Source organism: Segatella oulorum F0390 (assembly GCF_000224615.1).
GTDB lineage: Bacteria > Bacteroidota > Bacteroidia > Bacteroidales > Bacteroidaceae > Prevotella > Prevotella oulorum.
The window spans coordinates 588,980-646,650 of record NZ_JH114215.1 but is presented as its reverse complement, the minus strand read 5'-3'; the positions used below and the strand labels follow the sequence as shown (position 1 = coordinate 646,650).

Genomic DNA, 57,671 nt, shown 5'->3' with positions numbered 1-57,671 from the left:
TCCAACAATCAGGGGCTTGCGTGGATCTTCGTAGAGTGCACTCTTCACATCGAGATACAAAGGCTCGCCTTCTGCACCTGGCTCCTTTGTACGATCGAGCACGGCAATGCGCTTCACAGTTTCAGGAATAGCCTTACGGATAGCTTCAACCGAGAACGGACGATAGAGGTGCACAGCAACCATCCCCACTTTCTTACCCTGTTTAACAAGATAGTCAATGGCTTCGCGTGCAGGTTCTGTTGCAGAACCCATCAAGATGATAATATTCTCTGCGTCCTTTGCACCATAATAATTAAAGAGATGGTACTCACGACCTGTAATCTTTGAAATCTCACCAAGATACTTTTCTACGATTCCAGGAATACGATCGTAATACTGGTTCGATGCTTCACGATGGGTGAAGAATGTTTCCGGATTTTCGGCTGTACCGCGTGTTACAGGCCGTTCAGGCGTCAATGCACGGTCACGAAATCTCTTAATAAACTCTTGCTTTACCAATGGACGGATGTCTTCCATATCCATCTCTTCAATCTTGTGGTATTCGTGAGAGGTGCGGAAGCCATCGAAGAAATTAACGAACGGAACAGAACTTTCCAACGATGCCAAATGTGGCACGGCAGAAAGATCCATCACTTCTTGCACGGAACCTGAGCAGAACATTGCAAACCCTGTTTGGCGACATGCCATAACGTCTTGGTGATCGCCGAAAATACAGAGCGAATGAGAAGCCAATGTACGCGCCGATACGTTAAATACGCAGGGAAGCAATTCGCCGGCAATCTTATACATGTTGGGAATCATCAACAACAAACCTTGCGAGGCTGTATAGGTTGAAGTCAAGGCACCAGCTTGCAAAGAACCGTGAACGGCACCAGCTGCACCGCCTTCAGATTCCATTTCTTGGATAGAAACGGTCTGACCAAATAAATTCTTTCGACCTTTTGCCGACCATTCGTCAACATGCTCTGCCATCGGAGACGACGGAGTAATAGGATAGATGGCAGCTACCTCTGTAAACATATAGCTGATATGTGCAGCGGCTGTGTTACCATCACATGTGATAAACTTTTTCTCTTTAGCCATTTTATTATTAAATTAATGAATGTTTTTGTATATCTAAAATCTATTTGTTGTTACTTAATAAAGAAAGCCGAACAACCATAGGGGAATACAATTCCCTTGTCCGACTTCGGTGTTATAACGTGCATAAATCGTATCAGAGTGGCAACGATGCTTTTGCTCGTTCTGCATGTCTTGGATTTTAAATTTATATTTATTGTCAACCGTGAAATAGTGATCGTGTGAAGTTTGGTTTACGCGGTGATCTTTCCACAGTGAATTCACAAAAAATGTGTCCATTACTTCTTGTTCATCAAACAACAATGGATAGATAGCATAAAGCAAATTCGGATTATGCATCATCACCTTGCTTGGCTTTTTAGGGAAGTCCTGACCAACAGGGTAGATAATATTAATAAGACGTGCATCAGCTAAATACTTAATGTAATTCATCACTGTCGCACGACTGGTATCAATCTCTTCTGCCAAGTTGCTAATATTGGGCGTTTTTGCTCCTTCAAGTGCCAAAAGATAAAACAGTTTCTTTATTTTTGTGAGATATTTTAAATCAATCTGCTTGATGAGTAGGATATCCACTTCCGTCATCATATTCATCGTCTTTAACAAATTCTCAGAAAAGTTTCGTTGCTCTAAAAAGAACGGATAAAAACCATGATGAAGATATTCTTTAAAGTATTCTAATGAAGGTGTGGTCTGTAAAATCTCTTTTGCAATATGCTCATGCTGTTGTAGAATATCATCCAACGTATAAGCATGAAATGTCTTACCTGTACGGAGGTTTAAAAATTCGCGGAAAGAGAAGCCTCTGAGGTTATAACTCTTTACAATATTGTTCAGCTCTGGGTTCTCTTCTTTCAGGCGCATCACGCTACTACCTGTAAAGATAATCTTCAGTTGTGGATATCGATCATAGCAAAGTCTCAATTCTTTGCTCCAATTTGGCTGTTTGAATACTTGGTCTATAAGCAGGACTTCTCCACCACGATTTACAAATTCGCCAGCAAATTCTGCTATACCTTTACTTTGAAAATAGAAATTATTCATATTTACGTAAAGGCACCGACGATCTGTTGCGCCAAATTTCTCTTTTGTATATTGTAGTAAGAAAGTGGTCTTTCCGACGCCGCGCGTACCTTTAATTCCTATAAGGCGATCATTCCAATCAATCTCATCCATGAGTGAACGCCTCACAGAATCGCGGGTATGCTCTACCAAATAAGTATGTGTGCGAAAGAAAGCTTCCATTATCTTGCCACTATTTTGTTTATTCTAAATGTGCTGCAAAGATAGTAATTATTTTCTTATTTGCAAACTCCGCTTTGCAAAATTTACACAATAAATTTGTTCTTAGGGTTATTATAAACGAGGCGTTTAATAATTTGTAATGTGTATCACTTTCCTTTTCCTTATATATTATGGTGTATGGCATAATTCATTAGGGGTATATAAGTAGTTCCTCCATCACGAAAAGTGAGAGGAAAAGGCACCACTGTCTATTGTATGAGCAACCCATTCAGCGTAAGCTTATCGTGGTGCTTCATGTATTTTTCTACTGTTTTCACACCATTTGTGTTGAAGGCCTCACGTCCGACGAGTTGATTCGTAACATACATAAGGCGTGCTGTGTGCATATCTTTGGCTTGTTGGCTGCTGTTTTCTGCATTTTTCATGGGGTAAAGACTCATGAGATAGAAAAACAGACAATCTGGAGTGATATATTCCCGTGTCATTGTCGTCCGCTGATTTGCATGATAATATTTCTGATAAAGTGGATAATCTGCTCCAAGATATTTATCCAATGATATTCCAATCGTCTGTTCGCCCACGATAATACTTTGATCAAAAGCTCCGATTTGGGTGTAGATGGTAGGAATAGTAATGTCCTTAATCTCCTTTTTAGCTTTTGTAAATGCTTTTGTGAGATCTTGATTAACATCATCCATATCACTATATTGCTCCTCTATGTCAGCTATAAGTTTTTGCAGCGTGGTGTCTTGATAATAGTTGAGCAGGGTGCTATTGATGTCAGGTTCATAGACTGCACCTAAATTTAAAACATTTTCTATGAGTGTTTTTGTTTCAATAGCGTATTCTGTATTCATTTCCTGCAAGGCCGAAAAGTCTCCCGTTGTAAGATAGCGGCTCTCTAATCGGTCATAACGAACGACTTCTATGTGCTTTTTTTCTGTGGAATTACTCTTTAACACCCAGTTGCAAGCCGTGCAGAGTAAAATCAAAGCAAATAATATGTATTTTATAGCTTTCAACAATAAAAATGCGTTTCAATTCTTTTGCAAAAATACTAATAAGTATTATTTTATACAAGGGTTTGATAAAATAATTTAAAAAATAATTTATTGTTGAGCCTTTTTCTTGCAGTTGTCTGTTGTAAGTAATAGGATTTTATCACTATCAGAGATCCGATGTGGGATTGTTATAAAAGGGAAATAACAAATTCGTCGGCAATCCTTCTGCCGACGAATTTGTTATATGAATGATAGAGACTATCGAGCAGAAGTGAATTGTTTTAAGAAACGCACATCATTTTCGGAGAACAGACGCAAGTCATTTACACGATATTTCAAATTTGTTATGCGCTCTACACCCATACCGAAAGCATAACCACTGTAAATAGAACTATCAATGCCACATGCCTCTAACACATTGGGATCAACCATGCCGCATCCTAATATCTCAACCCATCCTGTGTGTTTACAAAATCCACATCCAGTGCCACCGCAAATGTTACAAGTAATATCCATTTCAGCACTGGGTTCAGTGAAAGGAAAATAGCTTGGGCGCAAGCGAATCTTGGTATTTTTACCGAACATTTCGCGTGCGAAAGTAAGTAAAACTTGCTTTAAATCGGCAAAACTCACATTTTTGTCAACATAAAGTCCCTCAACTTGGTGAAAGAAGCAGTGTGCACGTGCACTGATAGCTTCGTTACGATAAACGCGGCCGGGACAGAGTATACGGAAAGGCGGTTGATGAGTCTCCATATAGTGAGACTGATCGCCCGATGTATGGGAGCGCAGCAAGATATTTTTCGTTACATCGTTAGGATCACTTTGTTCGATAAAAAACGTATCTTGCATGTCTCGCGCAGGATGGTCAGGAGCGAAGTTAAGCATGGTAAACACATGTTTATCATCATCAATCTCTGGCCCATCTGCCATAACAAATCCCATACGTTGAAAAATAGCAATGATTTCATTTTGCACAATAGTGAGAGGATGCCGCGTTCCTAAAGCTATAGGAGCAGGGGTGCGTGTGAGGTCAAGTGTGTCTTCTTGCGAGTCAGTGCTGGCAACAGCCTCTTTTAATGCATTGATTTTTTCAGTAGCCAACTGCTTAAGCGCATTGATTTTCATGCCTATAGTCTTTTTCTCATCGCCAGCTACGTTTCTAAAATCTGCCATAAGGCCATTAATCTCACCCTTTTTACTAAGATATTTCAGTCTCAGTTGTTCCACATCTTCGGCATTCTTAGCCTTTAATTGATTCACCTCCTCAAGGAGTGATGCTATTTTTTCTAAAAGCATATTGTTGTATATCGTTGTTGTTCTAAAAACTATTGATGCAAAGTTACGTATTTTACTTGATACTTGCGAATGTTAGTTTGTAAAATTCCAACGATTTCTTTTTTTTAATCGCTTTATTGTTGTAGTCGGAATAATGTTGTATTTTTGCACGAAAATATAGCAAAAGAAAGCAATAAATATTGTTATGAGAAAAGGATTACTCTATGGTTCGGGATTACTAATTCTGTTGTCGATCTTATTTTCAACAGGAGCATGTACAGATAAAAAGCCAATAAAGGACGATAGTGTAGCGGTTGATACAGGGAATGTTGATTCAACTTCTGCCGATACATTAGAAACATTGCTTAGTGAGCAGCCCATGCCAAAAGCAGCAGATGAGTTGTTTGACGATTTTTTCTTCAATTTCGCAGCCAACAGAAAATTGCAGCGTAAGCGTATTCTTTTTCCTTTGCCGGTTTATGAGAATGGAAAGGTCGTACGAACGATAGCAAAGGATAAGTGGAAGATTGACAATTTCTTTATGCGTCAAGATTTCTATACGTTGATATTTGACAATGCCAAGCAAATGAAAGTTGTGAAGGATACAACCATTAATCATGTTGTAGTAGAAAAAATTTACTTAACAAATAACTCGGTTAAACAATATCTGTTCAATCGTATCCATGGAGAATGGATGTTAACTTCTCTGAATGTTCATCCTATAAGACAAAACAGCAATGCATCATTTCTGCATTTCTATCAGCGTTTTGCAACAGATTCCGCTTTCCAAGCACGTAGTGTGCATGATCCATTGCACTTTGTTGGGCCTGATCCTGATAATGACTTTAGTAACACTTCTGGGACATTGTTGCCAGAGCAGTGGCCTTCATTTGCCCCAGAATTGCCACATGCACTTATTTATAATATTATCTATGGGCAGAAATATACGGAGAGCAATCAAAAGATTTTTGTCATCCGTGGCATTGCAAATGGTTTGGAAACAGAGTTAACATTTAAAAAGATAGGGAAAGAATGGAAGTTGATGAAGCTTTCAATGTAATACATGCTCAATGATTGACGAGAAAAACTATAGTTTGTTAGCACACAATACATTTGGTATTCCTGCTGCGTGTGATCGATTTTTAGAATACGAATCTATAGCAGAAGCACAAGCCATTGCTCATTTTTTACGTGCTTCCACAGCGCCTTTGTTACTGCTTGGTGCAGGGAGCAATCTTTTATTAAAAGGAGACTTCCACGGTATTGTCGTTCATTCTGCAATCAAAGGAATTGATGTCGCCCCTATAGATAATGATGTAATTGTACGTTGTGGTTCGGGAGAAATCTTTGATGACGTTGTCGATTTCTGTGTTACACATGGCTATCATGGTGTAGAGAACTTGTCTTTAATACCGGGTGAGGTAGGGGCAAGTGCTGTACAAAATATTGGTGCCTATGGTTGTGAGGTGAAGGATGTAATCGAATCTGTTGAAGCTGTTAATCTCGCGACTGGTGAAGTCGAAACAATTGCAGGCTCTGATTGTGGTTATTCGTATCGGAATAGCAAGTTTAAACATGAATGGAAAAATCATTACCTCATTACGCATGTGTCTTATCGGCTATCGAAGACATTCCAACCCCATTTAGATTATGGTAATATCCGAGCGGCTTTGGCCGAAAATCATATTCTAACACCATCTGCAAAAGAGTTGCGTCAAAGCATTATTGCCATTCGGGAAAAGAAACTTCCCAATCCCAAAGTGCTTGGCAATGCAGGGAGTTTCTTTATGAATCCGCTTGTAGAGGCACATACTTTTGAGCGGCTTATTACACGATATCCTGCCATGCCATTTTATAAGGTTGGCGAAGCACTGTATAAAATTCCTGCCGGATGGCTTATTGAACAATGTGGTTGGAAAGGGAAACATTTAGGTCGTGCCGGTGTTTATGAGAAACAAGCACTTGTATTGGTAAATTTAGGTGGAGCAAAAGGAACCGATATTATAGCCTTGAGTGATGCAATTATCCATGATGTGGAAAAAAAGTTTGGCATCTCTATCCATCCGGAAGTAAACATTGTATGAAAATAACATTATTAGGGACAGGGACTTCGCAAGGGGTTCCGGTTTTAGGATGCCAATGTGACGTGTGCAGAAGTAATGATAGCCATGACAAACGTCTACGTACTTCTGCATTAGTGGAAGTTGGAGAGACACGTATCTTAATTGATTGTGGTCCCGATTTCCGTCAGCAAATGTTGAGATTGCCTTTTAAAAAACTTGATGCTGTGCTACTTACACACATTCATTATGACCATGTTGCAGGCTTAGATGACCTGCGTCCCTTTTGTTGGGTAAGCGCTGTTGATGTCTTTGCGCAGCAAGATGTTGTTGAAGCTTTGCATCAAACGATGCCTTATTGTTTTCCAAAATCAGGAATGCTCTATCCTGGTGCACCGGATCTTCATTTACATACCATCGTCGCACATCAAGCTTTTAGCGTTGGTGAGGTGTCAATTATGCCCATTCAAGTGATGCATGGTGATTTACCGATTTTAGGATTTCGCATAAATCGCATGGCTTATATCACCGATATGAAATCAATGCATGAAACAGAATATCCTTTATTGGAAGGTATCGAATTACTGCTTATTAATGGGCTACGCTGGAAACGCTCTCATCATAGTCACCAGCTCATAGGTGATGCTATTGCCTTTTCAAAGCGCTTCCCCGATATAAAGGAAATCTATATCACCCATTTGACACACGATGCGGGGCTACATTGCAATGCACAACAGCATTTACCGCCGCATGTGCATTTTGGATATGATGGTGAAGAGATTATTATCTAAACTTTTTATACAGTTTCCAACCTAAGATAGCTCCATCAAGAATGTTTGCTCCTACGTTAAAAAGGCCGATAAGGCGTTTAGAGGTCGAAGCATTCTTTTGAAAAGCTTCTGCAGGTTTGAGCAACTCTTTCCAAAGCAAAGCTATCTGTTGTTCATTCTGATGCAAATCAGTTTGCAACATTTCTTTTTGCAAACGAATATCCTCTAATGAATTATATTTTTGTACCGTTTTCATACCTTTTTGTTTAAAAGTAAATTTGCGAGAAATCTAACTAAAGGTTTCTCAATCCACTGATGGCGGAAGATAAAGCAAATAAGGAGCAGTAGAAGATAACCTCCACCAACGATACTGAAAGCTAAAACATTTCCAACAATAGACGATAGGGCATAGGCTACAGCAAAACTTACATAAATGCAGGCCAACATTAACAACACGGCAATGATGGTTCCAATTGTTATTGCAGTAATCAGTTGGACAATCTTATCCACTACATCGAGCTTTAAAAATTGTTGTTGCAGCCCGATGTAGTGTTTCAGCGATTCAATAAGTTGTCCTATCGTTTCTATATTTCTGTCGTTTGAGAACATAGAATTTAGTCAACTATAGCATCGGCCGAAGCATCTTTGATGTCGGCAACAAGGTCATTAACCTCTTTTCTTGATAGTTTGAGGTTATGCTTTTTACAAAAATCGTCTAATGTTTCAGCGATGCGTTCACGTGTGTCGGTTCCCTTTTCGGGGGCTACTAACAAACCTAATGTTGCACCAGCAATTGCTCCACCTAAGAAAGCACAAATGTAACCTAAAGTCTTCATAAGCTAATTTTTTATGTATGTTCAACAATAAACTTCCAAATGCTGTTTCAAACCGGCATCGAAAATCTGAAGCAAATATACAATATATTTCTAATATCTTCAAGTTCCTACTGCTCATTTTTTGTTAAATATGGCGTAAATATCTTATTTAACAAACTTTATGCGCGTGTCCGTAATTTTTTCGTGAGATATTTTGTACTTTCGCACAGTATAATTAGAGATTATAAGTTGAATTATTTAACAAATAAGAGATTATGAAAAAAACTCTTGTATTCTGTTTAAGCGTATGCGCATTAGCTGCATTTACGAGTTGTGGTTCCAGTGAAAGTGCATATAAGAAGGCTTATGAGAAAGCAAAGGCGCAAGAGGCTGCGCAGCAATCAGAAGAGCCTCAGACAACAGCTCCAGTGGTAACGCCTTTAGAACAAAAGAGTTCTACAGAGACAACCGTTGTAGACAATGTTGATAATGCTGTTGTTCGTCAGGAAAATTATAGTGTGGTTTCTGGCCCTGTAGTTAAAAACTTCGGTGTAGTTGTGGGTTCATTCTCATTGAAGGCAAATGCCGAGGGAGTACAAAACACATTGCGTAATGAAGGCTATAACCCCTCTATCGTTTTTAATCAGGAACGAAATCTCTATCGGGTTGTTGCCGCTTCTTATGATAGCAAAGCTGATGCTGTGAATAGTCGCAATACTTTGCGTGCAAAGTATGCTGATGCATGGTTACTTTATAAAAAGTAGGTGAGAAGCTATCCAACAGAAGTCTGAACAATAAGAATGGCACGCATCCTTTCCATTGATTACGGTAAGAAGCGTACAGGTATAGCAGTGACTGATCCATTGCAAATTATTGCAAATGGGTTAGTCACTATTGCAACAGCAGATTTGGTGACGTTTCTTTTGCAGTATATTGTAAAAGAGACAGTCGAAGAGATTGTTATCGGGCGTCCGACACAACCCAATGGCGCACCGAGTGAAAATCTTCAACGGGTAGAACAGTTTGTAAAACGGTGGCAAAAGCTGCAACCGACCATCCCCATTGTTTATTATGATGAGCGTTATACTTCGGTATTAGCGCATAGAGCAATTATAGAGAGTGGCGTACGAAAGAAAGTTCGCCGTGAAAACAAGGGGTTAGTGGATGAGATTTCTGCAACAATTCTTTTACAAGATTATTTGCAATATAAGCAATTCTCTCAGGCACATTGTTGAGGTTGCATCTATAGGTTTAGCAAAAAGCATTGTTATTGGCTATTAAAAGCGTATGTTTTTGCCCGTAAAGTCATACATATTATGGCACAAAAGCATGTGTTTTTCTTGCCATAAAGAGAATAAGAAATAAAAGGATGGTATTACCTATATATATATATGGACAACCTGTGTTGCGCAAAGTGGCACAGGATATTGATGAGAATTATCCGGATTTAAAGAAGCTCATTGCAGATATGTTTGATACTTTAGCTGAAAGTAACGGCATAGGCTTAGCTGCACCTCAGATAGGTCGTGATATTCGCGTTGTCGTAATGGACTTAGATGTGATGAAAGACGATTATCCGGAGTATGCGGGCTTGCGAAAAGTTTTTATCAATGCACATATTTTAGCGTTTGATGAAACGGCACCTACCGAGATCATGGATGAGGGATGTTTGTCTTTGCCGGGTTTAACAGAACGTGTTGAGCGTTATACTCGTATCAAAGTGCGCTATCAAGATGAAGATTTCCAGGTGCATGAAGAATGGGTTGAAGGTTTCCTTGCTCGTGTGATGCAACATGAGTTTGATCATTTAGAGGGGAAGATGTTCATTGATCATTTGCCCGTATTGCGAAAACAAATGATTGCAGGCAAATTAAAAGCGATGCTGAAAGGTAAATTTCGTTGTAACTATCGCACAAAGGTAGCGAAAAAATAAGGGATATTCATTTGCGAAAAATTCTGCTCACTTGCTGTCTACTTGTAACCTTTATTGCTAATATTCGTGCTCAATACAACATTGAGCGTTTGTTGGAAGCTTGTGAAACGGCTTTAGGTTATCAAGATTATGTTGTTGCTATCCAATATTGTAACAACATTATCTCTAATCGCCCTAATCTTTATCGTGCATGGTTTTATAGAGGTGTTGCGAAACAAAGCTTGGGTGATTATCAGGGGGCAGCAGATGATTATAATCATGCCATACAACTCAATCCTTATGTTCATGAGCTATTTCGTGCACGTGCAGCCAATTCTCTGAATTTAAAGCAGTATGAGTCAGCAGTCGAAGATTATACCAAGGCCATCAGCTTGCAACCTGATGAGCGTGAATATTGGTTTAATCGTGCTTTGGCAAAGTTCTATAACGGTGAAATCAAGCAGTCGCGATTAGACTTGAATGGTATCATAAAGCGCTGGCCAGACTTGCCCAATAGCTATTCGCTGATGGCCGAGACCTATCTCAAAGAGAACAAGGTAGATAGTGCAAAGTTGTGGTTGGAGCGCACGTTGAAACGCAATCCTTATGATGGTAGCTCATGGTCTGTATTGGGTAGGATTTATTTACAGCGGAGTGCATGGGCGCGAGGTAATGAAGCTTTTTCGCAGGCCATACACTATCTTCCTAAAGTTGTCAACAATTATACTTATCGTGCCATGTGTCGTGTAAATCTTAATCAGTTACGTTTAGCAATGGAAGATTTCGACAAGGCCATCGATATGGATCCCAATAGCTTTTTAGCTCATTACAACCGTGGCTTATTGCGCATTACTGTGGGCGATGATAATCGTGCCATTCAAGATTTTACCTTCGTTCTTCGTCATGAACCACAAAATCTCCAAGCGCGTTATAATCGTGCTCTTTTGTTGGATAGAGTAGGGGAGTATAAGGCTGCAATAGCTGATTATACAGCTGTTTTAAAGCAATTTCCTAATTTTTGGATAGGATTACAGAGCCGAGCGCGTTGCTATCGGCGAATTGGTATGATAGCAAAAGCTGAGATGGACGAATTCCATTTGCTCAAAGCGCAGTTGGATAAGCAGAATGGGGTGCAGCAACGTTGGAGCAAAGCAAAGTTGCGTCGTGTGCGTCAGTTGAATGATTTTGATATTGAGAAATATGACCAATGGATAGAACTGCCAGATGAAGTGTCGACAACTGAATATTCAAGCAAGACAAGAGGCTTTGTGCAAAATATGAAAGGAAGCACGGAATTGATGCCTATGTTTGCCTTGTCTTATTATAAATATCGTAATGGTCTTACGGAATTATCATTAGAAAATAGGGATGTGGAAGTTTTTAACCAGCATCATTCTTTACAGAATCCACTTTATATTTCTTACAAACGGGATAGTAGTTCGGTAGAGAAGTCTTCATTGATCTTTGCCATTCAGGCTAAGTTGACACAGCAACTGAATCGCCATCCTTCGGCTAAGGAAACAAGCATATTGCTGTTACAGCGTGCTGTTGCTTACATGGATACCTATGATTATGTTGCGGCACATCGTGATTTAGATTCGTGTTTGGTGGCCGACTCTACCATGGGGTTAGCATATTGGCAACAAGCTGTGTGTACAATGAAACAACTTAGATTGAAGTCTACTGCTGTCAGTGATCAAAATTTGTTGAGGAAAGCGGCCATTAATCAATTGCAAATGGCTCAAAAATGGTGTAAGGACTCATCCTATATCCTATACAACTTGGCTAACATTTATGCTGAATTGGGAGATTATCGGCAGGCGATAAGTCTTTATACGCAAGTGCTTTCCACGCATAATAAGATGGCTGAAGCCTATTATAATCGAGGATTGTCATACATTTTATCTAACCAGAAGGCCAAAGGACTTGCTGATTTGAGTAAAGCTGGTGAGGAAGGGTGTTATGAAGCCTATAGCCTCATGAAGCAATATGGGAAATAAAGGTTGGTTGAAGAGCTGGAATGAGGATATAACCAAACAGCTGATTCAACTTTAGGGGTTAATAGATTTATTTAGAATTGTCTCCTGCTCGAAGAATAATACTGGTTGCACCAATTGTAAAAAGGGTTCCATCTTCAATTCTCCGACGCTCCTTGTCTCCTAAAATCTCGTTATTTACAAAGGTTCCTGTATAGCTTGGACCATCTTTTAGCGTATAAACGAGCTTCCCTTTTTTATCTTTAGCAACATTAATGGTGCAATGGGTCATGTCGATGCTGGGGTCGTTGGTTTCAATGGGACAATTGATTTTACTGCCTTTCATATAGCGGCCAATCGTATTGTCGCCCATTTGCAATGGAATAACTTGTTTATAATGAAAGACATTTTCAATGACAACGATTGCACCACACCCGGTTTCATTCGCAAATTCATCATGCACTTCTTGCTTTTGTAGATTGCGCAATTTTGAAACACCTATACGAATGCCAAACTCTTTGCCACAGTTGCTACATTGAAAGACAAGCGATTGCCCATCACGATATTTTGTTTCATCAAATGTGATATAATTGTCACATTTAGGACATCTAACACGTTTCATTTCAATGGAAAAAGTTTACTGGAAATGTGCTATCCAGCTTTCTTTGAATTCTGGATATTTTCGTAGACGATTCATTGCCTGGCGTGCAGCGATTTCTGAAGGGTATTGCCCAAAAACTACCTTTACATTCCTTTTGGTTTTCATAACCTGTGCGTCTGTAAAGCCTTTTTGGTGTAAAAAATGCGTATAGGCGATAGCATTTTTATGTGTTACCCTACTTGCGAGCACGATGCCATAATAATCTTCTTGCTTTGTTAAAGCTGCTTCGTTCTTATTTTGCGAGATTGCCTTTTCTGGCAGATCTGTACGATGAGAGGGCTGTTTTTGTATGTTTGAAGCGGCATATTTCTTCACCATATCGTGGGGTGCAATGTGCATCAACAAGTTCGTATCAATATTGTTGCCTGCAATATTTCTTATTCCGCTATTCCCTAATGGTATCGGAATCAACATACATATTAGGAGAGCGATGCATGCTACAGCAATATTTCGCACGACACTACGCTTTATGATATAGGATTTCTCATCTTGTTCTTCTTCTTCAAATAAGGGGATTAATTTACTATTGCGTTGTGCGAATGGCTGTTCAATATCTTTTTCTGCATTTTGTTCGGCCTCAATGTCTGTAACCTCATTTAGTTTCGGAAGTTCAAATCGGCCTAAACCATAGAGCTCTGGAGTGAGTAAACCTGCCTCGCAAGGCTCGAAAACATAATTATTTTCACCGTTTAAGCGAAGTGTTCCTAAATCATTGAGCACGTAATTTCCTTGTTGATTTAGGATTTGTTTCAGCTCTTCTGTTTCCAATTCAATTCGTCTTATGGCCTCCGGATAGCTAATATCATAACCCTCGACATAGGATTGTGCCAATAACGAATCGTTGATTTTTAGTTGGGGATTAAAGCCAATAGAGCGTGTTGGCGGGAGAAAAGAGTGGTCTCTCTCGTCATAGTGCGCCGACATGTGGTGTGCCATAAATCCCCCAAAGTCCGGAATAATGACGCAATCATTTGTAAGCAATAATATCTCTATATGTCTTTCCAGTTCTATCACGTTTGCAAAATTAATATTTTTCTTTGAAGAAAGTTCTGTTTCAGAGAAAAATTATACGGATAAATTTATTTGTGTTTTTTTGTTTTGCGAACACTTATAATTATAGTACCTTTGTGAAAAATTACAGACTAAATACATATAAAATGGAATATAAAGAGACCAAATTAGCTGGTGTTTACATCCTTGAACCGCGTATTTTTAATGATGCCCGTGGTTATTTCTACGAGGTTTGGAAGGAAGACGATTTTAAACAGCATGTGGGTGATGTACATTTTGTGCAGGATAACGAATCGAAGTCTTCTTATGGTGTTTTGCGTGGATTGCATTATCAGAAGGGTGATTATGCGCAAGCTAAATTAGTGCGCGTGCTGAAAGGTCGTGTTGTCGATGTTGCTGTGGACTTGCGTCGTGACAGTGCAACCTTTGGACAGTATGTTATGGTTGAACTTTCAGATGAAAACAAACGGCAGTTTTTCATTCCACGCGGTTTCGCACATGGTTTCTTGGTGTTGAGCGATGAGGCGGTTTTTACTTATAAAGTAGACAACGGTTATGCGCCTCAGCAAGAAGCCAGTATTTTGTGGAATGATAAAGATCTGAATATTGAGTGGCCCATTGCGGCAGAGGATATTCAGACGTCAGAGAAGGATTTAAAAGCCAGTACTTTTAAAGCGGCCGAATTGTTTTAATCGATGCAACATATTCTTTTTAAGTTCGCATGGAGTGGGCTGCTTTTGGGTATTCTGTTTGCTTGTAAGCCCAGTAGTCGTTCTCCTGAGAATAATCGCGTAACAGAAGACATTGCAGCTAAGAAAATGTTGCAAGGTGTTTGGCTTAACGACGATGAGGATGAGCCTGCTTTTAGGGTTGTCGGCGACACGATTTTCTATCCCGATAGCACATCGCAGCCTGTTTATTTCCAAATTGTTCATGACACGTTGATGCTGCATAGTGCCAACCTTGCTAAATACATCATTGTGAAGCAGGCGCCACATCTTTTTGTGTTTAAGAACCAGAATGGTGATGTGGTGCGTTGTGTTAAGACAACAGACAAGTCTTATTTGAACTATTTCGAGACATCTCGGCCGCAGGCACTCAATCAGGGCAAACTTATTAAGAGAGATTCAGTCATAATTTATGGAAACGACCGTTATCATTGGTATATTCAGGTGAACCCGACCTCGTACAAGGTGGCGAAACCCACGTATAATGATGATGGGGTTGAGGTGGACAATATTTATTATGACAATATTGTGCATGTGAGTTTGTTTAGGGGGCCGACGAAACTTTATAGCCGAGATTTCCGCAAGCGTGACTTCAGTCAGCATATTCCGGCAGGTGTGTTGCGCCAAAGCATTTTGAGTGATATTGTTTATACGGGTGCTACACCAAAAGGTTTTCATTTTGCGGCGAATGTAAGTGTGCCCGATAGTCCCACGAGTTACATTTTGAATATGGTGATAGACTTTCAAGGAAAAGCCAGTTATTAGGGCTATCTCATAGGGATCAATAAAACGAAAGCGGCAAGTTTAGGCTTCAACACCCAAACTTGCCGCTTTCGTCTGTTCGTTCGCTTGCGGGGTTATTCCACCACTTTCGCCATGTTGAACGTGCTGATGAGATCATCGGGGCTCACCTTTGCCGTAATCTTATAAACGGTTTTGTCATTCTTCGACGCATCGTTGAACTCCCTTATCTGCAAGGCCGAGAACTTCACGGTGTATTCATATTCGCCATCGCCCACTTCTTTCTTCGTGATGGCATAGTCACGATTGCTCTGCCAGGTGATGTTCTTCACGTCGTCTTTCCATATTTTGTGCAGGAAAGTCACCACATCGCTCTTTGTTGCATCAGATTTGCCTAAGAATGAAGTAAGAATGCTTTCGCATCCATCTTTCAGCGCACCTTCATCGCGCGTGTTGATGGCTTGGAAGAAGTTGTTGAAGACCCTGCTCACCATGGATCGCTCATCGGGCTGCACGGTGTTGGCATTAACGCTTCGGATGCCATTTTGAGCCTCGTCCACGTGCTCGCCGTTGGGATGGTCTTCCAAATAGCTGTTGAACGCATCCACCGAATTGGCGCGTTGTGCCGCCGACCAGTCGATAGAATCGATGAGATGTTCAGCTTCGGCTTTGTGGGGAGAGTTGGGGTGCGCCTGCAGATAGGATTCAAATGCTGTCTTCGAGTTGCTCACCATGGCGTTGGTCCAGTCTTTATCGCCTTGCATGAGCAGTTGCAAATGAGCCTGAATGCTGTCGACGTGAGCCTCTGGCGCATCGGTATATTTGTCGAGATAAGCCTGCAAGATGGCCGGATCGTTGGCCGTCATGGCATATTCGTAGGCCTCTTGTTCTTTCGCACTTTGTGCATCGCGATAAAAATAGGTGATGACACCAACGGCCACAGCGATGAGTACCAGGCAAACGATGATGATGTTGCGCGTGCCATTCTTCTTTTCTTTGGGTGTGTCGGGAGGTGTTGTCGCCGTCTCAGGTGCGGGTTGCGGCTGAGACGGTGTGGGTTGTTGCTGTGTGGTTGCTACTTTTCCTGCTATTTCCACGCCGCAGTTGGGGCAAAATGGGGCCTTGTCGCTGACCGGCCTTCCACATTCGGGGCATTTGATGATTGCCATATTCTTTTTATGTTTTAAGCGTTAATGTCGGAATTTAATTTCGCGCAGTCCATGATTGCGCATAAATCGGCTCTTGTCCACATAGCCGTTGATACCGTTGATGCGTCCTTTACCCGTGTATTGCCACATGGTGAAGTCGCGTCCATCGGCCAGCACTGGTTCGCGCTGTGTATATTGTGCCACCATGAGTGGGTAGCCGTCGATTTTTCCAATGAGGTTTTGGTTGTAGAAATTCGTGAACGTGTAGAGCAACGGCTTTTGTCGGTAGGCCGTTTCCACGAGCTTGATGAATTTCAGCAATGAGTCGCAAAACTCCTCAGTCGACAGTCCGCCCTTTGTTTCGATGTCAATCATCGGCACGAGGTCTTGCTCCTTAGAGCGGCATTGCGCCATGAAGTTCACCAACTGCTTGTTTAAATCGGTGCGCGGCCGAAAGAAATGGTAGGCGCCCACTTTCAGCCCATATTGATGTGCCAGTTGGATGTTGTGCTCAAACTTCTCGTCGATGCGGTCGCCACCTTCCGAGGCTTTCAGGTAAACATAGGCCATGTTGGTGTTGTCGCCGATGATTTCCCAAAACACATTGCCCTGATAATGGCTGATGTCAATGCCGTGGATGTGGGTGCAAGTGTCCTCGCATTGCACAATGTTTTGGCCGACAATCGTGGGAAATGTAAAGAGGGTGAAAAACAGGATGAAGTATAGTTTTATCCGACTCATGCGTGCAAAATTAGTGTAAAACGGCATAAGCCCCAAATAAATTAGCTTTATTTTGCTTTATTCAACCCACACGCACACGGGGTTTCGATGGGCACAGCTCAATTTCATCGCGTGTAACCTTACATTTGTTGAAACTGGGGTCTTTTGCACGCGTGCAGGCTTACATTCTATTTCGAGCTTGGCCGCGCGGTTATTCTTCGATTTCGGCCAGCCCTTTGGAGAAATTCACGAAGAAACTGCTGGTGGTTTCGATGGGCGCGTAGGGAAAATAGCGCATGCAGTGGCTGAGATTGCGGCGCAAGGCCTTTTGGTTGTTGTGCACGAATACGCTTTTTCCTTGTTTGAAGAGCCACGCTTGTGCCGCCAGCTCCATGCGGTTGATGGAGCGCAGGGTGAGACTTTCGGCAGCCGAATCCACCTGCTTTAAAAACGGAATCTCTTCGGCCTTAAAACCAAAGAACTTGATGAGCACGCTGCCTTGCAACTGTGCCATACGGCTGATGTGGAGCCGTCGCAGCCATTGAGCGGCTTCGTTGGCATCGATTTGTTCGCGGCGCGAGCGCAGGTATTGCCCTAATTGAATGATGCCGCGCACGGGGATGCCGTGGGTGAGCGTGGCGTTGAGGTTGCTGATGATGATGCGCACCAGGTAGATGGTTTCGCGCGAGGTGGTGTGCTGGGTTGCGGCGCGCTGCTGCATGCGTTTGAAACGCGTGTTGAGCATGCTGTTGTTCAGTTTCACCTCGCCAGCGGGCATGTCGGCAATGTTCTTCATCAAGCTCATGAGCTTTTGCATTTTGAAGGCCGACATGGGCTCCAACTGCTCGTGGGTGTCGAAATTGTCGCTGCGGAGCTTGGCAAAAAGGTTGCGGTAAATGATATTCATCGTGCGTCAGGAGTTATGAAAATCGGCGGGGCAAGCGCAGCACAATGGCCAGCAGGGCGCAGATGCCGATGCCGAATGGATAGAACAAATAGGGAAGAATTTGTATGGGGCTGATGTGGGCTAAGCCTGCGGCCAACAGCATCTGCACGCCATAGGGGATGAGCCCTTGCACAGCGCACGAGAATGTGTCGAGGATGCTGGCCGATTTGCGCGGGTCGACGCCATATTGTTCGGCAATCTTCCGGGCAATACCGCCCACGGTGAGAATGGCTACCGTGTTGTTGGCCGTGCACAGGTTGACCAGCGACACCAAGGCGGCAATCGATAGCTCAGCACCGCGCTTGCCGTTGATGTGTAGGGTGAGCTTGTTGATGATGAAATCGATGCCGCCATTCTCGCGTATGATTTCCAACATGCCGCCGGCCATCATGGCAATGATGATCAATTCGCCCATCGACAGCACGCCATCGCCGATGATGGCAAACCAGCCGTAGAGGGTGTAGTCGCCCGCGCATAGACCGATGATGCCGCACAGCACCAAACCGATGGTGAGCACGGCCATGACGTTGAGCCCGACGATGGCCGTGATGAGCACCAGCAAATAGGGCGCTATCTTGAGGTAATCGATAGGGGGCGTGGCGTGTGGAGCCGGTGTGTGCGCCCCCAGCACGGCGTAAACGGCCAGCACAATCATCGCGGCCGGTGCCACAATCATGGCATTCACGCGAAATTTATCTTTCATGTTGCAGTCTTGTGTCTGAGTGGCTACGACGGTGGTATCGGAGATGAACGAGAGGTTGTCGCCGAAATAGGCACCTCCCACAATCACTGCCACCATGAGGGGTGTGGAGAAACCGATGGAGTTGGCGATGCCCGATGCTATGGGTACTAAAGCAACCACGGTGCCCACACTGGTGCCGATGGAAAGCGAGATGAAGCAGGCCGTCAAAAACAATCCGGGCATGAGCAGATTGCTGGGCAAATAGTGTAGCGCAAAGTTCACGGTGGCATCAATGGCTCCCATACCTTTGGCCGAAGCCGCAAACGAGCCCGCCAGTACATAAATCCACAGCATGAGCATGAGATTGCTCGCTCCGGCACCTTTGCTGAAGGTGTCGATGCGCTTCTTCATGGGGATGTTGCCCGAAATAATCACGGCGTAAATGCTGGCCATCATAAAAGCCACGGTGAGCGAGAGGTTTGGTGCCGATGCGGCCTTGTCAACCGAATAGATGGTAAACATGACGATGAATGCCATGAGCACCAAGAGGGGCGATAAGGCGAGAAATCCTTTTTTCTTATTCACAATGCGTTGTTTTGTTTTCAATCATTTTCTGTGTCCGATGCAGTTTGTTCATCGAGCAGCAATTCGGCTGTGGGGATGGGACTGTTGGCATTCTCTTTCGCCCCCAACGCTTTAAGGTCGTTGGCTTTCTGCACGATGCTCTGCCGCCCGGTATAAGCCTTTTTGTAGGCCTCGTCGTAGTCTTTTTGCAGCGTGTCGATGTCGCGTCCCACTTTGTCGAATCGTTTCACGAAGTCGCCCACGCGCTTGAGCAATTCCTCGGCTAACGCATAAACGCGCTTCTGATTTTCGCTCTGCGCATATTGCCGCCACGCTATTTGAATGATCTTCAAAATCGCCATCAAGTTTTGCTGCCCGGTGATAAACACTTTCCGTTCAAACGCATCGTTCCATAGTTTGGGATCAAGGGAGAGTGCCAGCTGCAAGGCACCCTCGAAGGGCACATACATGATGACAAAGTCGATGGCGCGGCGCGGTGCTTGAATATAGGCGCTGTAATCTTTTTTGGCCAAGGAGGTAAATTGCGTGCGAATGCTGCGCACTACATCGTCGGCATATTTCTTGCGCGCCACGTCGTCTTCTGCATTCATGTAGTTGGCATAGGCATCGATGGTCATTTTAGAGTCGATCACCACATCTTCGCCGTTTGGATAGTGCAGCACCACGTCGGGAATCATGCGGCGCCCACTTTCTTCGTTCAACACGATGTTTCCCTTCTCGTCGGCAATGGTTTGTTGCACGTCGTAGTCAATGCCCACGCGCAAGCCCTGGCTCTCCAATAGGTTCATGAGTGTGAGCTCGCCCCAGTTACCCTGCGTTTTATTGCCGCCGCGCATCACGTTGGTCAATCGCGTGGCTGTGGTGCCAATCTTGTCGGTTTGCTCGGCCATGAGCTTCAACTGCTGTGCCAATGAAGCCGTGTTTCTGGTGCTCTCTTGGTTGGTTTTGTCGATAGCTTGTTGCAACTGCGTGAGATTGTCTTTCAGCGGCTGCGTGATGTGGTTCATCGACTCAAGGTTGTCGGCTTTGAGCTTTGTCGAAGTCTGTTCCAACACCTTATTCGCTAAGTTTTGAAACTGTTCTTTAGCCGTTTCAATTTGCTTTTCGAACTGTTCTTGGCGCAACAGCGTCTCTTTTTCGTTTTGAGCATCGCGCAGCGCCATCTCGCGGTTGTGCTGTTCATCTTTGGCCGTCATTTCACGTGTATGTTGCTCTTGTTCGGCCGTTAGTTGTGCTTGCAATGTGGCTGTCTCTAAACGGGCGGCCGTCAACGACTTGGTGGATAGAAAATAAACAATGCCGGCACCTAACAGCAGTCCCAGCGCAAAAAATAGAATGGTCATGATGCAATGATTTTATGTTGAATGCGAGGCAGTAGCCCTTGCAGGACAAGACCTCGGGTGAGTAAGAACAAAATAAACGCCAACCACAGGGCGTGGTTGTGCAGGGTGGACGAGAGGAGTGCGTAGGTGGCAAAGAAAATGGCCGCCGACAGCAATGTGGATAACAACATGTGGCGCGTCATTGTCGCACCGATGAATACGCCATCGTAAACGAAAGCCATAAAGCCGGCCAGCGGAATGAGCACCACCCAACCTAAAAAATGTGTAGCCATGCCGAGCACGCTTTCATTGTTGGTGAGCAATCGCAGCAGCAAGTGTCCACCGAGGAAGTAGACCATCGAAAAGAGCAGCGCCATGCCCAAGCCCCATTTCATGAGTTGCACGACATAGGTTTGAAAGCGTTGGACGTTGGCTGCACCGAAACTTTTGCCGCACAATGCTTCGCCGGCAAAGGCAAATCCATCCATGACATACGAGAAGAGGGTGAAGAAAGTTAGCAGCAACGTGTTGGCCGAGAGGACAACATCGCCGCTGCGTGCACCAAACGATGTGAATGACAGGTTGACCGCTACCAAGAATAGCGTGCGCAAAAAAATGTCGCGGTTGACCACAAAGAAATCCATCCAGCGCAAAGCAATTTTGTGGGGCTGTTGGGGAAGGGGCTGCTTGCGCAACTTTCGATAGGCCAGGAGGGCCGCCAATAGTGCTCCGGCCCACTGTGCCAACATGGTGCCCCAGGCCACACCCTCGATTTTCATGTGTATCATGATGACGAAACCCACGCTAAGCAAAATGTTAACAACGTTTTGAAACAGCGCGATGAACATGGGAACCTTCGTGGTTTGCAGCCCCACAAACCAGCCGTTGAGTGCATAAAGCGCCAGCACGGCAGGAGCACTCCAAATGCAAATCGCGAAATAGGTGTGAGCGGCGGCGGCGATTTCGGCCGACGGATGCATCACCCACAAAGCAACATCGCACAAGGGGCGTTGCAACACGATGAAGAGTACACCCATCCCCGTGGCCATGAGGAGCGAACGCACGAGAATGGTGCGCACGGCTTGCCCATCGCGACGGCCGAAAGCCTGCGACGTCATGCCGCTGTTGCCCATGCGCAAGAAGCCCAGCAACCAATAGAGCACATTGAAAATCATCGTGCCCACGGCTATGGCGCCGATATAAACCTCCGACCCTAAATGCCCCACAATGGTTAAATCAACCAAACCTAAGAGTGGCACCGTGATGTTGGAGATGATGGATGGGAGGGCCAAGCGCAATATCTCGTGATGAATGGAATGCATGCCTATCGTTTTCAATTTATCGCTGCAAAGGTAGGCCATTTTCATCAGTTATGCCACAATAATGGCTACATCTTTGGCTTTCCACAAAAAATCTTTTAAATTTGCACCGTTTTTAAGCCGAAAAGCTATGCCTTTCGCGCAGAAAACATCCCTTTTTTGAAACAAAACAACGATAGAAATCATGGAGCAAATTAGCAAACTTGTGCGCAACAATCGTGTGTTGCTCATTTACACGGGCGGAACCATAGGCATGGGCATCAATCCCAAAACCAAGGCGTTGGAACCCTTAGATTTCAACCATTTGCTGCAAAACATTCCCGAGATAAAATTGTTGTCGACGCAGATTGATGTTTACCAGTTTGCGCAGCCCATCGATTCGAGCGACATGACGCCGGCCTTTTGGGTGCAATTGGTTGATATTATTGCCGCGCGCTATGCACAATATGATGGTTTTATCATTTTGCACGGCACCGACACTATGGCCTACACGGCTTCGGCGTTGTCGTTTATGTTGGAAAATCTCACGAAGCCCGTCATCCTCACGGGGAGCCAGTTGCCCATTGGACAACTGCGAACCGACGGGCGTGAGAACCTCATTTCGAGCATCGAGCTGGCCACGCTGCATCACGCTGACAATAGCCCCATGGTGCCCGAGGTGTGCATTTATTTCAACGGCCGACTGCTGCGCGGCAACCGTTCGACGAAGCAGAATGCCGATGGTTTCAATGCGTTCGACTCGTTTAACTATCCCCATTTGGGCGAGGCGGGCATTACGTTCCAGTTTTCACCTTATCATATATTGAAGCCCGATTACCGGCGTCCCATGGTGCCCCACACGCAGCTCAACCAAAACGTCATGGTGCTGTCGCTCTTTCCGGGCGTGCAGCCGCCCATTTTCCAACATGTGCTCGACACGCCCGAGCTGAAAGGCGTGGTGATGCGCACCTATGGCAGCGGCAATGCACCGCAACAGCCCTGGCTCATCGACATTCTGAAGCGGGCCACACAGCGCGGCGTGACCATCGTTAACATCAGCCAATGCGTTGCGGGTGCGGTGGCTATGGAACGCTATGACACCGGTTTCCAACTTAAAGAAACGGGCATCATCAGCGGAGGGGATAGCACGGTCGAAGCGGCCGTCACCAAGTTGATGGTGCTCTATGGGCAGCACACCGACGTTGCCACCATCAGAGCGAAGCTTTGCCAGTCGTTGGCAGGCGAAATCACGCTCGAAACGGCTTAGGAAACAGTGTATCTAAGGTGTTTTCATTCAAAAAATGGTTAGCGAGCGGCTCGCTGATGTGTTTTCATTCAAAAAATGATTAGTGAGCGGCTCGCTGATGTGTTTTCATTCAAAAAATGATTAGTGAGCGGCTCGCTGATGTGTTTTCATTCAAAAAATGGTTAGTGAGCGGCTCGCTGATGTGTTTTTATTCAAAAAATGGTTAGTGAGCAGCTCGCTGATGTGTTTTCATTCAAAAAATGGTTAGCGAGCGGCTCGCTGATGCGTTTCTGTTTGAAAATTGAAAATCCCCCCGAGGACTAACGTGTTTCCGTTTGGGAATTGCAAATCCCCCCGGGGACTAATGCGTTTCCGTTTGGGAATTGCAAATCCCCCCGGGGACTAACTTGTTTCCGTTTGGAAATTGAAAAATCCCCCGGGGACTAATGCGTTTCCGTTTGGGAATTGCAAATCCCCCCGGGGACTAACGCGTTTTCGTTTGAAAATTGAAAAATCCCCCGGGGGGGCGAACATGTTTTCCTTCAAAAACGAGAGAGCGCCCACCTGCGGGCACCCTGTTCCACAAAGAAAATGAGCCATGGTTTGGCTGTCTTGCATAGAATGTTTACCTTTGCGCAACGAAAAGACGTTTTTTTAGATGATATCAATAGAGAATTTAAGTGTAGAATTTTCTGCCCGCCCTTTGTTCAAAGACGTTAGCTTTGTGGTTAACGACCGAGACAGGATAGCGCTTGTGGGGAAAAACGGCGCGGGAAAATCTACTATGCTAAAAATATTATGCGGGTTGCAGCAACCCACGTCGGGCACGGTTGCTGTGCCCAACGATGTGACGGTGGGCTATTTGCCACAGGTGATGAAGTTGCAAGACGACACCACCGTGCGCGAGGAGACCCGCAAAGCCTTTTCCGAGCAAACGCAACTGCACGCGGCGTTGGAAGCCATGCAAAAGGAGATGGTGGAGCGCACCGATTATGAGAGCGAGGCTTATGCGCAGTTGGTGGAGCGCTTCACGCAGGAGAACGAACGCTATTTGCTGTTGGGGGGTGACAACTATGAGGCCGAAATCGAACGCACGCTCACGGGTTTGGGCTTTTCGCGCGAGGATTTTGAGCGGCCCACGAAAGAGTTCTCGGGCGGCTGGCGCATGCGCATTGAATTGGCCAAAATATTGTTGCGCAAGCCCAAGGTGCTGTTGCTCGACGAGCCCACCAACCACTTAGACATTGAGAGCATTCAGTGGTTGGAGCAGTTCTTGGTGCAAAGTGCGAGTGCCGTGGTTTTGGTGAGCCACGACCGTGCTTTCATCAACAATGTCACCAACCGGACGATTGAGATTACTTGCGGGCACATTGAAGACTACCGCGTGAAATACAACGAATATTTAGTGTTGCGCCAAGAGCGACGCGAACAGCAGCTGCGCGCCTATGAAAACCAGCAAAAGGAAATTGCCGACACGAAGGCCTTCATCGATCGCTTTCGTTACCAGGCTACGAAGGCTGTGCAGGTGCAGCAGCGCATTCGGCAATTAGAGAAAATTGTTCCGATAGAGGTCGACGAAATCGACAACAGCGCCATGCACCTGAAGTTTCCACCTTGTTTGCGCAGCGGCGATTATCCCGTGATTTGCGACGACGTGGAGAAACGTTATGGCGACCACGTGGTGTTCAGCCACGTCTCGCTCACCATTAAGCGCGGCGAGAAAGTGGCGTTCGTGGGCAAGAATGGCGAAGGAAAATCAACGCTCGTGAAATGCATCATGGGCGAAATTCCTTTCACGGGCACGCTCAAGGTGGGACATAACGTGCAGATTGGCTATTTTGCACAGAACCAGGCACAGTTGTTGGATGAGAACCTTTCCATCTACGACACTATCGACCGTGTGGCCACGGGCGACATGCGGCTCAAAATCAACGACCTCCTGGGGGCATTCATGTTTGGTGGCGAAACGTCTGAGAAGCGCGTCAAGGTGCTGAGCGGAGGCGAGCGCAGCCGATTGGCCATGATTAAATTGCTGCTCGAGCCCGTAAATTTGCTCATTCTCGATGAGCCTACCAACCATTTGGATATGCCTTCGAAAGATGTGCTGAAAGAAGCCATTAAGGCTTTCGACGGAACGGCCATCATCGTGAGCCACGACCGTGAGTTTCTCGATGGTTTGGTCGATAAGGTTTATGAATTTGCAGGCGGTCGCGTCACCGAGCATTTGGGTGGCATCTATGACTATCTGCAAGCCCATCAAGCCAGCACCATTCACGAGGCGTTAGAGAAGCAATCGGCCGAGAAAGTCGTTTCGCCCGCTGTGGATGAGGTGACCGAGAAGCGCAGCAACAACGTGGATTATGCCGAGCGAAAGCAACTGCAAAAGAACATTTCGAAGACCGAAAAGCAAATGAAAACCCTTGAGCAGCGCATTGCTTCGATGGAAGTGCGGCAAAAAGAATTGGACGCGCTCTTGATGGATGCCGCCAAGGCTTCAGACATGCAGTTGGTGAACGAGTATACCGAATTGCAACGCAGCTTGGACAGCGATAACGAGAGGTGGTTCAGCCTTTCGGAAACCCTGTCCGATTTGCAAAAACAATTATAAACGAATAGAATGATTCAACCCAATAAAAATGGAAAAGCCTATGAAAATGAAAAAAATTATTCCGATGGTTATGATGGCCACGCTCCCTACAGTGGGCATGGCGCAAGACGGTTCAGGACTTTTTGAAAAGAACTTCGACCGTTCGGTGAAGCCGCAAGACGACTTCTATCAGTTTGCAACCGGCGGCTGGCAGAAAAATAATCCGCTGCCTGCAGCCTACAGCCGTTTCGGCAGTTTCGACCAGTTGCAAGAGAACAACAACAAGCGTATTAACACAATTCTTTCGGAGTTGCAGAAAGGAAAGTTTAAGACAGGGACAATAGAGCAGAAGCTCTCTGACTTCTACAAGCTCGCACTTGATGTGGAGCGCCGCAACAAAGAGGGAATTGCGCCCGTGAAAGGCGTTTTAGACGAGATTGAAGCGGCTAAAACCATTTCCGATTTGCGAAAACTGCAACTGAAGTATGCTGTGCAAGGTTATGGCGTGCAATATGGTGCTGCTTTTGCCGCCGACGAGAAAGATGTGAAGAACAATATTTTCAACATCTATCAAAGCGGGCTAACATTGGGGCAGAAAGATTATTATCTCAATAACGACTCGGCTACGGTGGCCATTCGCAAGGCCTACAAGGATTACGTCGGCCAGATGTTCCGCCTCTATGGGTTTAGCGCACAAGAGGCGCAGCAGCGTGCACAAGAACTGTTCCGACAGGAGACTTTGGTGGCGCTGATTTCGAAAAGCATGACCGAATTGCGCGATCCGCAGGCCAACTACAACAAGATGACGCTGGCCGAGCTGCGCGCCGACTATCCCCACATCCCCATCGAACAATGGGCCAATGCTGAGGGCATCGATTCTAAATATTTGCAGCACGTGGTGGTTGGACAAACTGCATTCATGGCAGGATTGGACAAGCTCATGGCGCTGCAAACGGTCAACGAGCTCAAGGCTCTCATGGAATGGGATGTCATCACCAGTAGCGCAAGCTATCTCACCGACGAAATTCGCGAGGCCAACTTCAATTTCTTTGGTAAGACGATGAGCGGCCGCAAGGAAGATTATCCCTTGTGGAAGCGTGCGACCAATCAGGTTGACGGTCAGTTGGGCGAAGCTCTGGGACGCATCTATGCCAAGAAATATTTCCCCGAGTCGTCGAAAAAGATGATGGAGCAGTTGGTGAAGAATTTGCAAATCAGTCTTGGCGAACGCATTGATGCGCAAACCTGGATGAGCGATTCTACTAAGGCTAACGCCCACAAGAAGCTCGACAAGTTTTATGTGAAGATTGGCTATCCCAACAAGTGGACCGACTACAGCCGTCTGACCATCGACCCGCGGAAGAGTTTCTATGACAACGTGATGGCCGTGAGGAAATTCAATCACGACAAAGAGATTGCCGAGAAAGCCGGAAAGCCCGTCGACAGAGATGAGTGGGGCATGACACCGCAAACGGTGAATGCTTATTACAACCCCACGACCAACGAGATTTGCTTCCCTGCAGGCATTTTGCAATATCCATTCTTCGATCCCAAGGCCGACGAAGCCTTTAATTATGGTGCCATCGGTGTGGTCATTGGTCACGAGATGACGCATGGTTTCGACGATCAAGGTCGCCAATATGATGACGAGGGCAACATGCGCGATTGGTGGACACCCGCTGATGCCAAAGGTTTCGACCAGCGCGCCGACCTCTATGCCAACTTCTTCGACAAGATTGAGGTGTTGCCGGGATTGCATGCCAACGGTCGTTTCACCTTGGGCGAGAACTTAGCCGACCATGGTGGCCTGCAAGTGGCTTACCATGCGTTTAAGAACGCCACAGCCAAGAAGCCGCTGAAGAATAAGGATGGTTTTACGCCCGACCAGCGTTTCTTCTTAGCCTATGCTGGCGTTTGGGCTGGCAATATCACCGATCAGGAAATTCGCAACCGCGTGAAGCGCGATCCCCATTCCTTGGGCAAATGGCGCGTAGATGGTGCATTGCCCCACATCGATGCTTTCTACAAGGCATGGAATGTGAAGCCTGGCGACAAGCTCTATCTCCCCGAGGCCGAGCGCTTGCAGTTATGGTAATCTGTATCTATTGCGGACATAAAATCTGAGGGGGCTTCTGCCGAACCAACCTGGTTTAAATAGGTGGGACGGCAGTTGCTTTAACATAAAAAGGAATTAGATGCTTTAGATATGCCTTATCCCAAGTTTGGGACGCACCGGATTTCACAAAAACAGGTGTTCCCAACTTTGGGAGCGAGGAAAAATGAAAAAAACGGGTGTTCCCAACTTTGGGAACAGCCAAAAATCATAAAAATAGTCGTTCCCAAAGTTGGGAACGACGAAAAACAGCAAAAACAAGGCTTCCCAAAGTTGGGAACAACATTTTCAACTGCGGGAAGCCTTGTTTATGATTTAATCACTAACCTTATTCACAATACTATGGTTCTAAAAAGATTTACCGCCATCAGCTCCCGCACTTCCTGGCGTAGTAAATTCCAATAGTGGTGAGCGTGGTTGGGACACGGTGACACCGAAAGCATCATAAAAAAACTTGTTTTAAAGAGTGGGGGGCGGAGAGTGCACAATATATATCCTGCTAACGACAGAACTTGATTCGTTAGGAATAAAAGTCATGGAAATGGGCTGTTTGATGGCTTTTCTTGCGATATACTTGGAGTTAATTATAAAAATAGTTATCTTTGTGACTTCAAAAATGACTTTAAAAAATTAGCTGTAATGATAGTAGCAAAACGTATTTTACTTTGTTTGGCGCACATGAGTGGCAATGAAATGAAGTTCATTCAAGAGGCGTTCGACACTAATTGGGTGGTTCCATTGGGTCCAAACGTAGATGGCTTTGAGCATGATCTCGAGGCTTTTGTTGGTCAAAACAAGCAGGTTGTGGCTCTTTCTTCGGGTACAGCCGCCGTGCATTTGGCGCTGATTGCGTGTGGCGTGAAGGCTGGTGACGAGGTGATGGTGCAGAGCTTCACGTTCTGTGCTTCTTCGCATCCTGTAACCTATTTGGGAGCTACGCCAGTGTTTGTTGATTCAGAACGCGACACATGGAACATGGATCCTGTGTTGTTAGACAAGGCGATTGCAGATCGCATTGCAAAGACGGGTCGCAAACCCAAGGCTATTATTCCGGTTTATCTTTATGGCATGCCGGGCAAGATTAAAGAAATTTTGGAGGTTGCCGCAAAGTATGATATTCCGGTGATTGAAGATGCTGCCGAGGGTTTTGGCTCTCGTTATGATGGAAAAGTGGTGGGCACATTCGGCGTTTTTGGCGTGCTGAGCTTCAATGGCAATAAGATAATTACCACTTCGGGTGGTGGCGCTTTGATTTGTAACAACGTGGAAATGCGCAACCGCATTATGTATTTTGCCACGCAAGCGCGAGAGTCTTATCCTTATTATCAGCATACCGATGTGGGATATAACTATCGCATGAGCAATATTTGTGCGGGCATCGGTCGTGGACAAATGACTATCTTAGACGAGCATATTGCACATCATCAGCGTTTGGCTGCTTGCTATCGTGAGGCATTTAAGAATGTGGAGGGCGCGACGTTCCATGATAATCCCACGGCCGAATGTGATAGTAATTTCTGGTTGAACACCATTTTGCTTTCGCCCGAAGTGAAGGTGAAAGGGCAGGAAAACGCCTATTCGACGATGGTTTCGGGGGCTATTGGTGGTGCAGGCAGCACAGTGCATCAGGCAAAGACCCTGCATACCGATTGCGAACCGAATGCCAATGTTGAGGCGTTGCGCGTTTATTTAGATCAGCATGGGGTGGAGAGCCGCCCGCTTTGGAAACCTATGCATAAGCAGCCCGTTTATCAAAATAATCCCGCTTATGTGAATGGTGTGAGCGAAGAGCTGTTCCATCAAGGACTTTGTTTGCCGAGTGGACCGATGGTTTCGGAAGAGGATGTGGCTTATATCATCGGCTTGATAAAAGAAGCAATCCAATAGATGAACCAAAAACAAACGAAAAATGGAATTCTTAAAGAAACTTTCTAATTGGTATTTCTCGCGCCGCTCACTGCCTTATTGGGCTATTTTGGGCATGGATATTTTGATTTGCTATCTGTCGGGAATCTATGTAACATGGCTTTATTGGAATGGCGCGCGTATCTTGGGCAGTATCATTCCGTTGCTGACGACCCTGTCGTTTTATATGATTTTCAATGTCATCGCGTTTAAAATATTCCACACCTATTCGGGCATTATCCGCTATTCGAGCTTCATTGATTTGAAGAAGGTGGGCTATGCTATGGGGATGGCATTGGTCTTGACAGAGATTTTCCATTACATCATTTACTATTCAAGCAATTATCTTTCAGAGAATTTTGGCTTATACTTTGTGCATTATCAGGCGCGCCAATTAGCCGTCATCTATTTATTGGCCACAGCTGTGATGTGGGCTTGTCGTGTGTTGATTAAGTCGGTCTACGATGCTTCGTTTGCCAATGATGGTGCCAGTAAGACGCTTATTTATGGTGTTCGCGACGGAGGTATTTCATTGGCAAAAAACATCATCAATGAAAAGCCCACGCGCTATTTATTAAAGGGTTTCATCAGCCATAATCCCGCCTATAAAACACGGTTGTTGATGGGTGAAAGGGTGTATCCTGTTGATGCCCATCTGAAGGATGTGATTGTGCGTGAAGGCATTAAGACGGTGTTGGTTTCGCCTATACAAAATGACCGTTTCCGGCATGACACGAAGTTGCAAGACCTGTTGATTGAGCAGGGTGTGAAAATTTTGATGCTGCCTGAGACAAAGGAGTGGACACAAGATGGCACGGTGAACGATTTGAAGCCAGTCAGCATTAACGACCTCTTGCCGCGCAATGAAATCACGATTGATATGGATGAGGTGGCCAACATGCTGACGGGCAAGCGCATTTTGGTTACGGGCGCAGCCGGAAGTATTGGAAGCGAATTGGTGCGGCAGATTGCTTCGTTTGCCCCTTCGGCTATGATGTTGATTGATCAAGCAGAGACACCGCAGCACGACATGAAGTTGTTGATGCAAAATAAATTCCCATCAGTGGAGTGTTCGGTGATTTTAGCCAGCATTGCGAACGAGGAGCGCATGGACAAATTGTTTGCATCGTTTAAACCCGATTATGTGTTCCATGCGGCAGCCTACAAGCATGTGCCGATGATGGAAGATAATCCCAGCGAGAGCATTCAGAATAATGTTTATGGCACAAAGGTGATAGCCGACCTCAGCGTGAAATATGGTGCGAAGAAGTTTGTTATGGTGAGTACGGATAAGGCGGTGAATCCCACGAATGTAATGGGATGTTCGAAACGTATTTGCGAGATTTACACTCAATCATTGAACGCCAAACTCTTGCAGCAGTATCAGGCGAATGGTTCGGCAGGCGCACCACCTACACAATTTGTCACCACACGTTTTGGCAATGTGCTGGGCTCTGCAGGTTCGGTAATTCCACTTTTCACACGACAAATACAGGCAGGAGGCCCTGTTACGGTGACCGACCCTAATATCATTCGTTTCTTTATGTTGATTCCGGAAGCCTGCAAGTTGGTGCTCGAGGCGGGCACGCAAGGAAAGGGGGGCGAGATATTGGTGTTTGACATGGGCGAACCCGTGAAGATATTCGACTTGGCTAAACGCATGATTAAGCTAAGCGGCGCCACAGATGTGAAGATTGTTTACACGGGGTTGCGCCCCGGCGAAAAGCTCTATGAGGAAGTTTTGGGCACAGAAGAAGACACGCTGCCCAGTTTCCATGAGAAGATTAGAGTAGCCAAGGTGCAAGAGTATGATTTTGAACAGGTGAAGCATGACATCGATGAGCTTATTCTTTTGGCACACGGATTTGATAATATGGCTATTGTTCGCAAGATGAAAGCTATTGTGCCTGAGTTTATTTCGAAGAATTCTGTTTATTCTGTTTTAGATCAGCAGCCTGCTCCTTCGGCTCATTAATTTGTTTGTAGTGCTGTTGTTGGCATGAATCATAAAGACTATTTTTTGGCTTTGCTTCGCGCATCGCTTTGGCAAAAGCCCATTGCAGGGGGAGTAATAGCTCATCCTGTCTGTCGTTCCATGATAGCCGCAGCCAAGAAACAAACGGTTTTGGGACTTCTTTCGGATGCTTTGTTAGCGCCTGAAAATAGTTTCCAGTTGGATAGGCAAACGGTGATAGAACTGCTTGTGGCCCAACAAACGATTGCAAAACAAAATCAGCGTGCTAATCAGGTGTTGGTGGAATTGTGTGAATTGTTGCGGGCACATGCTATTGAGTTTATTGTGGTGAAAGGACAACTGTTGGCGCAATATTATCCTCATCCGCAGCATCGTCAGTCGGGTGATATAGACTTCTATTGCGATGCCAGAAATTTTGTGCGTGCAAAAGAAGTTATTCAGTCGGCGTGGGGCGTGACTTTCAGTGCCGAGGATGATGAGAGCGAACAGCATATTGCTTTCGATTACAAGGACGTGCCCTTTGAATTGCATTTTTGCTTGCTTAAATTCTGTTCGGAGCGTGTTCAAATGGCATTTGACAAGATGTTGAACGAAGCCCAACCTTTTTCTATTGACGTTGCCGGATGTGCCGTGCCCACATTGCCTCCTGTTGAAAATCTCATTTTTACTTTCCTACATCTCTATCATCATTTCGTGGAGTTGGGCATAGGGCTGCGGCAACTTTGCGACATGGCCTTATTGATTCATGCACATGCAAGCCTGTTGTCTCAACCCGAATACGCCCGTCGATTACAACAGCTGTTGCAACGATTAGATTTTCTTCCGGGCTTTAATGCCTTTGGTGCCGTTTGCGTGCAGGCATTGGGACTGCCGAAAGCAGATTATCCTTTTCTGCTTTCTTCGGCGGACGAAGCCTATGTCAAGGACATCTTGCACGTGGTTTTCGCTCGTGGCAACTTTGGCATGCACGGACGCAAACATGCCGTTCGGTCGGGATTAGCCTATTATGTGGAGACCATGAAAATTAAATTGTACCATTATATGCGCTTTTATCGCCTGTCGCCCACTGAAAATAGAGCTGTGCTTTGGCGTGGATTGCCACAAAAGATTGTTGCAGCCTTTAAACGATAGACTTGTTAGCTAAAGCGTCTTGCTTTTGGGTGTTTGCTCAACTGTGAGTAAGTCTCAAAATCTTTTTTTGGCATTTGCATAGGCTATGCAAGCGCTGTTTTTTATGTTTTGGCATTTGCATAAGCTATGCAAGCGCTGTTTTTTACGTTTTGGCATTTGCATAAGCTATGCAAGCACCGTTTTTTATGTTTTGCCATTTGCATAAGCTATGCAAGCACCGTTTTTTATGTTTTGCCATTTGCATAAGCTATGCAAGCACCATTTTTTATGTTTTGTCATTTGCATAGGCTATGCAAGCACCATTTTTTATGTTTTGCCATTTGCATAAGCTATGCAAGCACTATTTTTTATGTTTTGTCATTTGCATAGGCTATGCAAGCGCTAAAATTTTTGTTTTGTCATTTGCGGAAGCTCCGCAAGCGCTAAGATTTTTGTTTTGTCATTTGCGGAAGCTCCGCAAGCGCTAAGATTTTTGTTTTGACGTTTGCGGAAGCTCCGCAAGCACTAAATTTTTTGTTTTATCATTTGCGGAAGCTCCGCAAGCGCCAATTTTTTTGTTTTGCCATTTGCGGAAGCTCCGCAAGCGCCAAAATTTTTGTTTTATCGTTTGCGGAAGCTCCGCAAGCATTTCGGAAATTAATTTTATCCCCTTGGAAGGTCGATAAACGCATGGCTGAGTACTTTTATGGGCAAGGCTTCTGCAAGGTTTAGTGGATTTGCTCCTTGAAGAGCACTTTCTGAGGCTCTTTTGTAGAATGCACAACATACATCACGTGTATGCCCGCTTCAAGATAGGTTTTGAGACCGATGTCGTTTTTAATGCCGGCCTTCAAACCCTCAACGAGCTTGTTTCGGTTGATGGCCACCATTTTCTCGTCGTCCATCTTGTCGCTAAATGCGCAGTAATAGATGAGGGTGCGCGTCGCCCGGTTGAAGACCAAGCTGTCTGTCCGCGTGAAGTTTTCAATAGGTGTGGGGCACATCTGCTTCGTATATTCGGCAGCCTCCCGGGCAGCTCTGTCGTCAACGGTCTCGTGCTGGCAGCCTGCAAGCAGTGAAATTACTGCGCTTAGGAATAATGCTTTTTTCATTGTTTGGCTATTTTATTTCACGCAAAGTTACTAAATTATTAAAGGAATTTCGTTAACTTTGCGCGTAAAAGTAATTTCAGCCGAATGGAAACGATAAATAATATACGAAACTTTTGTATCATTGCACATATAGACCATGGCAAATCCACACTTGCCGATCGTTTGTTGGAGAAGACAAAAACGATTCAAATCACAGAAGGCCAGATGCTGGACGACATGGATTTGGAACGTGAGCGCGGCATCACGATCAAGAGCCATGCCATTCAAATGGGTTACAAAGCGCAGGATGGCAAGGATTATATTTTAAACTTGATTGATACGCCGGGACACGTGGACTTTTCTTATGAGGTCTCGCGTTCGATTGCGGCTTGCGAAGGTGCATTGCTCGTGGTTGATGCCACGCAGGGTGTGCAGGCACAGACTATATCCAACTTGTATATGGCGATTGAGCACGATTTGGAGATTATCCCCGTGATCAACAAAATCGACATGCCCAATGCGATGCCCGACGAGGTGGAAGACGAGATTATCGAGCTTCTCGGTTGCAAGCGCGAAGAAATTATTCGTGCGTCGGGCAAAACGGGCGAGGGCGTGGAGCGCATCTTAGAGGCTGTTATCGCGCGTATTCCCGCACCTGTCGGCGACCCCGAAGCGCCTGCCCAAGCTTTAATCTTCGATTCTATTTTCAATAGTTTCCGTGGCGTCATCGTGCTTTGCAAGGTGGTTAACGGCTGCATCAAGAAGGGTGAAAAGGTGAAGTTCTTCAACACGGGGATGGAATATACGGCCGATGAAGTGGGTGTTTTGAAGATGGATATGATGCCCAAGCAGGCGCTCACAACGGGTGAAGTGGGGTATATCATCAGCGGCATTAAAACGGCGACTGAAGTGAAAGTGGGTGACACGGTTACCTCTGTTGCTCATCCCTGCCGCGAAGCGATTGCCGGATTTCAGGAGGTGAAGCCTATGGTTTTTGCAGGTGTTTATCCCATCGATCCCAACGACTATGAGAACTTGCGGGCTTCTTTAGAGAAACTGCAGCTTAACGATGCCGCCCTGACTTTTTCGCCAGAGAGTTCTGTGGCTTTAGGTTTTGGCTTTCGTTGCGGCTTCTTGGGATTGCTGCACATGGAAATCATTCAAGAGCGTTTGGATAGAGAGTTTAATATGGATGTCATTACCACCGTCCCCAACGTGTCCTATATGGTTTACGATAAACAGGGCAATGTGAAGGAGGTGCACAATCCATCGGGATTGCCCGAACAAACGCTTATCGACCATATTGAGGAGCCCTACATTCGCGCTACCATCATCACGGCAGCCGACTATATTGGTTCCATCATGACCCTCTGTTTGGATAAGCGTGGCGAGCTCATTAAGCAAGAATATGTGAGCGGCAATCGGGTGGAACTGCACTTTTATATTCCGCTTGGCGAAATCGTTATCGACTTCTACGACAAACTCAAAAGCATTTCAAAAGGCTATGCTTCGTTCGACTATCACATCGATTCGTTTCGTCCGTCGAAGTTGGCTAAATTAGATATTTTGCTCAATGGTGAGCCCGTTGATGCACTCTCGACGCTCACTCATGAAAGTAATGCCGTGACCTTTGGGCGCAGGATGTGCGAGAAACTCAAAGAGCTTATTCCTCGGCAGCAGTTCGACATAGCTATCCAGGCAGCGATTGGAGCTAAAATTATCGCTCGTGAAACGGTTAAGCAAGTGCGGAAGGATGTTACAGCCAAATGTTATGGCGGCGACGTTAGCCGAAAACGTAAACTCTTGGAAAAGCAAAAGCAAGGCAAAAAACGCATGAAGCAAGTGGGCAACGTGCAAGTGCCGCAGAAAGCTTTCTTAGCTGTATTGAAATTAGATTAAGTAACCCCCTATAATTAACTTTTTGAAGGAGCCTTATTATATGAAAGAATTGATGAATACACCGCGTGATATAGCACGCGAACTCGCGCGAAAGTATAGCACAATGACACACGATGAATTAGACATTTTAGAGAGCGTGCTGGTGCCGATGAAGTTTGCTAAAGGCGAAGCTATCCTAAAAGATGGCGATGTGTGTAAAAACATTTACTACATCGACAAAGGCCTCATTCGCCAGTATTATTTCAAAAATGGTAAGGATATGACCGAGCATTTAGGTGCCGATCGGTCGATTTTTATGTGCATTGAAAGCTTGTTTAAGGAGATTCCCAGCCATCTTCAAGTCGATGCTTTAGAGACTTCCATCATCTATGCACTGCCTAAAAAACGTTTGGAGCAGGTGGCACTGCACAACGTGAACATTCAGATTCTTTATCGCAAGATATTGGAGGAGAGTCTTATCCTCTCGCAAGTGCATGCTGATTTGGTGCGTTTTGAGTCGGCTAGCAACCGTTATAAACGTATGAGCAAACTCATGCCACAGGTTATTTTGCGTGCACCGCTACTTTATATAGCCAGCTATTTGCAAATGACCCCCGAGACACTGAGCCGTGTTCGTGCCACAACGCTGTTAGAATAGGGACATTATTTTTAGTTTTCAATCCGTTTTTATCGCGCAGTAATAAATTAAGAACTAATGCTGTTCGGATGACAGTAGACCAAAATCTGTCAAATTGACATACGAAAAGGGAGGAGTATTTTGCTGCTCCTCCCTTTTTATAAGTCATTATGTCAGTATTATGCTTGTTGCATTTCACGCAGAAGTTGCTTTTGACGTTCATTGAGTCCTGTAGGCAACTTTACTTGATAGTTAATAATCAAATCACCAAAAGTGCCATCGCCACGATTATATCCCTTGCCACGCACGCGTACTTTTGTACCATTCTGCGTCTCAGGTTTAACCTTTAGCTTTAGCTTTTGGCCATTGCTGAGCTGAATCATTATCTCGCCACCCAACAAGGCTGTATAGAGGTCTATATTCACTTTTGCTTCCATCTGCCCGCTGTCTGGGCGACTCTGTGTGCCATAGTTAAAACCCGACGAGCGGAAATGTGCTCCACCACCGAATAAATCTTGAAAGAAGCTTGAGAATCCACCGCCTCCTTCACCGTAGCCGCTGAAATCAAATCCTTCGAAAGGATTTCCTGCCGCATTGCCTCCCGCTTGCCCTTGAAAAGCATCAGCCTGCTGCCACTTCTCGCCATATTGATCATATTTGGCACGCTTCTCGGGGTCGCTAATCACGTCATAGGCTTCGTTGAGCGCTTGAAACTTTGCCTTCGCTTTCGGATCGTTTGGATGGAGATCAGGATGAAACAGTTTAGCCCGTTTTCGATAGGCCGCTCTTACATCTTTTTGTGGAATGTTTTTATCAACACCCAATATCTTATAGTAATCAATAAATGCCATAATTTACATCTCCTTTTATCGTTTATTTTTTATACTTTCGCGCTGATAATGCAAAAAGCGTGCCCAATATGGCACTTTTGGCATAGCCTTTGTAAGAATGGCATGCAGGAATTAGAAATAATTATAATAGGGAAGTTTAATAGAAACAAGAGAGGCCTGGGTCTCGAAAGGAAGAAAGGAATAACAACATGACAACTCAATTCTCGCATAATGTTTCCGTGGTCTTGGCATCTAGTCGTGAGGAAGCGCTTCGGCTCTCCAGTCCATCAGTGGAGCCCGAACATTTGGTTTTAGGCATGCTCAAGGATGATGATAACTTACTTCATGTACTTTTTGAACGCTTGAAAATAGATGAATCGTCCGTGAAACGTGCACTCGAATCACAGGTAAAGACAGGAGATACTGATGCAACGCAGGTGGATTCAGAAATAGTGTTAGATCAGCAAGCAAGTAACATCCTGCGTTTAGCAGTGTTGGAAGCGCGCGTTTTGCATGAAGAGATTGTGGAAGTGCAGCATTTGATTTTAGCTATTTTACACGACCATTCGGATAATGGCGCTAAGGAGATATTAGAAAAAAACAAGATGGAATATGTAGACGTACTGACTTTTATCAAAGCCGAGAATGAAAAAGATAAAGTGCCTGCCGATAGCCTTGACGTGCCCAATGAGGCCGAGGAGGAATTGGCCGATGATAAAGGTGGTAGCAGTCAAGCGCAGACAACCAAAGTGTTGCAAAATAATAAAGAAGCAAGTAAAACACCTTTCATTGATCATTTTACAACCGACTTAACACGGGCTGCTGCAGATGGCAAATTAGACGCAGTGGTAGGGCGCGAATCCGAGATTCAGCGAGTGATTGAAATTTTGTGTCGACGCAAAAAGAATAATCCTGTTTTAATTGGTGAGCCGGGAGTAGGGAAGAGTGCCATTGTAGAAGGACTCGCACAGCGCATTGTGAAGCACGAAACAACCCCGTTTTTGTTTAATAAACGTGTGGTGAGCCTTGATCTCACCTCGGTTGTTGCAGGAACGAAATATCGCGGACAGTTTGAAGAGCGCATCCAGTCTCTTGTGAATGAGTTAGAACAAAATCCCGATGTGATAGTATTTGTAGATGAGATACACACAATTATTGGTGCAGGAAATTCATCGGGGAGTATGGATGCTGCAAATATTTTGAAACCAGCCCTGGCACGTGGGACACTCCAATTTATTGGTGCCACGACGCTTAAGGAGTATCGCAACTCCATTGAGAAGGATGGTGCGTTGGAGCGCCGCTTCCAAAAGGTGATGGTTGAGCCGACGACGAGCGAAGAAACACTTGCTATTCTGCATAATATAAAAGGCCACTACGAACAGCATCATCATGTGCGTTACGACGAAATGGCGCTGGCTGCCTGCGTCAAATTGACGCAACGCTACATTACAGACCGCTTCTTTCCCGATAAAGCTATAGATGCGTTGGATGAGGTCGGTTCACGCGTACATCTCCAACATGCCAAGATACCTACTGAGATTACTGACAAACAGCGCGAATTGGCTGATGTAATCGACAAGAAAAAGAAGGCAGTGCAAAGTCAGGATTTTGAATTGGCAGCATGCTGTCGTGATCAGCAAACAGCGTTGGAGGGAGAGTTAGAGATGTTGAACCGAAAGTGGGCTGATGAAGATGGCGAAAACTGGCATGGCGTTTCAGAACACGATGTAGAAGATGTTGTGTCAATGATGGTGGGCGTTCCCATGCAGCGTATCAGTGAGGACGAGTATGTACGCCTGCGGCAAATGCCCGAGCAATTGAAGCAGTATGTGATAGCACAAGATACAGCTATTGAAAAGATGGCGAAGGCCATTCAACGCAATCGAGTAGGTATCAAAGACCCTAACCATCCCATAGGTGCGTTCATGTTCTTAGGTCCGACAGGAGTGGGCAAAACCTATTTGGCAAAGCAACTGGCCCATTACATGTTTGGCTCTGATGATGCACTCATCCGCATCGATATGAGCGAATATGCTGAGAGTTTTAACGCCTCACGCCTCATTGGTGCTCCCCCGGGGTATGTGGGTTATGAAGAAGGTGGTCAGCTGACCGAACGAGTTCGCCGTCATCCTTATTCTATCGTACTTTTAGATGAAATCGAGAAGGCGCATGCCAGCATTTATAATCTGCTGTTGCAGGTGCTTGATGAGGGACGACTTACCGATGGTAATGGGCGAAAGGTTGATTTTCGTAATACGGTTATCATCATGACCTCTAACACGGGAACGCGCCAACTGAAAGATTTTGGTCAGGGAATTGGTTTCACGGCTACTCGTCTGAATGGCGTGAATATGACCGCGTCAGATAAGGAATATGCGCGTGGTATTATTCAGAAGAGCCTGAGCAAGCAGTTCGCACCAGAATTTCTCAATCGCTTAGACGAGATCATCACGTTTGATCAATTAGATTTGGAAGCTATTAAAAAGATAATCGATATTGAGCTAAGGGGATTGTTACAGCGGATGCAGGAATTAGGCCATCCGCTACATATCACAGAGGCTGCCAAAGAGTTTGTAGCAATGAAAGGATATGATGTGCAGTTTGGCGCTCGTCCCTTGAAGCGTGCCATCCAAACTTACATTGAGGATGTTGTGAGTGAACAGATTCTGTCAGGCAATTTGGATGATGGCGATGCTATCACAATTCATAAAAACCCTGATAAGGATACGCTCACTGCCGAAATTCAGAAAGAATCATCTTCAGGGATTTGACATGTTTCACTAGAAAATGCAGAATCTCATGGTGTGTTTCTTTATTTTTATGCGTTTAATCCATGTCTTTGTGGTTGTACCACTTTTTCACTTGATTTACACCAGTCAGTAGAGATAGATGGCTTTTTTAGAGAATATTTTGCTAATTTTGCATGCTGTGAAAAGCAGAACGCAACCGCGGCCACCCCATCTGTGGGCTTCATTGCTTTGAATAAAAACATTTTTGACGAATGACAAGAAAACATAAGCCATTGCCACTGTTGCAAGACGTGGTCATCGAGGCTGTTGCAGCCGAAGGAAAGAGTTTGTTCCATGTCGACGAGCACGTAGTGTTCATTCCGTTCTGTGTGCCAGGTGACGTGGTCGATGTTCAGATTACCCGCAAGAAACATAACTATATGGAGGGCGTTGTTGTGCAATTCAAGGCCTATAGTGACGTGCGCGCAGTACCTACTTGTCAGCATTTTGGCGTTTGTGGCGGGTGCAAATGGCAGAATCTGCCCTACGAGGCTCAGTTAGCCGCGAAACAACAGCAAGTTGTCGACCAACTCACGCGCATAGGAAAAGTCGAGCTGCCACTCGTCAGCCCCATCCTGGGCAGCGTGAAAGTGCTGGGTTATCGCAACAAATTAGAGTTTGGCTGCGCTAACAAGCGTTGGTACACGGCAGAAGAGCTCGCAGCCTTGCCACCACGCACTGAGGATGGTGCAGGACATTTGAACGACAGCGCAATAGGCTTCCACATCACGGGTGCATTCGATAAAATCTACCCTATCGAGAAGTGTTGGTTGATGGACGACCTGCAAAACCGCATTCGCAACGAGATTTATCGCTACGCCGTGGCCGAGCAGCTCAGTTTCTATGACATTAAAGCGCAGCATGGCCTGTTGCGCAGCTTGATGATGCGCAATTCTAACACGGGCGAGTTCATGCTGTTGGTGCAATTCCACTATGATGCGCCCGACGATGCCGAGCGTGCAGAAAAACTATTGGAACACGTCGCGCAGGCCTTCCCCGAGATTAGTAGCTTGCTGTATGTTGACAATCAAAAGGGCAACGACACCTTTTCCGACTTGGATTTAATCACATTTCGAGGCACCGACTTCATTTACGAGACGATGGAGGACTTGAAATTCAAGGTCGGCCCAAAAAGTTTCTATCAAACCAACACCGAGCAGGCGTTTCACCTATATGACGTGGCGCGCCGCTTTGCCGCACTCACGGGCAGCGAATTAGTCTATGATCTTTACACCGGCACAGGCACGATAGCCAATTTCATAGCGCGGAAAGCGCAGAAAGTCATCGGAATTGAGTATGTTCCCGAAGCTATTGAAGACGCCAAGGTGAACAGCGCCATTAACCACATTGACAACACGCTGTTTTATGCGGGCGACATGAAAAACATCCTGACAGACGACTTTATTGCCGAGCACGGACGCCCTGACGTCATCATCACCGACCCGCCACGTGCTGGCATGCATGCCGACGTGGTGAAAGTCATCCTGAACGCCGCGCCGCAGCGAATAGTCTACGTGAGTTGCAATCCAGCCACTCAGGCACGCGATTTACAACTATTGGATGCGCAATATCGGGTGGTGCAGGTGCAACCCGTCGACATGTTTCCTCATACACCGCACGTGGAGAACGTGGTGCTTTTAGAAAAAAAGTAATTCATAACATATCTTTCACTAATTCATGAACGCATGAAGACAAAAAACATCCTGGCGAGCATGTTATTGCTCGCTACACTATCGGCACAGGCCGAAACACCCGAGTGGGTGAAGAGTATTAAGCTGTCAGGCTATGGCATGACACAGTACCAGTATTCTAATCAGCAGAACGCGAAGGGCAACACCTTTAACTTGCGGTTACTGCGCTTGTCGTTGGAAGGTCGCGTGAGTAACGACTTTTACTGGAAGGCGCAGATGCAAATCAATGGCAATACCTCGACGTTGGGCAGCAGCCCACGCTTGGTCGACCTCTTTGCCGAGTGGCAAAAGTATGATTTTGCCCACGTCAAGGTGGGTCAGTTTAAGCGTCCGTTCACTTTCGACAATCCCCTGCATCCTATCGACCAGGGTTTCATGAGCGTTGGTCAGGCGGTGCTAAAACTCGCTGGGTTTAGCGACCGCAGCGGTGAGCAGCCCAGTAACGGCCGCGACATTGGTCTGCAATTGCAAGGCGATGTGCTTTCCAATGCCGAAGGTCGCAAGTTGCTGCACTATCAGGTGGGAATCTTCAACGGACAAGGTATAAACACCAAGGATGTTGACCAACGTAAGGACGTGATTGGCGGCATTTGGGTGATGCCAGTCAAAGGTCTGCGCGTAGGTGTGTTTGGCTGGGAAGGTTCTGTCGCGCGCCGAGGAACATGGAACGATGCAGCTGGTGTTCCGCACAGTGGCGTGCGGTCATTGCCCAAACATCGCTATGCGCTGAGCGGTGAATACAAGGTAAACGACTGGACGGTGCGTTCCGAGTATGTTCACTCCACGGGAAAGGCCTTTTCGACCGCGATTACGAACACTAACGCGCAAGATTCCAACTTTAAGAACTGTAACATCAGTGCACTGGGTGGTAAAGCCGACGGATTTTATGGTTTGGTGATTGCACCGGTAGTGAAAAACAAATTTCACCTGAAGGCGCGCTACGATCTCTATCGTGCCAATGCAGAATGGAATCATGCGCGCACACAATATGAGGTGGGCGCCGATTATCTGTTTCATAAAAACGTGCAACTCAATGTGGAATACGCGCGCGTGAACGATCGGAGATTGTCAAAGCACAATTTTAACCTCGTCGACGTGGAACTTGACTTTCGCTTCTAACGTTTTCTGCAAAATCTTTGAGCCGGAGTGCATTACTGCTTGCAATGTGTTCCCGCTCAGTATTTTTTTGCCTACTCCCAATGCGTGACTTGTCAGGCACCGATGGACAGCGCAAGTTGAGGGAGGATTTTTGTCAGAAAAATGTTGTGTTGTGTTTTCATTGTGTTAGCATTTGAGCGGAATACGGGAGTCGAACCCGCCTTTCAAGCTTGGGAAGCTCGCGCACTACCGATGTGCTAATTCCGCTTTTAGAGCCGATACTCGGACTCGAACCGAGGACCTATTCATTACGAATGAATTGCTCTACCAACTGAGCCATATCGGCGGACATGAACATCTGCGCTTGCAAATGCGTTGCAAAGGTATATTTTTTTTTTAGACGTACCAAATTTATTGGCGCTTTTCTTTTACATAAATTTTTTTGAAGATTTGATGCAGTTTCTCCCGTTGTTCGATGATGTTTTGTATTTTTTTGAGGTTTTCTGCATTTGAACTCTCCGGTATCCAGCTGTGAATGTAGCCGCGAGCAGAGTATTTTTCGTTCATGTGCTGAACAAAGCGTGTCCACTGCTGATCCTCGTCTAAGTTGGGGTAATTCTCTAAGCCGTACTGAATGGCACGGGTGAACACGACATCGGGCGAGAGATCTTTGTCGGCTTCTGCCACGATTTTGCCGTAAATCGAGCGTGGCGCACGGCTTGCACTGGCGCGATGGTCCTCGACAGCCTCTTTCATGATTTTTATCTGCTCGGTACTGAACCATTTCTTTAAGCGCGAGTCAGCATTTAGGATACGCCCGCCTGTAAGATGGTGAACCGCACGAGGACCGCTCATGCCTAAGTCGTGATAGGCAGCGATGACATAAGCCATGTCGACGTTTGCGCCAATTTGGTTGGCTAAAGTGATGGATGCCTTGATGACATGGCTGACATGTTGCAATCCGTGACTTTTTCCAAAGGAGTTGTAGCGGGGAAGAATGTTTGTCTCAATAAACTGAATGAGTTCTAAGTTGGGCTGTTGCATCCTGCGAAGTTCTTTATATGAGTAGTGCAAAAACTGACAGTGCGCCAAAAATAAAGATGTTGCGCGCGGTTAAACTTAAGATTTTATTCAATTCCCTACCTTGACGCAGCTGAATCATCTTTTCGTAAGCATAAAAATGTGCGAGTAAATACAAAATGAGGAGCATCGAGCCGATTTTGCTTTCGTTCTGTGCATAAACGACGTAGAACAGCAAAAGTTCGCCGATGATTCCGGCGAGCAGGTATAATCTTGCGCCCCACCGCTCACCAACCCGCACAATGAGGGTGATTTTTCCGCTTTTCCTGTCGTTATCTCGGTCTCGGTAGTTGTTCACGATGAGTAACGTGTCGATAACGAGGCCGCACGCGAGTGCCAGCAGAATAACCTCTAAGGGAAAGGCTTGCAACGCCGGCGGCATAGCAACATAGTAGGTGAGACAGACTGGCGTGAGGCCAAAGAAGAGAATCACGAGGAGATCTCCTAAGCCCCAATAAGAAAGTTTCGTTGTATAGAGAAAACAAAACAGGATGCAGGCCAATCCAGCAAAAATCAGTTTGTAACCGCCGTAGATAATCAGTGGTAGCCCTGTTATAGCGGCAATAATGGTGCAGATGATGATGGCTCTCCTCATGGCTGCAAGCGTAATCCATCCCTCAGAGCATGCGCGCTTCGGTCCCAATCGCTCTTCGGGCTTGTCGTTTCCTTTCAGGCAGTCGAAGTAATCATTAATGAAGTTGGCATCAATCTGCATGATGATGGCAAATGCGAAACAGAGCAGAATTGGAAGTTTTTGGAACTGTTCTATGCTGGTTTGACTAAAAGCGTATGCTGCCCCCAAAGCTACTGGGACGATTGCGCTGACGAGGGTCTTGGGGCGCATGGCCAAGCACCAAGCACGGAAGGAATTGGTTGTAACTGTGGAGTTTTGCATCGTTAATTGAAGAAATTCCAACTGAGCCCAATTCTTAAGATGCGTTCATTGAGTGCATAATGTGGCGTGAGGAAATAATCCTTGTTACCCATGCCTGCATTGATGTGACTCATCATGATGAAGAACCGAGCATGTTTGAGAAAGAAGTTGGCATAGACATTCACTATGGGATAATTGCCTACCTGTACGCGGCTGTCACCACCCGACGTGTTGGTATTTACTTGCACGGCATATTGCCCGATGTTTGGAACATAATCAGGAGCATAATAGCGGGTAAAATAGCGAATATCGGCACCGAAATCGCAATGCAACACCCGCGCAATCTTAAAACGCAGGTAGAGATTGCTATAAAAATTGAAATCGGGCAGTGGGAGAGCGGTTGCATTGCTTGATTTCTGATAAGTGAGCCTGTTTTCCCAGTTTAACGGTCCAACTGTGAAGTCTTGTGTCAGAGCTACTGTGAAAAGGCTGATGCCCCCGGCGTGTTGCACCACGTCAAATGCATGATTAACCCGATTACCGCTACTCACGGTATATGCTGAAGTAAAATACGTATGATTCTTGATGTTATCGAAAGCGATGCGTAATGTCGTGCGTGTCTTTTGATAGGACAAACTACCTTCTAAGCGGCTATGCAGCATTTTCGACAGGCTGTTGTTATCCCACCAAGCATGTCGTCCATGAAAATGCCGATAATAGAATGTTGGGTTTAAGCGATGGAAGAAACCTGTTGCAGCCAAGCTGAGTGTATCGCCGAAAAGCTTAAAATTCAGGTCGGCAGTAGCATCTACCTTCAGTTGCCCCGCATCAACCCCTGTCAGCCAAGTCTCTGCCAAGACTTGATAATGAAAAACACTACCTTGCTGCTTGCTTAACGCTGCACCAATGCTCAGATTGTGCTCGTTATAGGTTTTATAATCCGTAACATCGGGCAGTGTAACATGACGGAAGTCAGATGTGGCAAAGGCTTTCAGTCCAGACTTTGCCCACTTGTTAAATCCCTCTAAGAGCGAGATTGCAAACGTATTCTTTAGCTCGTAAAACCTTGTCTTATCGTAAATATCAGCGTTGCCATAAGGCGGAACAATCGTATAGGCGTTCGCGTAGAAGTTAGCAGGCGTTTCGTAGGCTTGGTAAATGCGGCGATAGTTGTCGAAACTTAGGGTGTGGATGAAACTCGTGACAGGAACAAACACCGTTTTCACCCATGCCGTATCTTGCTGCGCTTTTTTCTCTGCCTGCAGCAAACTATCGGCAGTAGCTTTATCCATCACCATGCGTTGTGCAGCCTTTTTCCCATCAACAGGTTCGGTCCCGGCAATCTTTGCATCTTCAGGTCGACCGGCAGTCATGATGGTTTTATCTTGCCTTGATTTTCCGGTTTTATCTTTATCTTTCGCTTCTTCGTTTTCCTTTTTCGATGCCATCGCAAACTTTTTTGCCTTGATTTCCTCCTCGGTCATAGGTTCTTTTTTATGAAATCCTACGTTATAGCGCTGTGTGAAAAAGACATGCTGATTATCATTTCTGTTCCAGTTGCGTGTGAGGGCTGTCGGAATCTCGTCTGTGCTATAGCTCTCATTAAAACTCTCGGGATGCTTGATGTAATCGTCGTTTGTAATGCCACCATTCTCGGCCACCTTCTGGTGATAAGTGGAAAGCAGCAGATGGGCTTGATATTGGTCGCCTAAGTAGGAGCCGTACATGGTGTAATTAAAATGTGCTGTGCTTTGATTTTGATAGTATCCGCGCCCATACAGATAATCAAATATGAACCCCACGCCGAGCCGTTTGCCCGCGTTTACTGCAAATTTTGCCGTGAGATGGTCTTCGCCATTGTTGCGATTACCTGTATTGTTATAGCTCAGATTGGTAATGGGAGAGAGCGTATTGGTGAAAAGGAATTGCGAAACGGGCGTGATGACAAAGTCATAGGGCTGTGTGAAAATGAATTGTTGCGCAGGTTGCCTGTCGATGAAAATGCGATTTAAGCGTGGCGCACCTAAGTTCCCCGTGGTGTTATATTGCCCGTAGAGACCCATAGTGAAAATGGTATTCATGTACATGTAGGACAAGGTGTCGGGTACAGCGGCCTTCCTATCGCCAAATCGCGAATCGATTGTCCACACTTTGAGCCCCATCGGAATCTCATGATGTGCGTTGGTTGAATCTTTTTTTGCTAAATTATTGCGTTGGGTGATATTGCCCATCTCGTCAATCTGATTAAATCCATCATCAAATTGAGCGAAACCTTGCAGGGCAGGCAATAAGAAAGCGGTGGCTACGAGAATTTTCTTCATGAACGAAACATTCGAATGGCTACTTCGGCAAACTTTATCACCACAGCGACAATCAGGATGATGGTTGCGATGGTGTGCTGCTCACTTTGCAAATAAAGGACTACGCCCACTACTGCCAAGGCCATAAACACCAGATTTAAAATGTTTCTCACCTTCAACATCGAAGGACCACCTTCGCCCAAGCGTTTGAGTCGATGATGTGGTTTCACTGCATATTCGGGCTTATTTTTTCCCGTGTTGTATTCTTGTTCCATCATTATTTTAAATTTGTTTGAAGTGTTTTGAATATTTCATTTACCCGGTCAATCGTTTTCTTTCTGAATTTCCCGTTTGTTTTAAACAGCTTTGTGCGCTTTTTATTCAGTGCCACGCTATCAGAAATCAGTTCCTCAGCCGATGCTTTAAATCCCGACGAGCGATTTTCCTCATACGCATAGCTGATGCGGCAAAGCGTCAATGCTATCGCGTTGTCTTCGCAGTGTGCAATCAACGTGTAGTCAAATTTCGTGCGATCCAACGACAGCAGACTGCTGTTAAACACAAGCCATTCGCAATATTTCCCCACAATCGTATGCTCATTCTCGTTCACCAGCACGATGCGGCTTCCCGTAGCTTGGTGCTCATCGTGCGTCTGCGCCGTTAATAACGAATAGGTTTTCTGATAGATTTCGGCAGCTGTCATTCCGGGTAGGGCAAAGCGTTCGTTGAAAACCACCTTTCCGTTTACTTCGGGCACCGCACCCGCCAAGTAAGCCTCGTCTTCGTTTACTTTTTGGGTTGATGGAGTTTTGCTTTCCTTCGTCTTAGTTGGTGTCTCTGCAGGAATCGTCCATCCCTTCGCTGCCTTGCGCTGTTCTTGTGCTGCCCGCTCGGCTTTCCTCGCCGCCTCCAAGGCTTCTTCTGCAGCGCGTTGCGCCTTTTCAGCGGCAGCTTTCGCTTCAGCCGCTTTTCGTGCTGCCTCGGCTTTTAATACTTCAATATTGTTTTTTTGCATGATTGTGTCGGTTTGTGCCGGCATAGCCAATGGCATCAAAAAAACTATCGTGAGTAGAAATATTCTCATTTCGTGGGAAATTAAAATTTTATTTTCGCAAAGGTAATAAAAAAGGAGGAGTGCGGGGGCAAACGGCTGTGGTGACAACCCAAACTTAACGATAATTAATAGATAGCATTCCGCTTGCTCCCTGTTCCTGTGGAAATCACGTGTTACGGCGCGTTCGAAGCCTTGTTGCATGGATGTAAAACGTGTTCTGACGCGTCGGAAGGATTGTTTTTGAAATTAGATGACCATTCAGAGGGTCTGAAAGGATTGTTTTTGAAATTAGACGCCCATTCAGAGGGTCTGAAAGGGCTGTTTTTGAAATTAGACGACCATTCGGAGGGTCTGAAAGGGCTGTTTTCGAAATTAGACGACCATTCAGAGGGTCTGAAAGGGATTTTTTGAGATTTGAGCCCCCATTACAGTGGGCAGAATGACCGTTACATTGTTGCAGCAACTGATTCAGCGGGCAAAATGACCGTTACATCGTTGCAACAACTGATTCGGAGGGCAGAATCGCTGTTACATCGTTGCAGTAACTGATTCGGGGGGCAGAATCGCCGTTACATCGTTGCAGCAACTGATTCGGAGGGCAGAATGACCGTTACATCGTTGCAGCAACTGATTCGGTGGGCAGAATGGCCATTACATCGTTGCAGCAACTGATTCGGTGGGGTTGAAAGGGCGTTTTTGAGATTTTCTGTTGCTCTGCCATGGCTGAACACTTGTTTTTGAGCATTTCGGCCTGCAAGCCCGAGGTTGTGCCATGAAAATAAAAAAACGAAGATAGTGGCCGGTGGCAAACTATCCTCGTTATACTGATTGGGTGTCTGTGCACAGCTTTCTAAGCAGCCTGATGCATACCCCCATTCGCTCCGTGTTATTTCTTTTCGGGGGCTTTATCAATCAAGTCCATAAACTGATCGAGTTTTGGCGTGATGATGATTTGCGTGCGGCGGTTACGCTGTTTGCCCACCTCGGTGGCATTCGTTGCAACGGGATTATACTCGCCACGCCCGCCAACGGTGAGCCGTTTGGGGTCTACGCCATAGTGGGTTTGCAGGAATTGCACCACAGAAGAGGCGCGCAAAGCCGAGAGATCCCAGTTGTTGCGGATGTTTTTCATTGCGGGAGCGCTTGCGTTTACAGGCACATTGTCCGTGTTACCCTCAATGAGCACGTCGTAATCTTTATAGTCGGTGATGATTTTTGCAATCTTGCTCAGCGTCTCTGCCGCCCGGTCATTCACCTCGTAGCTGGCCGTTTTGTAGAGCATATTGTCGGCCAACGAGATGTAAACCACACCTTTCAGCACCTGCACGTCGACCTCTTTCATCTCCTCACGGCTCAACGAGCGTGTGAGCTTGTTGGTGAGTGCCATGTTGAGCGAGTCGCTTTTGCTTTTCACTTCAACCAAGTGGCGGATATATTGGTTGCTCTCATTAATCTGATCGACCAATTTCGAAATATTGATGTTGTTGGTGTTGGCGCTCGAGAGGCTCTTGTTGAGCGATTGCTGCAAGGCTGCATAGTCGCGTTTTTGCTGGCGCAACTGTTCCTCTAAGCTGGCAACACGTGTTTTGCTGGCGGCTAATTGCTCGCGTGCCTGCTGATAATTAGCCGTGAGTTCGCGATTTTCATTCTGACAATTCTCTAAATCTTTTTTGCTGGCGCAGCTGCTCAACAGCAGTGCTCCGGTAGCAAATGTGAGTAGAAATACACTTTTCTTCATATACTTTTCCTTTCGTTGGTATGCAAAATTTTAATGTTGCAAATATAATAGATAGCCGTCAGATGGCGAAATAAGCCCTTGGGGTTTTGCGATATTTAACGCACTTTACAACCTTTTGAAGCCTTTTTGAGCGGTAGAATGGTGCGTCTGCGTCTCAATTTAATCTATGAATCGGCGGACGATGTTTCCATATTCATCAATGCGCCTGTCGCGCAAGAACGGCCACCAGCGCCTGACTTGCTCGCTGTGTTGCAAATCGACGGGCACAATAACGTTCTCTTCATCGCTGTTGCTGGCACGATAGAGGAGCTCGCCTTGCGGACCTGCTACAAAACTGCTGCCCCAAAACCGTATGCCTTGTGTGTTTCCGCTGGGGTCGGGCTCTAATCCCACCCGATTAACGGCTACCACAGGCAGTCCATTTGCTACGGCGTGGCCGCGCATGACGGTTGTCCATGCCTCGCGCTGGCGTTCTTGTTCGTCGGGCGTATCACTGCTTTCATAACCAATGGCCGTGGGATAGATGAGCAATTCGGCTCCCTGCAAGGCCATGAGGCGGGCGGCTTCAGGGTACCATTGATCCCAACAAACCAGCACACCCAATTTGCCCACGCTTGTTGTTATGGGATGAAAACCTAAATCTCCGGGGGTGAAATAGAACTTTTCGTAATAAGCAGGGTCGTCGGGAATATGCATCTTGCGATATTTTCCAGCAATGGTTCCGTCGGATTCTATTACTACTGCTGTGTTGTGGTAGAGGCCAGGCGCCCGCTTTTCAAACAGTGACGTGACGATGACCACCCCAAACTGTTTAGCCAACCGGCCATAAAACTGTGTTGATGGACCGGGGATAGGCTCTGCCCAGTCGAAGTTGTTCACCTCTTCCACCTGGCAAAAATAGAGCGAGTTGTGCAGTTCTTGCAACACGATGAGTTGTGCACCCTGTTTCGCTAAATCGGCGATGCCCTTGGATAGCCGTTGCATGTTGTCTTCGGGCACCGCCGTGTTCTGTTGTTGTAAAAAACCTATTTTAATTTCTTTCATGTGCTTATTTTGGAAATTGCATTGTTAAACAGTGTAGTGAACCGTGTTGACGGATGACCGTACGGGCATCGATACCGATAATTTCTCTGTCGGGAAAAGCCTTTTGAAGTTGTGCCATTGCTTTTGCATCGTTAGCCGGTTGTGCATAGGTGGGGCAGAGAATGGCACCATTGAGAATGACAAAATTTGCATACGTGGCAGGCAATCGCTCGCCATCGGCAATGATAGCGTCGGGGAAGGGGAGGGGAATGAGCCGATAGGGTGCTCCCTTGCGTGTGCGCAGTCGTTTCAACTCTTCTTCCATAGCTTTGAATTCCCCATATTGTTCGTCTGTCTTATCTTCGCAAGTCACGTACAATAGCGTGTTGTTGGGTGCCATTCGCACAATCGTATCGATGTGCCCGTCGGTGTCATCACCAAGGAGACGACCATGATTGAGCCAAAGAATTCGGTCAGCATGCAGCATATTTTTGAGTCTCAGTTCAATTTCTTCCTGTGTCAGTGGTTGGTTGCGATGTGGCGCGAGCAGGCAAAAAGAGGTCGTGAGAATGGTCCCTTTGCCATCACTCTCAATGCTTCCGCCTTCCAATACAAAATCGTTATGATCTTCGACTACGCCCGAAAAGGCTTGCTGCTCGGCCATTTTCTTAGTAATGGCATTGTCCTTTTGCCATGCAAACTTCTCGCCCCAGCCATTGAATTTGAAATCCAAATATTTAAATTCTTCTCCGCATTTCAGCGTTAGCGCAGCATGATCGCGTGCCCAAGTGTCGTTCGTCTCTATTTCGAAATAACGCACTCGTTGGCATTGTTCCACAGTTAAGTGCTGCGCGAGTAACTGGCCGACGACCTGCTTTTGGGGCGTAACAATCCACAAGTCTTGCTGTTTTGTAATGGCATCTGCCATCGCAATGTAAACCGCTATTATTTCATCTAAACAATCTTTCCAATCGGTGTTTTGATGGGGCCATGTCAACATCAGGGCTTGCTGTGGTTCACTCTCTGCCGGGAGTCTGTAATCGTTGTGGCGTAATTCCATACATTTTGTTGATTAAAGTGTGCTGAATGGTTGTGCAATGTCGTGCAAATTATCGCCTGAAATCGCACATATTTTGTGCACAAAATTAGCTATTTTTTCTGAATTGTTCAGATTTTAAGGTAAAAATCCCTACCTTTGCCCCACTAATGTAGATGCGAGATGTTAGAAATTAAAGACGGGGAATTAAGTGGAGTCTTATCTTCAACCCTTACATCGCCAATAAACTTCAAGCTCAATGCGGGTGACTCTTTGTGCATTTATGCATGGGAACAGTCCCTCGGGCAAGCACTTGTAGACACGGTTGTTGGATTGCGTCCTTTGAAAAAAGGATATTTCACGATGGATGGAGATTTGATTGACGCACAGTCCGTTGCCTATTTTCGCCAAAAGTTTGCTTTTGTGCCTCGCCAACTTGATTTTCCATTAGAAACAGTTGATGAATTATTGGATTACATGTTGTCGGTGGATCATCGCCTGACATGTGAACAAATTAAGGCGGAATGGCTGAAATTTGGTTTTGGAGACTGTCTTTTTAAAAAGCCATTAGATGAGTTGGGGCGCAACGTTTTACAAACATTACTGATTATAAACGCAGTGTTATTGGAACGCACTTACATGGTATTGGATTTGCGAGATGATGTGCTATTGCCGGGCCAGATATTAAACTATTTGCAAGGCTATTTGCATTCAGGTGGCGCAATCATCATGGCCTCAAACCATGAGAGCATGAAAAATTTCTGTACGTGCACGTTATCAAGCCCTATTGGCACCACATCAACCCTCCATCATTTTGAATAATATGTTTTTATCTTGGTTTCTTTTGCTTTTGCTATTCAGTGTTCCTGTTGTAATTGCAACTTTGTTTCGTCTTCGTTTGCAACGGAAATATTTTCTGGCAGTTGGGAAAATGGCCATTAGCATGTTGGCAGCTTGGCTACTGCTTGGTTTCCTGATACAACAAGACGCTGTCGTTTTGAATCTCATTTGCCTATTGGTTGTTGTCGCCTTGGCATCGTTCATGGTTGTCCATCGGGCCCGGTGGAAAGTGAAATATCATTTTGTTCCTGTGTTGATTGCTACGTTATGTGTGTCGGTTTTGGTCAGCATGGTGGCAGTATGTGCCGTGTCACCCATGGGAAATTTGCTTAGTGCACACTATTTTTTGCCTATGCTTGGGTTCTGCGTGGGAGGTATTCTTGAGAGCAATGGCAAAGCTTTAGATACTTATTATATGGGGCTTTACCATCACCATGCACTTTATGACTATTTGTTGGGCAACGGTGTTTCTCACCCACGAGCAGTTCATTTTTTCATGAAGCGCGCCATAACCCGTTCACTCTTGCCTTCAATCGGGTGCATGTCTTACATAGCTGTGAGCACAACTCCCATGGTGTTGTGGACGATGTTGTTGGCTGGCGCGAGTGTCTATGATGCCGTATTTGTGCAACTTATTGCTATTGCGACGATGCTTGCAGCGGCTCCTTTAGCACTTATTTTTAGCTTGTTCTTGACTCGGCGTTATGCTTTTGATGCGTATGGACGTCTACTTCCTAAGGAAAAAATCGTAAAAGACGAGGAAGTGGCGTAACTGAATGATTAATAAAAAAAGTTAAACCGTGATGAGGTTATGGCTGAAAGCGTAGCAAAATAGCTACCTTTGCCACTCAATTTTATGCATAGCATGACAATTAAGGAAGTGATTTGTGCCCTTGAGCGATTTGCACCTCTGCCCTTGCAAGCCGACTATGACAATGCAGGCTTGCAAGTTGGATTAACAGAAGTGGAAGTTTCAGGGGCTTTATTGTGTCTTGACGTGACGCCTGCAATCATAGATGAGGCCGTTGAGAAGCAGTGTAATCTTGTGGTTGCACATCATCCTTTGATTTTTCACAAACTGAAGCGGATTGCCGATGAGAATGAAGTGCAGTGTGTTGTGCGAAAAGCTATCGAACAACATGTTGTGGTTTATGCAATGCATACCAATATTGACAGTGTGCGCGGTGGCGTGAATTTTAAGATTGCCGAGAAGTTAGGGCTAACGCAAACGCAATTCTTTGGGCATCAACAAACCGTTGATGGTGTGGATGGAGGCGATGGCATTATAGGTGAATATCCAACGCCCTTAGCTGCAGACGATTTTGTTTTGCAACTTAAAAGGCAATTCGATGTAGAATGTGTGCAGTGCAATGCGCTTTTGCGTCGTCCCATTCGGCGTGTTGCTGTTTGCGGTGGTGCTGGTTCTTTTTTGTTAGAACAAGCGTGGAAATGGGGTGCCGATGCCTTTATTACGGGCGAGATGCACTATCATGAATATTTTGGTTACGACCAGAAACTGCAAATCGCCGTCATCGGTCACTATCAAAGCGAGCAATATACGACAGAAATATTTCAAACAATCATAACGGAGCAGTGTCGTGGTGTGCGATGTGTTCAAAGCGCTATTAACACTAATCCCATTATTTATTTATAAAAGATATGGCAAAGAAAGAAGCAGCTGACTTGTCAGTGGAAGAGAAATTGAAGACGCTCTATCAATTGCAAACAACATTGAGTGGCATTGATGAAAAGAAGGCTTTACGCGGAGAGTTGCCCTTGGAGGTTCAAGATTTGGAAGATGAACTCGAGGGTTTGAATATTCGTGTGGATAAAATCAAGCACGACATCGCCGATGCAGAAGATGCCATTCATGGCAATCAGCAGCTCATTCAAGAGGCGCAAAAGAGCGTAGAGCGCTATCAACATCAGCTCGACGAGGTGAAGAACAACCGAGAATATGACACGCTGACGAAAGAAATCGAATATCAATCGTTGGAGATTGAGTTGGCCAATAAGAAGATTAAAGAGGCTGCCATGGCGATTGACGAGCGCAAACGCGACTTGGAAATGGCACAGCAAACGATTTCAGAGCGGCAGATTGACTTGGATGAGAAGCGTGAAGAGTTAGATGAGATTATGCAGGAGACGCGTGAGGAAGAGGATAAGCTTAAGGCACGTGCAAAAGAACTTGAGCTGAAAATTGAACCGCGTTTACTGACAAGTTTTAAGCGCATCCGCAAGAATGCACGCAACGGATTGGGCATTGTCTATGTGCAACGTGACGCGTGTGGTGGCTGCTTCAATAAGATTCCGCCTCAGCGTCAGTTAGACATCCGCATGCACAAAAAGATTATCGTGTGCGAATATTGTGGTCGCATCTTGGTCGATCCGGAGTTAGCGGGCGTAACGATTAGCCCTGCAGCTACGGAAGAGAAGCCCAAGCGCGCTAAACGCACAACACGAAAGAAGAAAGACGCACCCGCCGAAGATTAATCTTGTGGCAGTAATCGTCGATGAAGTGTGAAGAGGGAATATATCAATTTGTGGCAGCAACCATCTTGTGTGTCCACTGAAAAATGGGTATTCACGAGGCCTTGACACTTGCTCAGCAGGTTGATATAACCTTTTCGACTTACTTAAACCTTGTCCATCACATGACGTTAATTCAAGAAGATGTCAAAATATAATATTACAGAAAAGAAAAATAAAGTTCAGGCTAACCCTGTGTTGATGCGTGCCGTAGTAAAAGATGAGTTAGAGAAGGGCATCTATCAATGCATTGTGGTTGAGAAAAAATATAAGGAACCGGGTTATAACCTCAAACGTTTGGCGCTCGATTTAGGTACCAATACGCGTTATATCTCGGCAGTATGTTCCGAACGATTCCACACCAACTATTGCAGTTTGGTGAATGCAGAGCGCATTCGCGAGGCAAAAGTCTTGCTAACCACCGAAGACTATGCAGGCTGCACAGCCGAAGAAATTGGCGAGCTGGTGGGATTCAACAATCGGCAGAGCTTTTACGGTGCGTTTTTCAGACACGAAAAAACCACACCCGCGCAATATCGGAAGGACAATAAGCCCGCCCAAACCTCAAAAAAGGTGTGATGTTGGTGCTTTTGTGCCTTCACTCCGCAAGTGAAGCACGCCTGTTGCTTTTCAATCCTGCTTTTTAACGCATGAATAAAATTAAAAAAATTGTACTCACCGGTGGACCGTGTGCAGGCAAGACCACTGCTTTAGTGAAAGTGATAGAGCATTTCTCGAGCTTGGGTTATAAGGTCTTTACCATCCCCGAAGTGCCCACGATGTTCAGCCAATCGGGTATGGACTACTTGACGAAGAACCGTGCCTTGTTTTATGAAGGCGAGAAGGCCACGCTCGAAGTGCAATTAGCTTTGGAAGACAAGTTTCAGCGCATGGCAGAGCAATGCGATGAGCCCACGGTGATTATCTGCGACCGGGGAGCCATGGATATATCGGCCTATATGCAGCCGCAGCTGTGGAAAGACATTACCACGGCGGTGGGAACTTCGACAACCGAACTGCGCGATCATCGCTATGATGCCGTGCTCCATTTGGTTTCGGCGGCCGATGGTGCCGAGAAATACTACACCACGGCCAACAACAGACAGCGCACAGAGGGGCTTGAGATGGCGCGCGAGGTGGATAAGAAGGTGATTAACGCCTGGACGGGGCATCCCCATCTGCGCGTAATCAACAACCACGAGGACTTCAACAACAAGCTGCATCGTGTGCTGAAAGAAATTTCGAGCGTCTTGGGCATTCCGCAACCCATTGTCGAGGAGCGGAAATATGTGGTTGAGTTGGTGGGCGAAATTCCCCATTGCATTGAGAGCGAAATCACCCAAACCTATCTCGTTGCCGAGCCGGGTTGCGAGGTTCGTCTACGCCGGCGAGCGTGGCAGGGGAAGAATGTCTATGTGCACACCACGAAGAAAAATCTGGCTAATGGCGAAGAGTTGGTGACCGAGCGGCAGATTCGCAGCAATCTCTATCAATCGTTGTTACAACAGGCCGATCCCTATCGGCAGGAGATTCAAAAGACGCGCAAGAGTTTCATTTGGAAAGGACAATATTTTGGATTAGACAATTTTCAGCGTCCCGTCAGCGGCTTGATGATTTTAGAGACGAAAGGTATTACCGAACAAGAGGCCGTGAACTTTCCACCATTCATCAAGGTGGTGAAAGACGTGACGGGCGATGCGCACTACTACAACTATAATATTGCCTTGAAAGGGTAGCAAGGCAAACAAGTGTCGTCATAACCCTGAATTTGGCGGGAAATAGTGTGTGCGTGACAAGATTCCGTCACGGCGGCTAATGTGCATGCTTCGCGTGGCAAAATCACAGTAAAAAAGCAAAATGTAGTGCTACGGATATACTTTAATACTGATCACAGTAAAACTTCTATGTGGAATTTTTACGCCCGAGGTCGATTAGCAAGAATTCCATGTGGAATTCTTGACGCCTGAGGTCGATTGTCAAAAACTCCATGTGGAAATCTTGACGCTTGAGGTCGATTGTCAAAAATTCCATGTGGAATTCTTGACGCTTGAGGTCGATTGTCAAAAATTCCATGTGGAATTCTTGACGCCTGAGGTCGATTGTCAAAGATTCCATGTGGAATTCTTGACGCTTGAGGTCGATTGTCAAAAATTCCATGTGGAATTCTTGACGCCTGAGGTCGATTGTCAAAGATTCCATGTGGAATTCTTGACGCCCGAGGTCGATTGGTAAGAATTCTATGTGGGATTTTTACCCCCGAGGGTCGAT

The 57,671-nt window shown here is 45.6% G+C and carries 54 protein-coding genes and 2 tRNA genes (1 of these 56 cut by a window edge); 29 read left to right on the top strand and 27 right to left on the bottom strand.

Annotated elements, in window-relative coordinates:
- The 4 genes from nifJ to pheS all read right to left on the bottom strand — a co-directional run.
- Window positions 1-1,083, bottom strand: partial view of a pyruvate:ferredoxin (flavodoxin) oxidoreductase gene (gene nifJ, locus HMPREF9431_RS02790; protein ID WP_004379567.1) — the beginning only. It extends 2,505 nt beyond the left edge of the window; the window shows 1,083 of its 3,588 coding nt (coding positions 1-1,083); it begins with the start codon at window positions 1,081-1,083; the stop codon falls past the left edge of the window.
- Window positions 1,084-1,137: 54 nt separating this feature from the next.
- A complete protein-coding gene (locus tag HMPREF9431_RS02785; protein ID WP_004379566.1) occupies window positions 1,138-2,325 on the bottom strand; it encodes an ATP-binding protein in 1,188 nt (395 codons plus the stop codon).
- Between the two features lie 248 nt (window positions 2,326-2,573).
- Window positions 2,574-3,347, bottom strand: coding sequence for a gliding motility protein GldB-related protein (locus HMPREF9431_RS02780; RefSeq protein WP_458693801.1), 774 nt, complete (start codon window positions 3,345-3,347; stop codon window positions 2,574-2,576).
- A 237-nt stretch (window positions 3,348-3,584) separates the two neighbouring features.
- Window positions 3,585-4,625 carry a phenylalanine--tRNA ligase subunit alpha gene (gene pheS, locus HMPREF9431_RS02775; protein WP_004379564.1) on the bottom strand — a complete coding sequence of 347 codons (1,041 nt, stop codon included), beginning with the start codon at window positions 4,623-4,625 and terminating at the stop codon, window positions 3,585-3,587.
- Window positions 4,626-4,809: 184 nt separating this feature from the next.
- Here pheS and HMPREF9431_RS02770 point away from each other — a divergent pair, with 184 nt between their 5' ends.
- The 3 genes from HMPREF9431_RS02770 to HMPREF9431_RS02760 are packed head-to-tail and all read left to right on the top strand — an operon-like array spanning window position 4,810 to window position 7,455.
- Window positions 4,810-5,664, top strand: coding sequence for a DUF4348 domain-containing protein (locus HMPREF9431_RS02770; RefSeq protein WP_004379563.1), 855 nt, complete (start codon window positions 4,810-4,812; stop codon window positions 5,662-5,664).
- Window positions 5,665-5,674: 10 nt separating this feature from the next.
- Complete coding sequence (murB, locus tag HMPREF9431_RS02765; protein WP_004379562.1) at window positions 5,675-6,688, top strand: UDP-N-acetylmuramate dehydrogenase; 1,014 nt, start codon at window positions 5,675-5,677, stop codon at window positions 6,686-6,688.
- Complete coding sequence (locus HMPREF9431_RS02760; protein ID WP_004379561.1) at window positions 6,685-7,455, top strand: MBL fold metallo-hydrolase; 771 nt, start codon at window positions 6,685-6,687, stop codon at window positions 7,453-7,455. The genes murB and HMPREF9431_RS02760 overlap by 4 nt, the downstream gene beginning before the upstream one ends.
- On the opposite strand, the gene HMPREF9431_RS02755 is transcribed toward HMPREF9431_RS02760, so the two are convergent.
- The 3 genes from HMPREF9431_RS02755 to HMPREF9431_RS02745 are packed head-to-tail and all read right to left on the bottom strand — an operon-like array spanning window position 7,448 to window position 8,270.
- Window positions 7,448-7,690: a hypothetical protein gene (locus tag HMPREF9431_RS02755; RefSeq protein ID WP_004379560.1), complete on the bottom strand. Its 243-nt coding sequence runs from the start codon at window positions 7,688-7,690 to the stop codon at window positions 7,448-7,450. The genes HMPREF9431_RS02760 and HMPREF9431_RS02755 overlap by 8 nt on opposite strands.
- Window positions 7,687-8,043 (bottom strand): phage holin family protein, encoded by a 357-nt coding sequence (locus HMPREF9431_RS02750; protein ID WP_004379559.1) that lies wholly within the window; start codon window positions 8,041-8,043, stop codon window positions 7,687-7,689. Before HMPREF9431_RS02750 ends, HMPREF9431_RS02755 begins: the two co-directional genes overlap by 4 nt.
- Window positions 8,044-8,048: 5 nt before the next feature.
- Entirely contained in the window at window positions 8,049-8,270 is a 222-nt protein-coding gene (locus HMPREF9431_RS02745) for a YtxH domain-containing protein (protein WP_004379558.1), read from the bottom strand.
- Between the two features lie 254 nt (window positions 8,271-8,524).
- Between HMPREF9431_RS02745 and HMPREF9431_RS02740 the strand changes: the two genes are divergently transcribed.
- The 4 genes from HMPREF9431_RS02740 (at window position 8,525) to HMPREF9431_RS02725 (ending at window position 12,161) form a co-directional block, all read left to right on the top strand.
- The gene (locus HMPREF9431_RS02740; RefSeq protein WP_004379556.1) at window positions 8,525-9,013 is read left to right on the top strand and encodes an SPOR domain-containing protein; all 489 of its coding nucleotides are present in this window, start codon (window positions 8,525-8,527) and stop codon (window positions 9,011-9,013) included.
- Between the two features lie 36 nt (window positions 9,014-9,049).
- Complete coding sequence (ruvX, locus tag HMPREF9431_RS02735; RefSeq protein WP_004379555.1) at window positions 9,050-9,484, top strand: Holliday junction resolvase RuvX; 435 nt, start codon at window positions 9,050-9,052, stop codon at window positions 9,482-9,484.
- A gap of 134 nt (window positions 9,485-9,618) precedes the next feature.
- The gene (gene def, locus HMPREF9431_RS02730) at window positions 9,619-10,182 is read left to right on the top strand and encodes a peptide deformylase (RefSeq protein ID WP_004379554.1); all 564 of its coding nucleotides are present in this window, start codon (window positions 9,619-9,621) and stop codon (window positions 10,180-10,182) included.
- Window positions 10,183-10,193: 11 nt separating this feature from the next.
- Window positions 10,194-12,161, top strand: a complete 1,968-nt coding sequence (locus HMPREF9431_RS02725) for a tetratricopeptide repeat protein (RefSeq protein WP_004379553.1) — start codon at window positions 10,194-10,196, stop codon at window positions 12,159-12,161.
- Window positions 12,162-12,228: 67 nt separating this feature from the next.
- Here HMPREF9431_RS02725 and HMPREF9431_RS02720 read toward each other — a convergent pair whose 3' ends face one another.
- Together HMPREF9431_RS02720 and HMPREF9431_RS02715 are read right to left on the bottom strand one after the other, a co-directional pair.
- Entirely contained in the window at window positions 12,229-12,759 is a 531-nt protein-coding gene (locus tag HMPREF9431_RS02720) for an FHA domain-containing protein (RefSeq protein WP_004379552.1), read from the bottom strand.
- Window positions 12,760-12,774: 15 nt separating this feature from the next.
- Window positions 12,775-13,812: an HU domain-containing protein gene (locus HMPREF9431_RS02715; RefSeq protein ID WP_004379551.1), complete on the bottom strand. Its 1,038-nt coding sequence runs from the start codon at window positions 13,810-13,812 to the stop codon at window positions 12,775-12,777.
- 143 nt (window positions 13,813-13,955) lie between these two features.
- Between HMPREF9431_RS02715 and rfbC the strand changes: the two genes are divergently transcribed.
- Both rfbC and HMPREF9431_RS02705 read left to right on the top strand, forming a co-directional pair.
- On the top strand, window positions 13,956-14,501 hold the full coding sequence (rfbC, locus tag HMPREF9431_RS02710) for a dTDP-4-dehydrorhamnose 3,5-epimerase (RefSeq protein WP_004379550.1): 546 nt from the start codon (window positions 13,956-13,958) through the stop codon (window positions 14,499-14,501).
- 3 nt (window positions 14,502-14,504) lie between these two features.
- On the top strand, window positions 14,505-15,302 hold the full coding sequence (locus tag HMPREF9431_RS02705; protein ID WP_004379549.1) for a DUF4738 domain-containing protein: 798 nt from the start codon (window positions 14,505-14,507) through the stop codon (window positions 15,300-15,302).
- Between the two features lie 92 nt (window positions 15,303-15,394).
- On the opposite strand, the gene HMPREF9431_RS02700 is transcribed toward HMPREF9431_RS02705, so the two are convergent.
- From HMPREF9431_RS02700 to HMPREF9431_RS02675, 6 genes are all read right to left on the bottom strand, one after another.
- Window positions 15,395-16,447, bottom strand: coding sequence for a zinc ribbon domain-containing protein (locus HMPREF9431_RS02700; RefSeq protein ID WP_004379548.1), 1,053 nt, complete (start codon window positions 16,445-16,447; stop codon window positions 15,395-15,397).
- A gap of 21 nt (window positions 16,448-16,468) precedes the next feature.
- Complete coding sequence (locus HMPREF9431_RS02695; protein WP_081463305.1) at window positions 16,469-17,167, bottom strand: glycoside hydrolase family 25 protein; 699 nt, start codon at window positions 17,165-17,167, stop codon at window positions 16,469-16,471.
- 190 nt (window positions 17,168-17,357) lie between these two features.
- Entirely contained in the window at window positions 17,358-18,053 is a 696-nt protein-coding gene (locus HMPREF9431_RS02690; protein WP_004379546.1) for a hypothetical protein, read from the bottom strand.
- A gap of 13 nt (window positions 18,054-18,066) precedes the next feature.
- A complete protein-coding gene (locus tag HMPREF9431_RS02685; protein ID WP_004379545.1) occupies window positions 18,067-19,359 on the bottom strand; it encodes a Na+/H+ antiporter NhaC family protein in 1,293 nt (430 codons plus the stop codon).
- 17 nt (window positions 19,360-19,376) lie between these two features.
- Window positions 19,377-20,702, bottom strand: coding sequence for a DNA recombination protein RmuC (locus tag HMPREF9431_RS02680; RefSeq protein WP_004379544.1), 1,326 nt, complete (start codon window positions 20,700-20,702; stop codon window positions 19,377-19,379).
- Window positions 20,699-22,003, bottom strand: coding sequence for an MATE family efflux transporter (locus HMPREF9431_RS02675; protein ID WP_040561072.1), 1,305 nt, complete (start codon window positions 22,001-22,003; stop codon window positions 20,699-20,701). Before HMPREF9431_RS02675 ends, HMPREF9431_RS02680 begins: the two co-directional genes overlap by 4 nt.
- A 181-nt stretch (window positions 22,004-22,184) precedes the next feature.
- Here HMPREF9431_RS02675 and HMPREF9431_RS02670 point away from each other — a divergent pair, with 181 nt between their 5' ends.
- From HMPREF9431_RS02670 to HMPREF9431_RS02635, 7 genes are all read left to right on the top strand, one after another.
- Complete coding sequence (locus HMPREF9431_RS02670) at window positions 22,185-23,246, top strand: asparaginase (protein ID WP_004379542.1); 1,062 nt, start codon at window positions 22,185-22,187, stop codon at window positions 23,244-23,246.
- A 637-nt stretch (window positions 23,247-23,883) separates the two neighbouring features.
- The gene (locus HMPREF9431_RS02660; protein ID WP_004379540.1) at window positions 23,884-25,833 is read left to right on the top strand and encodes an ABC-F family ATP-binding cassette domain-containing protein; all 1,950 of its coding nucleotides are present in this window, start codon (window positions 23,884-23,886) and stop codon (window positions 25,831-25,833) included.
- 40 nt (window positions 25,834-25,873) lie between these two features.
- Complete coding sequence (locus tag HMPREF9431_RS02655; protein ID WP_004379539.1) at window positions 25,874-27,907, top strand: M13 family metallopeptidase; 2,034 nt, start codon at window positions 25,874-25,876, stop codon at window positions 27,905-27,907.
- 111 nt (window positions 27,908-28,018) lie between these two features.
- On the top strand, window positions 28,019-28,330 hold the full coding sequence (locus HMPREF9431_RS02650) for a hypothetical protein (protein ID WP_040560737.1): 312 nt from the start codon (window positions 28,019-28,021) through the stop codon (window positions 28,328-28,330).
- Window positions 28,331-28,564: 234 nt separating this feature from the next.
- Window positions 28,565-29,812 (top strand): aminotransferase class I/II-fold pyridoxal phosphate-dependent enzyme, encoded by a 1,248-nt coding sequence (locus HMPREF9431_RS02645; protein WP_004379538.1) that lies wholly within the window; start codon window positions 28,565-28,567, stop codon window positions 29,810-29,812.
- Between the two features lie 22 nt (window positions 29,813-29,834).
- Window positions 29,835-31,805, top strand: coding sequence for a polysaccharide biosynthesis protein (locus HMPREF9431_RS02640; protein WP_004379537.1), 1,971 nt, complete (start codon window positions 29,835-29,837; stop codon window positions 31,803-31,805).
- Between the two features lie 24 nt (window positions 31,806-31,829).
- Window positions 31,830-32,936 (top strand): nucleotidyltransferase domain-containing protein, encoded by a 1,107-nt coding sequence (locus HMPREF9431_RS02635; RefSeq protein WP_004379536.1) that lies wholly within the window; start codon window positions 31,830-31,832, stop codon window positions 32,934-32,936.
- 707 nt (window positions 32,937-33,643) lie between these two features.
- Here the strand turns inward: HMPREF9431_RS02635 and HMPREF9431_RS02625 are convergent.
- Complete coding sequence (locus HMPREF9431_RS02625; RefSeq protein WP_004379534.1) at window positions 33,644-34,027, bottom strand: hypothetical protein; 384 nt, start codon at window positions 34,025-34,027, stop codon at window positions 33,644-33,646.
- Window positions 34,028-34,111: 84 nt separating this feature from the next.
- Between HMPREF9431_RS02625 and lepA the strand changes: the two genes are divergently transcribed.
- Window positions 34,112-35,905, top strand: coding sequence for a translation elongation factor 4 (lepA, locus tag HMPREF9431_RS02620; protein WP_004379533.1), 1,794 nt, complete (start codon window positions 34,112-34,114; stop codon window positions 35,903-35,905).
- A 40-nt stretch (window positions 35,906-35,945) separates the two neighbouring features.
- Complete coding sequence (locus HMPREF9431_RS02615) at window positions 35,946-36,542, top strand: Crp/Fnr family transcriptional regulator (RefSeq protein ID WP_040560732.1); 597 nt, start codon at window positions 35,946-35,948, stop codon at window positions 36,540-36,542.
- 158 nt (window positions 36,543-36,700) lie between these two features.
- Here the strand turns inward: HMPREF9431_RS02615 and HMPREF9431_RS02610 are convergent, their stop codons facing one another.
- Complete coding sequence (locus tag HMPREF9431_RS02610) at window positions 36,701-37,372, bottom strand: DnaJ domain-containing protein (protein WP_004379531.1); 672 nt, start codon at window positions 37,370-37,372, stop codon at window positions 36,701-36,703.
- 188 nt (window positions 37,373-37,560) lie between these two features.
- On the opposite strand from HMPREF9431_RS02610, the gene HMPREF9431_RS02605 reads away from it, so the two are divergent.
- The 3 genes from HMPREF9431_RS02605 (at window position 37,561) to HMPREF9431_RS02595 (ending at window position 42,950) form a co-directional block, all read left to right on the top strand.
- The gene (locus tag HMPREF9431_RS02605; RefSeq protein WP_004379530.1) at window positions 37,561-40,122 is read left to right on the top strand and encodes an ATP-dependent Clp protease ATP-binding subunit; all 2,562 of its coding nucleotides are present in this window, start codon (window positions 37,561-37,563) and stop codon (window positions 40,120-40,122) included.
- Between the two features lie 230 nt (window positions 40,123-40,352).
- Window positions 40,353-41,792 carry a 23S rRNA (uracil(1939)-C(5))-methyltransferase RlmD gene (gene rlmD / locus HMPREF9431_RS02600; protein WP_004379529.1) on the top strand — a complete coding sequence of 480 codons (1,440 nt, stop codon included), beginning with the start codon at window positions 40,353-40,355 and terminating at the stop codon, window positions 41,790-41,792.
- 33 nt (window positions 41,793-41,825) lie between these two features.
- Window positions 41,826-42,950, top strand: coding sequence for a porin (locus tag HMPREF9431_RS02595; protein ID WP_004379528.1), 1,125 nt, complete (start codon window positions 41,826-41,828; stop codon window positions 42,948-42,950).
- A gap of 175 nt (window positions 42,951-43,125) precedes the next feature.
- Here the strand turns inward: HMPREF9431_RS02595 and HMPREF9431_RS02590 are convergent.
- The 7 genes from HMPREF9431_RS02590 to HMPREF9431_RS02560 all read right to left on the bottom strand — a co-directional run bounded on the left by HMPREF9431_RS02590 (window position 43,126) and on the right by HMPREF9431_RS02560 (window position 48,267).
- Window positions 43,126-43,196: transfer RNA gene (locus tag HMPREF9431_RS02590), tRNA-Gly, on the bottom strand.
- A gap of 6 nt (window positions 43,197-43,202) precedes the next feature.
- Window positions 43,203-43,275, bottom strand: a tRNA-Thr gene (locus HMPREF9431_RS02585).
- Between the two features lie 65 nt (window positions 43,276-43,340).
- On the bottom strand, window positions 43,341-43,973 hold the full coding sequence (locus HMPREF9431_RS02580) for an HD domain-containing protein (RefSeq protein ID WP_004379527.1): 633 nt from the start codon (window positions 43,971-43,973) through the stop codon (window positions 43,341-43,343).
- 13 nt (window positions 43,974-43,986) lie between these two features.
- The gene (gene menA / locus HMPREF9431_RS02575) at window positions 43,987-44,904 is read right to left on the bottom strand and encodes a 1,4-dihydroxy-2-naphthoate octaprenyltransferase (protein WP_040560728.1); all 918 of its coding nucleotides are present in this window, start codon (window positions 44,902-44,904) and stop codon (window positions 43,987-43,989) included.
- Between the two features lie 2 nt (window positions 44,905-44,906).
- The gene (locus HMPREF9431_RS02570) at window positions 44,907-47,204 is read right to left on the bottom strand and encodes a putative porin (RefSeq protein WP_004379525.1); all 2,298 of its coding nucleotides are present in this window, start codon (window positions 47,202-47,204) and stop codon (window positions 44,907-44,909) included.
- Window positions 47,201-47,461: a mechanosensitive ion channel protein MscS gene (locus tag HMPREF9431_RS02565; RefSeq protein ID WP_231287689.1), complete on the bottom strand. Its 261-nt coding sequence runs from the start codon at window positions 47,459-47,461 to the stop codon at window positions 47,201-47,203. Before HMPREF9431_RS02565 ends, HMPREF9431_RS02570 begins: the two co-directional genes overlap by 4 nt.
- Window positions 47,461-48,267 carry a DUF4468 domain-containing protein gene (locus HMPREF9431_RS02560; protein ID WP_004379523.1) on the bottom strand — a complete coding sequence of 269 codons (807 nt, stop codon included), beginning with the start codon at window positions 48,265-48,267 and terminating at the stop codon, window positions 47,461-47,463. The genes HMPREF9431_RS02565 and HMPREF9431_RS02560 overlap by 1 nt, the downstream gene beginning before the upstream one ends.
- Window positions 48,268-48,477: 210 nt before the next feature.
- Here HMPREF9431_RS02560 and HMPREF9431_RS12755 point away from each other — a divergent pair, with 210 nt between their 5' ends.
- Window positions 48,478-48,648 (top strand): hypothetical protein, encoded by a 171-nt coding sequence (locus HMPREF9431_RS12755; protein WP_155812920.1) that lies wholly within the window; start codon window positions 48,478-48,480, stop codon window positions 48,646-48,648.
- A gap of 475 nt (window positions 48,649-49,123) precedes the next feature.
- Here HMPREF9431_RS12755 and HMPREF9431_RS02555 read toward each other — a convergent pair whose 3' ends face one another.
- From HMPREF9431_RS02555 to HMPREF9431_RS02545, 3 genes are all read right to left on the bottom strand, one after another.
- A complete protein-coding gene (locus HMPREF9431_RS02555; protein ID WP_004379521.1) occupies window positions 49,124-49,975 on the bottom strand; it encodes an OmpA/MotB family protein in 852 nt (283 codons plus the stop codon).
- 159 nt (window positions 49,976-50,134) lie between these two features.
- The gene (locus HMPREF9431_RS02550) at window positions 50,135-51,019 is read right to left on the bottom strand and encodes a carbon-nitrogen hydrolase (RefSeq protein ID WP_004379520.1); all 885 of its coding nucleotides are present in this window, start codon (window positions 51,017-51,019) and stop codon (window positions 50,135-50,137) included.
- 4 nt (window positions 51,020-51,023) lie between these two features.
- A complete protein-coding gene (locus HMPREF9431_RS02545) occupies window positions 51,024-52,058 on the bottom strand; it encodes an agmatine deiminase family protein (RefSeq protein ID WP_004379519.1) in 1,035 nt (344 codons plus the stop codon).
- A 159-nt stretch (window positions 52,059-52,217) separates the two neighbouring features.
- Here HMPREF9431_RS02545 and HMPREF9431_RS02540 point away from each other — a divergent pair, with 159 nt between their 5' ends.
- The 7 genes from HMPREF9431_RS02540 (at window position 52,218) to HMPREF9431_RS12750 (ending at window position 57,635) form a co-directional block, all read left to right on the top strand.
- Window positions 52,218-52,856 (top strand): hypothetical protein, encoded by a 639-nt coding sequence (locus tag HMPREF9431_RS02540; RefSeq protein ID WP_004379518.1) that lies wholly within the window; start codon window positions 52,218-52,220, stop codon window positions 52,854-52,856.
- 1 nt (window position 52,857) lies between these two features.
- On the top strand, window positions 52,858-53,646 hold the full coding sequence (locus tag HMPREF9431_RS02535; RefSeq protein ID WP_081463304.1) for an ABC transporter permease: 789 nt from the start codon (window positions 52,858-52,860) through the stop codon (window positions 53,644-53,646).
- Window positions 53,647-53,739: 93 nt separating this feature from the next.
- Window positions 53,740-54,528 carry a Nif3-like dinuclear metal center hexameric protein gene (locus HMPREF9431_RS02530; protein WP_040560724.1) on the top strand — a complete coding sequence of 263 codons (789 nt, stop codon included), beginning with the start codon at window positions 53,740-53,742 and terminating at the stop codon, window positions 54,526-54,528.
- Window positions 54,529-54,533: 5 nt separating this feature from the next.
- The gene (locus tag HMPREF9431_RS02525) at window positions 54,534-55,367 is read left to right on the top strand and encodes a zinc ribbon domain-containing protein (protein WP_004379515.1); all 834 of its coding nucleotides are present in this window, start codon (window positions 54,534-54,536) and stop codon (window positions 55,365-55,367) included.
- Between the two features lie 180 nt (window positions 55,368-55,547).
- Entirely contained in the window at window positions 55,548-55,982 is a 435-nt protein-coding gene (locus HMPREF9431_RS02520; protein WP_004379514.1) for a helix-turn-helix domain-containing protein, read from the top strand.
- A 71-nt stretch (window positions 55,983-56,053) separates the two neighbouring features.
- On the top strand, window positions 56,054-57,139 hold the full coding sequence (locus tag HMPREF9431_RS02515; RefSeq protein ID WP_004379513.1) for an AAA family ATPase: 1,086 nt from the start codon (window positions 56,054-56,056) through the stop codon (window positions 57,137-57,139).
- Window positions 57,140-57,350: 211 nt separating this feature from the next.
- Window positions 57,351-57,635, top strand: a complete 285-nt coding sequence (locus tag HMPREF9431_RS12750; RefSeq protein WP_155812919.1) for a hypothetical protein — start codon at window positions 57,351-57,353, stop codon at window positions 57,633-57,635.
- Window positions 57,636-57,671 lie beyond the last annotated feature (36 nt).

Coding starts and splice junctions, on each gene's coding strand:
- HMPREF9431_RS02740 (WP_004379556.1), top strand. CDS start 8,525: ATGAAAAAAACTCTTGTATTCTGTTTAAGCGTATGCGCATTAGCTGCA.
- HMPREF9431_RS02550 (WP_004379520.1), bottom strand. CDS start 51,019: ATGAAAGAAATTAAAATAGGTTTTTTACAACAACAGAACACGGCGGTG.
- HMPREF9431_RS02670 (WP_004379542.1), top strand. CDS start 22,185: ATGGAGCAAATTAGCAAACTTGTGCGCAACAATCGTGTGTTGCTCATT.
- HMPREF9431_RS02520 (WP_004379514.1), top strand. CDS start 55,548: ATGTCAAAATATAATATTACAGAAAAGAAAAATAAAGTTCAGGCTAAC.
- rfbC (WP_004379550.1), top strand. CDS start 13,956: ATGGAATATAAAGAGACCAAATTAGCTGGTGTTTACATCCTTGAACCG.
- HMPREF9431_RS02555 (WP_004379521.1), bottom strand. CDS start 49,975: ATGAAGAAAAGTGTATTTCTACTCACATTTGCTACCGGAGCACTGCTG.
- HMPREF9431_RS02560 (WP_004379523.1), bottom strand. CDS start 48,267: ATGAGAATATTTCTACTCACGATAGTTTTTTTGATGCCATTGGCTATG.
- HMPREF9431_RS02650 (WP_040560737.1), top strand. CDS start 28,019: ATGCCTTATCCCAAGTTTGGGACGCACCGGATTTCACAAAAACAGGTG.
- HMPREF9431_RS02755 (WP_004379560.1), bottom strand. CDS start 7,690: ATGAAAACGGTACAAAAATATAATTCATTAGAGGATATTCGTTTGCAA.
- HMPREF9431_RS02705 (WP_004379549.1), top strand. CDS start 14,505: ATGCAACATATTCTTTTTAAGTTCGCATGGAGTGGGCTGCTTTTGGGT.
- murB (WP_004379562.1), top strand. CDS start 5,675: ATGATTGACGAGAAAAACTATAGTTTGTTAGCACACAATACATTTGGT.
- HMPREF9431_RS02700 (WP_004379548.1), bottom strand. CDS start 16,447: ATGGCAATCATCAAATGCCCCGAATGTGGAAGGCCGGTCAGCGACAAG.
- HMPREF9431_RS02605 (WP_004379530.1), top strand. CDS start 37,561: ATGACAACTCAATTCTCGCATAATGTTTCCGTGGTCTTGGCATCTAGT.
- HMPREF9431_RS02645 (WP_004379538.1), top strand. CDS start 28,565: ATGATAGTAGCAAAACGTATTTTACTTTGTTTGGCGCACATGAGTGGC.
- ruvX (WP_004379555.1), top strand. CDS start 9,050: ATGGCACGCATCCTTTCCATTGATTACGGTAAGAAGCGTACAGGTATA.
- HMPREF9431_RS02750 (WP_004379559.1), bottom strand. CDS start 8,043: ATGTTCTCAAACGACAGAAATATAGAAACGATAGGACAACTTATTGAA.
- HMPREF9431_RS02745 (WP_004379558.1), bottom strand. CDS start 8,270: ATGAAGACTTTAGGTTACATTTGTGCTTTCTTAGGTGGAGCAATTGCT.
- HMPREF9431_RS02595 (WP_004379528.1), top strand. CDS start 41,826: ATGAAGACAAAAAACATCCTGGCGAGCATGTTATTGCTCGCTACACTA.
- HMPREF9431_RS02515 (WP_004379513.1), top strand. CDS start 56,054: ATGAATAAAATTAAAAAAATTGTACTCACCGGTGGACCGTGTGCAGGC.
- rlmD (WP_004379529.1), top strand. CDS start 40,353: ATGACAAGAAAACATAAGCCATTGCCACTGTTGCAAGACGTGGTCATC.
- HMPREF9431_RS02720 (WP_004379552.1), bottom strand. CDS start 12,759: ATGAAACGTGTTAGATGTCCTAAATGTGACAATTATATCACATTTGAT.
- HMPREF9431_RS02635 (WP_004379536.1), top strand. CDS start 31,830: ATGAATCATAAAGACTATTTTTTGGCTTTGCTTCGCGCATCGCTTTGG.
- def (WP_004379554.1), top strand. CDS start 9,619: ATGGTATTACCTATATATATATATGGACAACCTGTGTTGCGCAAAGTG.
- HMPREF9431_RS02680 (WP_004379544.1), bottom strand. CDS start 20,702: ATGACCATTCTATTTTTTGCGCTGGGACTGCTGTTAGGTGCCGGCATT.
- HMPREF9431_RS02625 (WP_004379534.1), bottom strand. CDS start 34,027: ATGAAAAAAGCATTATTCCTAAGCGCAGTAATTTCACTGCTTGCAGGC.
- HMPREF9431_RS02640 (WP_004379537.1), top strand. CDS start 29,835: ATGGAATTCTTAAAGAAACTTTCTAATTGGTATTTCTCGCGCCGCTCA.
- HMPREF9431_RS02565 (WP_231287689.1), bottom strand. CDS start 47,461: ATGATGGAACAAGAATACAACACGGGAAAAAATAAGCCCGAATATGCA.
- HMPREF9431_RS02760 (WP_004379561.1), top strand. CDS start 6,685: ATGAAAATAACATTATTAGGGACAGGGACTTCGCAAGGGGTTCCGGTT.
- HMPREF9431_RS02690 (WP_004379546.1), bottom strand. CDS start 18,053: ATGAATATCATTTACCGCAACCTTTTTGCCAAGCTCCGCAGCGACAAT.
- HMPREF9431_RS02695 (WP_081463305.1), bottom strand. CDS start 17,167: ATGAGTCGGATAAAACTATACTTCATCCTGTTTTTCACCCTCTTTACA.
- HMPREF9431_RS02530 (WP_040560724.1), top strand. CDS start 53,740: ATGACAATTAAGGAAGTGATTTGTGCCCTTGAGCGATTTGCACCTCTG.
- pheS (WP_004379564.1), bottom strand. CDS start 4,625: ATGCTTTTAGAAAAAATAGCATCACTCCTTGAGGAGGTGAATCAATTA.
- HMPREF9431_RS02785 (WP_004379566.1), bottom strand. CDS start 2,325: ATGGAAGCTTTCTTTCGCACACATACTTATTTGGTAGAGCATACCCGC.
- HMPREF9431_RS02540 (WP_004379518.1), top strand. CDS start 52,218: ATGTTAGAAATTAAAGACGGGGAATTAAGTGGAGTCTTATCTTCAACC.
- HMPREF9431_RS02615 (WP_040560732.1), top strand. CDS start 35,946: ATGAAAGAATTGATGAATACACCGCGTGATATAGCACGCGAACTCGCG.
- HMPREF9431_RS02770 (WP_004379563.1), top strand. CDS start 4,810: ATGAGAAAAGGATTACTCTATGGTTCGGGATTACTAATTCTGTTGTCG.
- HMPREF9431_RS02660 (WP_004379540.1), top strand. CDS start 23,884: ATGATATCAATAGAGAATTTAAGTGTAGAATTTTCTGCCCGCCCTTTG.
- HMPREF9431_RS02675 (WP_040561072.1), bottom strand. CDS start 22,003: ATGCATTCCATTCATCACGAGATATTGCGCTTGGCCCTCCCATCCATC.
- HMPREF9431_RS02525 (WP_004379515.1), top strand. CDS start 54,534: ATGGCAAAGAAAGAAGCAGCTGACTTGTCAGTGGAAGAGAAATTGAAG.
- HMPREF9431_RS02535 (WP_081463304.1), top strand. CDS start 52,858: ATGTTTTTATCTTGGTTTCTTTTGCTTTTGCTATTCAGTGTTCCTGTT.
- HMPREF9431_RS02545 (WP_004379519.1), bottom strand. CDS start 52,058: ATGGAATTACGCCACAACGATTACAGACTCCCGGCAGAGAGTGAACCA.
- HMPREF9431_RS02655 (WP_004379539.1), top strand. CDS start 25,874: ATGAAAATGAAAAAAATTATTCCGATGGTTATGATGGCCACGCTCCCT.
- HMPREF9431_RS02580 (WP_004379527.1), bottom strand. CDS start 43,973: ATGCAACAGCCCAACTTAGAACTCATTCAGTTTATTGAGACAAACATT.
- HMPREF9431_RS02570 (WP_004379525.1), bottom strand. CDS start 47,204: ATGAAGAAAATTCTCGTAGCCACCGCTTTCTTATTGCCTGCCCTGCAA.
- HMPREF9431_RS02610 (WP_004379531.1), bottom strand. CDS start 37,372: ATGGCATTTATTGATTACTATAAGATATTGGGTGTTGATAAAAACATT.
- menA (WP_040560728.1), bottom strand. CDS start 44,904: ATGCAAAACTCCACAGTTACAACCAATTCCTTCCGTGCTTGGTGCTTG.
- lepA (WP_004379533.1), top strand. CDS start 34,112: ATGGAAACGATAAATAATATACGAAACTTTTGTATCATTGCACATATA.